We start from the raw sequence: 56,049 nt of genomic DNA, 5'->3' as shown, positions 1-56,049 counted from the left end.
CGTCATGCCACAGCCTCCAGTATGGTGGCGGCCGCGCACATGCCGTAGCGGTACTCGACCATGCCGTAGCCAGACACTACCGCCGTGCGCGCGCGGGGCAACTGGCGCTCGGCGCAGCGGCCGCCTAGTTGGCGAATGGCTTCTGTCAGCCCATGCATGCCACCGGCAGTGCCAGCCTGTCCAGCGGACAGCTGGCCACCGGACGTGTTGAGGGCAATCCGGCCTTCGGGCACCGTTTCGCGCACGAAGCGCTGCAGGCCAGCGTCGCCCACCAGGCCGAGATCCTGCAATTGCACTAGCGTCATAACCGGGTAGTCGTCGTAGACCGACACCAAATCGATGTCGGATGGCCGCAGCCCCGCGTCGGCAAAGAGGCGCGGGGCGATCTCAGCCAAGCCCGTCTGCAAGCCGTCTCCCTGGTGTTGGTCGTGGTTGTGCAGACCTCGGACGGCGCGCACGCGCACGCAGCCGTGGTGTGATCCAGCCTCGTCGGCATGGCTCAGAAGGATGGCGTTAGCACCTGCCACCACGGGCACGCAGTCGTAGAGCCCGAGCGGGCTAGCCACTTGCGGCGCATTGAGGTAGTCGTCCATCGTCATCTGCGCGCGGTACACCGCATTCGGGTTGCGCGCGGCATGGCGTCGTTGCGAGAGCACGAGCTCGCCGTAATCGCTCCGGCGCAGGCCATGCCGGTGCATGTGCTTCTGCGTGGCCAGGGCGAACAATGTGTTGGGATTAGCGATGCCCAGCGGCCGCAGCAGATCGCGCGTGGTGACGTTGTAGTTGTCCTGCAGCGCCTGGAAGTCAGCAGGCTGGAACGCGTCTCCCGCCATCAGCACGATATGGCGGGCCTGGCCGGTCTCTATGGCAGCCACCGCATGCTGAAGCAGGTTCAGGCCAGACGCACCGCCGTTGCCGTCGTCCATGAACCACGACACACGCAGTCCCAGCCGCCAGGCCATGTCGATTGCACGGTCCGGGCGCAGCGTGAAGGAGGCCACGCCCAGGCCGTCGACACGCGCCGCGTCGAAGTCCAGCTCTTGCATCAGCGCCTCGAATGCCCGGCCCAGCCAATGGGCCGTTGGCTCGATGGAGCGCCGGGCGTATGGCACCTCGACGCTGCCACGGATCAGGGTCGCGCTCATCGCTTGACCTTGTAGCCGCTGGCTGCCAGCTCCCAGCTGTCGGGGGTGGGGCCTTCGGCCCGCAGCTTGTACTTCTGAATCTTGCCGTTCTCGGTCTTTGGCAACTCGGCCATCGTGCGCCAGAAGCGCGGGATCGCGAAATAGGCCAGCCGCGCCTCGCACCATTCGACAAGTTCCAGCGGCTTGTACGTGCTGCCTTCGCGCAGCACGAGGCTGCACATCACCTCGTCTTCCGCCAGTTCGGAGGGCACCGCGTAAACCGCGACCTCGGCCACGCAGGGATGGGCGCCGATCACCTGCTCGACCTCGTAGGACGAGATGTTCTCGCCGCGGCGGCGGATGCTGTCCTTGATGCGATCGATGAAGCGAAAGAAGCCGTCTTCGTCACGAAGCACACGATCGCCGGTGTGGAACCAAAGGTTGCGCCAGGCCTCGACCGTCTTCTCCGGCATGTCCAGGTAGCCGGAGGCGAACGCAAAGGGCTCGTCGTGGCGCAGCACCAGTTCCCCCGGAGTGCCGTGCGGAACCTCGTTGTCCAGTTCGTCGACGACGCGCGCCTCGAAGCCGGCGGCCACCTTACCCATCCATCCCGGACGACGGTCCTCGAGGGAAGAGCAGATCACAAAGTTAGATTCGGTCGAGCCGAAGCCGTCGAGCATGCGGATGTTCGTGCGACCTTCGAACTCCTCGTAGTGCTGCGCCGAAGCACCCGGCGCCAGCGCGACCCGCACGCAGTGGGCACGCTCGCTCGCGTCCGGCTTGCGCGAGAGCAGCATCGGCACCATGGCGCCCAGAAGAAAGGTTACGGTGGCACCGGATTTCGCCAGTTCGCCGAACAGCTGAGAGACTGAGAACCTGGGTCCGACCACCACGCGTGCGCCGCTGATCAGCGCCTGAAAGAAGGTGTTGAGCGCGTTGATGTGGAAGAGCGGTAGGCAGGTGTAGAGCACGTCGCTGGGCAGCACACCGATGTTGCGCACGGAGTGGTGGCCCCACCAGTACAGCTGCGCATGGGAACAGACGACCCCCTTCGATGGGCCGGACGTCCCCGACGTGTACATGACCAAGCTCGGCAGTGCCGGCTCGGGTGCGACGTCATGTACAGGCCCGGCCCCATCGGCCAGCGGCACCGACGTCAGCCGCGGCAGTTCCGCGATGGCTGGCGGCAGATCAAAGGACCAGATGGCCTGCAGCGCCGAAATGGCCTCGGCATCGGCCAGATGGGCGCTCTCGACGTTGGGCAGCAAGGCGGATTCGCACAGCAGCAGCCGGGCCCGCGAGTTGCGCACGTAATAGGCCAGCTGGCTGCCCCGCGAGGCGGTGTTGATCGGCACCAGCACGATGCCCGACAGCGCGCAGGCTACGACTACGGCGATGAATTCGTGGCGGTTGCCGCACTGCATGGCGACGCGATCACCCTCCCGCAGCCCGGCGCGACCAAAGGCCGCAGCATAGCGAGCGCCTTCGTCCAGCAACTCCTCTGCCGACAACGCGCGCCCGCCGCACCGCAGCAGTTCCGTGTGCGGCGTGGAGGCCACGCGAGCGCGCAACAGCGGAATCAGATGGCGATGGCCCGCTGCTGCAGGATGAGTAAGGTTCATGACAGTGCAAAATCAAAGAAATTGAGCATTAGCATACAGTATATTGTTTGGAAGGGAAGACATTTTTTGGAGTGCCGCGGTCAACGGCGCTGTCTGCGCTGGCGTCCGCATCTGCCGACTCGGGGTTGGTGCACACGGTGAAGGGCACCGCCGGCAACGTCAACGACGTGGTCGAGGGCAACAGCCTGCTGCATGGGCAGGAGAAGTTTGCCTTCGGCGACGCGGGCTACCAGGGCGTAGACAAGCGCCCGGACGCGAAGGCACAGGTGCGCTGGCATGTGGCGATGCGCCCGGGACTGCGCCGAGCGCTGGAGCCGGCGACCAAAGCGGTCGCCGCGTTGACTGACAAGATCGAGCGAATAAAGGCGAGCGTGCGCGCAAAGGTAGAGCACCCGTTTCGGGTGATCAAGCGCCAGTTCGGGCATGTGAAGGTGCGCTATCGGGGGCTGGCGAAGAACACGGCGCAGTTGAAGGTGCTGTTTGCGCTGAGCAATCTGTGGATGGTCAGGCGAGTCGTGGTGACCGAGGTGCGCCTGGCGACGGCATGAGCGGCCATGTAGCCGCGAAACTGGTGATCTGGGCGCCTTCTCGGCCCCACCTCGCGCGCCATTGCTCACCATACAGACCCATGCGGTGCAGTCATCCGCCACACAAAGGCCTTCCAAACCGCTTCAGCGCGCGGTGGAACGTTTGGTGAAGAGCATCCCTAAGGGAAGCGCAAACTTGGAATGATGCTTTAGTGCCTGTGCGAGGCCTTCTCTGGGCCGCCTTCCTTGATCAGTTCGCTCAGTTCGACGCAGTGTGGGGCGCTATGTATGCCCAGCTGCTCCGCCCGCGATCTCTGGTTGCTTTAGTCAGTCCGACGCCGAGGGGCCAAAAAAAGGGCGTGAACCGACCAGTGCGCCGACTCATCGTGCTTTGCTACCTGACTCGAAGACCGCTCCATCCTCGAGTGGGCGCAACAGCTTGACGCGCGCGGCGATGCTCAAGCCGCACTGACCGCAGTTGGCCGGAACCGGCTGGTCTGGAGGGTAGCCCGAAGGTCTACTTCCGCTGCATAGCTGTCCGCCAACGCACCTCTCGCTGATCCCAGATTCTTTCAACCACATATGTTGTTGACGAGCAGGCGCCCGTAATTGCCTAGCTTTCGCCAAGCCCCCGCCTCGCTCCAAAGCGAGCTGGGGCTTTTTGCCGTCTGGCCGGCTGCTCGACGCAGCATGGCCTCCTCTTCAACGACCCTGCCTATGCCATCCACCTCAAACCTCTACGACGACGAGCCCCTGTTCGAGCGTGCTGCAAACGACACCGCGTCGGCGCCCGTCTGCCCATCTTGCGGTTCCCCGCGCCTATGCACTCGCGAACTCGGCAAGAGGACCGGCGCCACCATCGGCACCTTGGCCGGTGCAGCCGGCGGCATGTCCGCTGCGCTCTCGGGCGCCGCTGCTGGTGCGCACGTCGGCATGGGCCTCGGTGTCGAGGCCGTGCCTTCCATGCCGCCGCTCGGCGCCGTCGCTGGCGCCATCTTGGGCGGACTGAGCGGCGGTATCGCTGGCTGCGCAGTCGGCGCAGCGCTAGGCGAAGCCATTGATGGCTCCATCTTGAGTAACTGCCGCTGCCTCAACTGCGGTCACGTCTTCTCGCACCACCGGGCGTGATCTCGGCGATGGGCGTTTCCTCGCCCGCATCCTCATCACTCCTCGTCCTTCCCCCACCACTTCATCTTTACCCCATGGCACACCTCCTCCAACAAATGGCCTACGTCGGCCAAACCCCCTGGCACGAACTCGGCAACCAGTTGCCGCCCAAGCAGCCCATCGAAGTCTGGGCCGAGCAGGCCGGCATGGACTGGACCATCTGCGAGACGCCCGTGCGCTACATGGCCGAGCAGGCCGGCGCCCTCGGCTCCATCATGACCTTCGACGACCAGAAGGTGCTCTACCGCAGCGACACCAAGGCCCCGCTGTCCGTCGTCGGCGGCCGCTACCAGGTCGTGCAGCCTCGCGAAGTCCTCGAGTTCTACCGGGACCTGACCGAGGTTTCCGGTTTCGAGCTGGAGACTGCCGGCGTCCTCAAGGCCGGCCGCAAGTTCTGGGCGCTGGCGCGCACCGGCAAGGAGTCGGCGCTCAAGGGCAACGACACCGTCAAGGGCTACATCCTGCTGGCCACGTCCTGCGACGGTACGCTGGCGACCACCGCCACGCCCACCACCATCCGGGTCGTCTGCAACAACACGCTGTCCATCGCCCTGCAGGGCGCGGTCAATGCCGTCAAGGTGCCCCACAGCACCAGCTTCGACGCGCAGGCCGTCAAGAAGCAACTCGGCATCGCCGTCTCCAGCTGGGATGCCTTCATGTACCGCATGAAGACGCTGTCCGAGCGCAAGGTCAAGACGCACGAGTCGCTCAATTACTTCCTGAAGGTCATGTGCCAAGCGGACGGCCATGCCGAGCCGCAGGCCCTGACCAACGAGCGCGCCCTCAAGAAGGTGCAGGAGCTCTACGAAGGCAAGGGCCGCGGCGCCGAGCTGCAGGCCGCCAAGGGAACCGCCTGGGGCCTGCTGTGCGCGGTGACGGAGTACGTCGACCACGAACGCCGAGCCCGCAGCCAGGAATACCGCCTAGACAGCGCCTGGTTCGGCCAAGGCGCTGGCATCAAGCAGCGCGCCCTCGACGCTGCCCTGCAACTGGTGGCCTGAACATGCCGCAGTCCTCATCCCCTCCACCTTTCCGGCGACGACCCGGATCACTGCCATCACGGCATCCCGACGGCACAAAGCCCCGGCTCCCCACAAGGGACCGGGGCTTTGTGCTTCTGGGCGTCGGTGCGCGGCGGGGGTGATGCGGCGGCTGGCCTTCCTTCTTTCTGAACATTTCTTTCAACCCAAGGAGAACCCCATGGCAGAAGCCCATCGGGCGGGCGAGCCCTCGGCTCGTGCCCGCCCTGCCCTGCGCTTGGTGAAGCCGCAGGACTTCCGTAAGCTGGATCGTGCCCAGTGGCTCGACATGCGCAAGCAAGGCATCGGCGGCTCCGACGCCGCGGCCGCCATCGGCCTGAGCCCGTACACCTCACCGCTGGAGCTGTGGCTGGACAAGACCGGCCGCGATGCCGAGCTGCCGAAGGTGGATCCGAACGACGAGACCAGCCCCATGTACTGGGGCACGTTGCTGGAGCCCATCGTGGCGGCGCACTACACCCGGCGCGCCGGGCACAAGGTGCGCCGGATCAACGCTGTGCTGCAGCACCCGGAACACCCCTGGATGCTGGCGAACCTGGACCGCGAGGTCCTGGGCGCGCCGGATGTCCAGATCCTGGAGTGCAAGACCGCCGGCTACCACGGGGCACGTCTCTGGGAAGACGGCGTGCCCGAGTACATCCAGCTGCAGGTGATGCACCAGCTCGCCGTCACTGGCAAGCAGGCGGCGGACGTGGCGGTGCTGATCTGCGGGCAGGAGCTGCGCATCTACCGGATCGAGCGCGATGACGAACTCATCCCGAAGCTGATCCAGCTGGAGGCGCGGTTCTGGCGGCACGTGGAGACGGACACGGCGCCGCCGGCGGACGGGTCGGAGTCTGCGGCCCTGGCGCTCAAGGCGCTGTGGCCCCGCGACAGCGGCACGGTGTTGGATCTTGCGGACGACCTGGAGTTCGGCGGCGCGTTCGCTGACCTTCTGGCGCTGCGGCAGACCATCGCCGAAGCCGAACAGCAGCAGGAGATCCTGCGCCAGCGGATCCAGCAGCGCATGGGTGAAGCCACCGTCGCCCGTTTCGACGGCGGCGAAGTCCGCTGGAAGCGCAGCAAGGACGGCACAGCCCTGGACGTGGATCGGCTCCTGGCCGATCACCCTGAGCTGCTGGCGACCTACGGCGTCCCAAAGGCCGGCACCCGCCGCTTCACCGTCAAGGAGCTGCCATGAGCACCACCGTCGGTGCGAGCCCGCTGGAGTTCCTGGCGGCCTATGCGCTCGTGCTGGGGATCGGCGTGGTGCTGGGCTACGGCCTGGCGCTGCGCCGCAGTCAGCCGCTTTGACAGCCCACCCGTCGCCGCCCGCCCAGTGACGAACCCTCTGCCGCGAGGGAACACAGCGGCCCGCCCCAGCGGATTGAAGGGGCGGGCTTGTGCAAGGCAGCGCCCGCCATTTCCGACTTTTCCAGAGTTTCCGAGGCGGCCGTTCCGCGGCCCTCGGTTCTCTTCCCTCGATTTCCACAACTTTCCTCAACTTCCCAAGGACCCCACATGCTCAAAGGACTGGCACTCACGCCGCCCGTCATCGGGCGCATCGCCATCGGCAAGGTCGTCATGAAAGACGGCAAGCGCCTGCCCGAGAGGGACGACGAATTCACCATCACCACACAGGTCCAGCGCCAGGACGGCTGGGTGCTGCACCCGCTGGACCAGCAACTGCGTGCAAAGCTTGCGGAAGGCTCAAAGGCTGACGCCGACAAGGAGCCTGCCAAGAAGGAGGCCAAGCTGCGAGCCATCCCGGTGCGCTTCCTCTTCGACGATCCGGACCTCAACCTGCGCGCCAACTACAGCGTCTTCGACCGGGCCACCGGCCGGCCGCTGTGCGTCGGCAACGGCCAGAGCTGCAAGCGGGCCACACCGTCCGGCATCCAGGCTCTGCCCTGCCCTGCGCCAGAGGGTTGCGAGCTGGGCGCCAAGTCGGGCTGCAAGCCCTACGGGCGACTCAACGTGCGCATCGGTGACGAGGATGAGCTGGGCTCGTTCATCTTCCGCACCACGGGCTTCAACAGCATCCGGACGCTGTCGGCGCGCCTGAAGTACTTCCAGGCACTGTCGGGCGGACACCTGTCCGCGCTTGCACTGGAACTGCGCCTGCGCGGCAAGTCCACGACACGCTCGCACCGCACGCCGATCTACTACGTGGACCTCACGGTGCGGGCAGGCAGCAGCCTGGCGCAGACGCTGGAGGCCGGACAGGCAATCTGGCGCCAGCGCGAGGAAGCGGGCTTCGACCAGGACGCGCTGGACCAGGCAGCACGGGATGGCTTCGCCGCCGGGGCGTTCGAGGAGTCGCAGGAGGACGGCGCTGCCGTGGTGGACGAGTTCTACCCGGATGCGTCGACCACCCGTGGCTTCAGCACCAGCCGTTCTGACCCAACGCAGGCACCTTCTTTGGCTGCGCGGATGGATCGACTGCTCACGCAGTCGGAGGCACCGGATGGACAGCCAACGGCCTGATCAGGTGCCAGCGCAGGTTCTGCACCGGTACCTCCCTGGCCTGCGCTTCGACACCATGCTGGCGCTGGAGCGTCCTGCAGATCCCCAGCGGAACCGCCTTCGCCTGCAGGAACACGTTGACGAAGCCGACGCCATCCGGGGTCTGCTGAGCGCCGCGACCGCCTGCCTGGCGTTGCCGCCGCGGCGCCCGCCAAGCGACGTCGTCATCGATCCGTCCAACCCAGACAGCGTTCAGGCACTGGCAGCGCGCTGGCTGCCGGAGCTCGACTGCCGCTGGGAAAAGGGATTGCCCCGCCTCAGCACCTGCGCCTTCCGGGTGATGCTGGTCTGCGTGCGTCACCAGGACGGCCTGCGCGGGGCGCTGGTCACAGGCGAGGAATGGCTCACCGGCCGGCAGGAACGCCCTCGGGCGCTTCTGCTGCTGGATGCGCTACTCGCCACGCCCTGGGGCACGGGCTACAACTGCCGGCTGGAATTGCTGCCTGGCTCGGGTCTGACGCTGGGCCCACGCGCCAACCCGCTGAAGCTGCCATTGGCCTACCGCGGCATCGACGGCCTGGCGCTCGCGGTCGAGGTGGAAGGCACGCTTTGCCTGGAGCGCCGCCCTACTCCGCCGGCTTAGCGCGCGGTCGACGCGCAGCCGGATAGACACGCGCCTTGCGGGGCGCGCGCGTCGCCGTCTCGTCCAGCCCGCGCAGTTTCGGCAGCGCGGGATCGAGCAACTCGTGCGGCAGCGTGTCGATGGCCTTGGCCAGACGCTCGATGTTGTCGATCGAGATGTTGCGCTCCCCCCGCTCCAGCGAGCCGATGAAGGTGCGGTCCAGCTGCGCCTCCGCCGCCATCGCCTCCTGCGACATCTCCTTGCTGACCCGCACGAGCCGCACGTTGCGGGCAAACACCTCGCGCAACGTCTTTGAGGGTGGCTTGACTGCTGGCATCGCGCCGATGGTCCAGCGCTGTTGCGTTTGAATACACTGTGTTTAGGTACCATTTAAAGTCAAAGAAAGGCTGGTCTTTCTGCGCGCCCACTCCCGGTCTCTGTCCTCTTCTCGCTTCCGTCAACAACCCTTCACTTCACCTCCACCACCATGACTCTCAAAGGAAAAATCTTCTCCGGCTACGGCGCCATCGGCCTGCTCTTCTGGGCCTACTTTGTTCTCGTGGACGGCCACCGCGCTGCCTTCGCCTTCGGCAAGGCGCTCGTCTGGCCTCTGACCATGTTCCCCGCCCTGGGCGCCTTCATGGGCGTTGTCGTGCTGCTGCTGATCATCGGGGCCATCGTTCTGATCTACCGGTGAGCGGCGGCATGCGACGCGCTTTTTCTCCTGTCACAGCGCTCGCTTCGGCGGCACTGCTCGTGGCCAGCTGCTCCAGCGACGAGCGCCGCTTCTACGAGGCCTACAAATGCGCCAAGGTGGCGACCATGATGGCGCGCCCGGCCGAGGCCGCCATGGCCATGACTCGGTTCGCCGTGCTGGTCGAGACCAAGGATGTCAGCAACATCAACATGAGCCGCATGGCGCAGCGCCTGGACGACGACCTGGCGCTGCACAAGCTGAGTCCCTCCGGTCAGGCCCGTGCGCTGCTGGACGTCTACGACTCCAGTACCTGCGCCAAGCTCTACGCGCCGTCATAAAGGCCGCCCGCCCCTCCCGGTTCGTCCGGGGGGGTGGGCGCGCTTCATCTCTCTTCTTTTTTTGCCTCATAAACCACTACGACGTGCTGGGCGTCCGGCCCACGGCATCCAATCAGGAGATCGACCTCGCCTACCGGGCTCGGCGTACGCAGTACCACCCGGACAAGTACCCGCAGGCCGATGAGGCCACGGTGAGCTGGGCGACGCAGCAGATGCAGCGGGTCAACGAGGCGTATGCGGTGCTTTCCAACGCCAAGACTCGGGAGCGGTATGACGCCAGTCAGGTCGAGCAGGAGGCGCCCCAAGGCAGCGCGGCCCGTGAGCCGCGGCACTCTGCCGCTGCCCGGGCCGCGGCGTCCGCATCTGCACCAGCGCCACCCAAGGTCTCGTTGAACGATCTGCTGCAGCGGCGGCTTCGCGGTGCGACGTTCACCCGGATCTACGTGACGCCGTACATCCCGCCCAAGAAGCTGACCGGCGCCGGCAGCAGCTTCGTGCTCGGTGAAGGCAACGACAAGGTGCTGGTGCTGATCGATGCCACGGTCTTTGGCGGAGGCAAGGAAGGCCTCGCGCTCACGGAGGAAGGCATCCACTTCAAGGAGCTGGGTTCGTCTGCGGAGCGACGGTTCTGGGAGGACGTCCGCGAGGTCGAGGTGCGAGGCACCAAGGTGCTCGTCAATGGCGGCGCCATTGTGGACTGCAACTTCTGCGAGAAGCGCGAACTGATGCAGGTCTTCGCCGTGGTCCGCGAGTTCCTGCTGGCCCGGCATGCGGCGGCGAGTTCGCCTGCCCAAACGGCCGAGATGATGCGACGGGCGCAGCAGTCGGACACACCCTGGACGAACCCGGTGGTCTGCCAGGAGATTTTCAGCATCGCCAGGCAGCGGGTGCTACAGCTATCGGATCTGATGGAGCCGCTGGAGAACGAACTTGGGGAAGAGGTCCTGAACCGGGAAGAGCTGGCCGAGTTCTTCTCGACCGCCGGCGCAGCCATCCAGGATCCTGGCAAGGCGCAGAGAGCCTTTCAGTTCCTGATCGACACCGGATCGCTGTGCGAGTTGGCCATCGAGTGCTTCGAGGAAGAGCAGCCTCCTTCAGACCGCAATGCGCTCAACGGGCGGCTGCAGGAACCGCAGGCCGTGCGCAACCTGCGCCAGATCGTTCGGGGCATTGTGGAAGGCAGTGATCAGAACCATCGGTCGGCCCAGGCTCGACAGTTTTTTCAACGCTAGCGCAAAGCGCTTCAACACAACCTCAGGAGGAAACGCAGCATGAAAGCAGCCATCTCAACACTTGCATTCACGCTGGCGCTTTGCAGCGCCACGTGGGCGGCGGGCCCGAGCAGGGATCCAACAACCAACCCCGACGCGGTGGCGCATCAGATCGATCGCAGTGCCATGAAGGTGCAGATCCAGGGGTGGACCCCGGACCTGCGCTATCCGATCTATCCCATTGAGGTACGCACAGGTTCATCAGGCGTTTGGTACAACACCAGCACCCGCGCGCAGAACTACGCCGAATTCAACTTCCCTGAACTGCGCTGCGAGATCGGCGATGCGCCCATTGAGGTGCTGAAGGATCCGAAGTACCACTGTGCCGACGGCGTCTGCTTCACCCGAAGCGGCGGCCACGTGATCGGGACAGATCCGCGCGTGAAGGCTAAGAGAGCGAAGTGCTGAAGCAGCCGCGGGCAATACACCGTATCGGGGTCTCGCATACTGCTGTGTTACCTCTTCCTTGTTCAGTCATCGGCAAAATCCCGATTCCGATAGTTGAGCGTGCGCGCCGCCTACGCCCTGCTGGCGCGAGCTCGCCAGCGTCACACGGTCTTCGGGCTGGAATTGGCGGTATGTCTTCGAGGCAATTGGCATCTCCTTACATTAGCGGAGAGCAGGTGTTGCAATTCAGGTTTGGATCTGCCCGTGCCGACTCGATGATCAGCACGCGACTATTACTGAGACGCCACTGATTACTAAAAGGTGAGCGGCACCGAAATGCGCAAACGATTCTCCAATGCCCCACGACCGCCCGCGTCATTTGAACCACGCATGAAGCGAGAATCGGCACGGGACCAGCAGAATATTCGGCCGTTCCAGATCAAGTCCAACTGAAGGTCTGGCGGAGCGAGAGCCCAGGTTGGCGCTTGCGACGCCTGATCGGTTGCTCACGCGCCGATCACCTTGGGAACCGCAAGCCCCATCTTCCGGCACCGAGAACGGTAGACGCTCAGAACGAAGGCCGCATCGAAGACGAGCGACACATTGCCGTCCTCGTCCAGGTTCAGGTTCGGCCCACGTATGGCGAACCACACATCCGTCGGCTCCTTGTTGGTTGCCGGCACATGCAGGGTATGGACGGAGCCGGCCGGCTCGTAGAGATAGGAGCCGGCGACATTCACCTCGGGGTATTCGAGGTAGCGCCACGATCCGGCAATCGTGAAGGCGTAGACCTCGCCCGTGTGCTTGTGCGTCGGCAACGTCGTGCCAGGCGCCATCCGCATCCTGACGATCCATAGGCCGGTCGGAATATCGACCTGCAAGACCTGCATCTCGACGCCGTGGTCGAATTCGACGAAGGGAAGGTCATCCTGCCCTCTGTGAAGGGCCTCGGGCACACCGTGAGCAGGGACTGCAAAGGTCGGACGGGGAAGAGCGGCTGCAATGCTCATAAGTCTGTTCTCGTTGAAAAGGCAATGGGCGGAGAGAGATTCGACCCGGCTCCGTGGCGCGAACCGCTAACGGGACATCTCGACGATGTGCGGCCAAACTTGCGCTCCGCCGGATCGAATGGTGCGATCACCGAGCTGGAGTGCCCATTCCCGCTCCGTCCCCCACTCGCCGCGCCAGGACCACAGGCGGCGAGTGAAGTGATGCAGGGAATGCTCGTCGGTGAAACCGATGGCGCCGTGGACCTGATGGCCGACCGCAGCGGCAATGCCAGCGCATCTCCCCGCACGGATCTTGGCGACAGCGACCTCATCGATGGCGATGCGCGTTTCCATGCCGTGGGCGGCAACGTTCACCGCCATGGTCGCGGCGGCGATTTCGCAGCTCAGCTCGGCGAGCGCATGCTGCAGTGCCTGGAACTTGCCGATGTTCCGGCCGAACTGGACCCGGTCGTTGGCGTAAGAAATGGAAAGATCGAGCACACGACGGGCGGCGCCGACGATGAGACTCGACGTCGCCAGCGCACACCAGCCGCGCACATCGGCATGCATCGGCAGCCGGCCGTCGCATACTGACCACCCCGCCATGCGCAGCAGCGTGGCGCGGGGCTCGCCTGCCGTGTTTCGACTGACAGCCCACGCATCGGCTGCCGTTGGAGGCTCGAAGAGCGCCACACCGTTGCCGCGACCATCGTCGCTCGCCCAGGTGACCAGCAAGCGCCGCGCGTCCATGCCCCAGGGCATCACCAGACCCGTAGCATTCAGTCGTACGCCGGCCGCAGATACATCGCGTTGCTCCGGGCCGCCCGCGCAGACCTGGACGACGGACAGGGGTCCCGGTACCTCGGAAGAAAGTCCGGCCTGCTGCAGAAGTCCACGCGCCACCAAGGTCTCGGCCAGCGGCAGGGCGACGCCGTGGTAGCCCTGGGCCATCAGGACCTCTGCAGCACAGGGCCAGCCCTCCCCGTCCATGTCGCCGGCCAGCAGACGGTCAAAACCGGCGGCCTCCACGTCGTTCCACAGCGGCACGGACAAGCGCTGCGCCTGCACGTCCGCGCGTTGCGCCTTCTTCTGCCGTTCGGCGAGATCAGCGAAGAGCCGGTGCGCGGCATCTCGAACCTGGAGGACCACGGAGTCGTCTTGGGTCATGGCTTTCATCCTGTTAGCGAAGGCCCAGTTCACGGGCGATGATCCCGCGGAGGATCTCCCGCGTTCCCCCCCGCAAGGAGAACGAGGGCGCGACCTGTGTCAGGTACTGCGCCACCTCGGCGAGCGCTGGATGCGCCGCTTGTGCGCCGCCCCCGAAGAGGTCGTGCGCCACCTGGGGCAGGCGCTGCTCGATGTCGTTGCCCAAGGCCTTGACGATCGCTGCCACGACGTTGGGCCGCTCCCCTCGGGTCAGCATGCCTGCCACGCCGAAGGACATGGCGCGCAAGGTGGCGAGTTCGGCCATCAGCCGACCGATGGCCTCGACCTGTCCGGCATCCGAAGCGTCCGCGGCTTCGGCCATCTGCACCATCAGCTGCAGGCTGCTGAGGTAACGTTCCGGCCCGCTGCGCTCCAGCGCCAGCTCGGCGGTCACCTGCGCCCAGCCATGGCCTTCCTCGCCGAGCAGTGCATCGTGCGGCACCACGGCATCCTGAAAAACGACCTCGTTGAAGTCTTTTTCGCCCGCGAGATTGCGGATGGGGCGAATGGTGATCCCCGGCGTCTTCAGGTCGATGAGCAGCTGTGACAGCCCGTCATGCCGCTTGGCCTGCGCATCGGTACGAACCAGCGCGATCATGTAGTGGGCACGATGGGCGTTGGTCGTCCACAGCTTGGTTCCGTTGATCCGCCATCCGTCGGCGACGCGCTCGGCGCGGGTGCGCAAGGCAGCCACGTCGGAACCGGCGTCGGGCTCGCTCATGCCGATGCAGAAATAGAGTTCGCCGCGCGCCATGCGCGGCAGCAGCCGCTCTTTCTGCGCCTCAGTGCCGTAGCGCAGCAGAAGCGGGCCGCTTTGCCGATCGGCAATCCAATGCGCGCCACAGGGTGCCCCGGCGGCCAGCAACTCTTCCAGCACGACGTAGCGCTCCAGTGCAGATCGATCGTGGCCGCCGTAGCGCGCAGGCCAAGTCATCCCAATCCATCCGCGCTCGCCCAAAGCAAGACTGAAACTGGGTTCGAAGGCGGTCCAACTCTCCGCCTTCTTGCGCGGAGAAAGGTTTGCCACATGCTTTTCAAGGAAGCGGCGCACCTCCGTGCGCAGCGCTTCGCCAGCGGCGCTCGAATCGCTGCGGGAAATCGACAGGTCGGTCGTCATAGTTTGCCTCTTTCGAGAAAAGCTCGGACGGCCGCGGCATGCTCAGGGCTGTCCTGTGCCAATGCCTGCAGGCCGGCCGAAAGCTGCAGAAAGGTGTCGAGAGAGGTAAACGGTGCCTCCCTCATGAGTCGCTTGCTCATGCGCAGCGTCGCCGCGGGATTGGCGGCGATGCGCTGAGCCAGACGCTGCGCGGCGGGGAGAAGCTTTTCGGCCTCAACAACCTCGGCGACGAGGCCCCACGCCAGCGCCTTGGCAGCATCGATAGGATCGCCCGTGAAGGCCATCTCCGCGGCGCGCTGTGGCCCAACGACCCGCTGGAGAAACCAGAGGCCGCCGTCGCCGGAAATGAGCCCCACCTTGATGAAGCTCTGCGCGAAGCGCGCTGACGGTGCGGCGAGCCGCAGGTCGCACATGCAGGCGAGGTCGCAGCCCACGCCCATGGCTGGCCCGTTGACCGCAGCGATCGTCGGGATCTCCAGCGCGTGGAGCGCAGCAGGGATGCGCTGGATGCCCTCGCGATAGTCCAGGCGCGTAGCGGCCGCCGCCTGGCGTAGCTCAATAGTCAATGCCATGGCCTTGATGTCCCCGCCCGCAGAAAATGCACTGCCTGCACCAGTCAAGATCAACGCCTTGACGGATCGATCGAGGGCGACGGTCTCTAGAACACGCACGAACTCCTCGGCGTCGGCGTGCCCAAGGGCATTGCGCGTCTGCGGCCGATTCATGGTCAGCGTTACGACATCGCCGTCACGCGCCTGTTCGATGAAACTCATGCGGCCTGCTCCTTGTTGGTCCGGTTCTGCTGGAACACCGGCATGTTCTGGCCGTTGGCCGTCACCACCCATCCCAGCACCACCGACAAGCCGACATGCCAGCCGTCTACGGGTGGATCGCCTACTAGGTGGGTCAGCATCGTGAAGCCCTCCTCTAGCCGAACGTAGGCCAGCGTGTAGGAGGCAGCCTTGGAATGCACCGTCGTCCACGAATAGATCGCGCCGATGCCGGCAGACGTCGCTCGGCCGGTGTCGGATGCATGGCAATGCGGGCAGTGGGGCCGGGGATAGAAATGCGCCTTGCCGCAGGCGGCGCAATGGCCATAAGTCAACGCGCTCTGCGCACAGGCGTCGAGCCAGGGTATGGACGCGGCCGTCCTGACGGGATCGTCGATGGTGCTGTTCATGTCTGTCGGTCCTACGTGCGGGTGAGGATGAGCACGGCGCTGCCGTGCCGGGAGCCCAGCAGTCCTCCAACACCGCTGACCAGGGCATGCTCGCAGCCCGGCACCTGCACGGCGGGGTGGGCCTCCCCGCGTAACTGGCGGACGGCCTCGATCACTTTGACCATGCCTCCGCGGTTGGCGGGATGGTTGTTGCACAGCCCGCCGCCATCGGTGTTGACCGGCAGGCGGCCGCCGCGGGCAAGCAGACCGCCCTCTTCCACGAAGCGGCCGCCTTCGCCCTTTGCGCAGAAGCCTAGGTCTTCGAGCTGCATCAGGACCGTGATGGTGAAGCTGTCGTATAGCGAGGCGTAATCAATGTCCTGCGTGCCCAGACCTGCGTGGGCGAAGGCGGCGGCGCCCGCGTGCCGCGTGGCCGACCAGCTCAGGTCCACGTCTCCGCCCAATTGGCCCTTGACCGACTCGCCACTGCCCCGGATCTCGATCCGCGGCTTGGCAAGGGACTTCATCACGTCGGGATGGACGACCACCAGCGCGCCTCCGCCGTCGCTCACCACGCAGCAGTCCAGCCGATGCAGCGGATCGGCCACCAGCGGCGAGGCCAGCACGTCGTCGGGCGTCACCACCTGGCGCAGCATGGCATGGGGGTTGTGCTGGGCGTGCTGTGAAAAGGCCGCCTTGATCCAGGCGAGCTGGCGAGGGGTGGTGCCGTACTCATGCATGTGCCGTCGTGCCACCAGCGCATACATCGGTGCGACCGCGCCGCGGTAAGGTGACTCGAACGGACCTTCCGGCGTGGCGTCCGCCGGCCGGACCGTGGCACCGTACAGCCGGGGCTGCGAGCGGGGCACCCCGCCCATCGTCACCAGGGCAACCCGGCAGCGGCCCTGGGCAATGGCCTGGGCTGCGTGGGCGGCATGCAGAAGGGGCGCCGAGCCGCCGGTGTCCGTCGTGTCTACATGGCGCACCTGAAGGCCCAGATAATCCACCATCGAATGCGGTCCCAGGCCCGGCGCATCGCCGGCGCAGAAGTAACCGTCGACGTCGGAGAAGCTCAGCCCCGCATCCGCCAAAGCGCCGCGTGCGACCTGTTCGTGGATCTGTGCGAGGCTCAGATGAGGAGTGTTGCGCAGCGGATGCTCGAAGGCGCCTGCGATGCAGGCCAACGCGGCGGATGTCACGGCTGTGCTCCCACCCTGTCATCGACTGCGTAGGCCGCCAAGTGATGCTGCGCGTCGCCGAACTGCAGCTCCAGCGACATCAGGCGCCGAAACGCGTGGCTGACCACGCATTCGTCGGTGAGGCCGATCGCACCGTGCAGCTGCACCGCCATCTGCGCCACCATGCGAGCGTTGCGCCCCACCAGGTACTTCACGGAGGACATCGCCCGGCGGCGAGCCGCCGCGTCTTGCCCGGTTGCCGCGCTGGCAGCGAACCAGGCCATGCTGCGCACCTGCTCGATGGCCACGAGCATGTCGACGGCACCGTGCTGCAGAACCTGGAAGGTCGCGAGCGGCCGACCGAACTGCTGGCGCGTCTGCAGGTGCTCGATCGTGAGCGCAAGCAGCGACTCAGTGAGTCCGAGCGCTTCGGCCGCCTGTACGGCCATGGCGCGGTCGATGGCCTGTTCCACGGCGGCGAGGGCCGCGCCCTCCGTGCCGAGCAAAGCGCTCGCCGGGAGTCGCACCTGATCGAACTCCAGGTCGGCCACTGGGACGCCGTCGTGGCGTCGGTAACCGCTGCGCCGGATACCGGGATGATCGGCGGCGATGGCGAACAGGCTGAGACCCGCGCCCTCGCCGACGGCGCCCGAGGTGCGGGCCAGCACCAGCAGCACGTCTGCACTCGCGCCGTGCTCCACGAGGATCTTGCTGCCGTCCACGCGGTAGCCCTCGCCATCGCGGGTCGCAGCCAGCCTGCTGTGCGCAGGCCGCCATGCCGTGTCCGGCTCCTCCAGCGCGAGGGCGAAGATCTGCTCGCCCGACGCGATCGATGGCAGCCAGCGCTCGGCGTCGCGGCCGCCCAGGGCGGCCAGGGTGCCGCCCGCCAGCACCACCGAGGCGAACCACGGCTCCATCACCATCGCGCGACCCAGCTCCTGCGCCACCAGCATCGTCTCGACAGTGCCGCCGCCCAGGCCGCCATGCTGCTGGTCGAAGGGCAGTGCCAGCACACCCAGTTCGCCCAGCGCCCGCCAGGTGCCGTCGTCCCATCCGCGCTCGCTGCGTCGGCGCGCCTCGCGCTGCAGGAAGCCGTAGGACTGGCGCAAATAGCGCGAAACCGCGTCCTGCAGGGCGCGCTGCTCTTCCGTGAATGAGAAGTCCATGCTATTCAAAGTCCCAGGACCGTCTTGGCCAGAATGTTCTTCTGGACCTCCGTGCTGCCGCCGTAGATGGATGCGGCGCGCAGCGAGAGGTAGACGGGCGCTACCGTAGTCGACCAGGGCGCCTGCGCAGGCCACTGCCCGTCCGCGAAGGCCTGAAACTCGCCCGCAGCGGCCAGTGCGCTAGGGCCGGCGGCCGACAGCATCAGTTCAGACGCCTGCTGCCGCAGTTGGGTGCCCCGAATTTTGAGGATCGAGGAGCGCGGATCGGGTGTGCCCGAGTGAGCATCCGCTTCGGCGATCAGCCGCATCTGCGTGATCTCCAGCGCATGCAGTTCTATCTCCAGCGCGGCCGCGGCCTGCCGAAACACCGGGTCGTCGGCCAGGCATTCGCCCCCGGACGCAATGCGCTGCTGCGCCAGCGTGCGCGCCCGCCTCAGGATATGGCGTGACATGCCGACGCGCGCGATGCCGGTGCGCTCGTTGCCCAGCAGGAACTTGGTGATGGCCCAGCCGCCGTTCTCCTCGCCGACCCGGCAATCCACCGGCACGCGCACCTCGTCCAGGAAGACGGCGTTGACCTCGTGGCGACCATCCATGGTGACGATGGGACGCACCTCCACTCCGGGCAGGCGAAGGTCGATGAGCAGCATCGAAATGCCTGCCTGCTTGGTCGCCGTGGGATCGGTGCGCACCAGCGTGAACATCCAGTCGGCATAGTGCGCCATGCCCTGCCAGATCTTGCTGCCGTTGACCACGTAGTGCTCGCCATCGCGCCGGGCGGAGGCTTTGAGCGAGGCCAGGTCCGAACCGGCGCCGGGCTCCGAGAAGCCCTGGCACCACCAATCGTCCAGCCGGCGGATCCGCGGCAGGAAGCGGCGCTTCTGCGCATCCGTGCCGAAAGTGGCGATCACGGGGCCGATCATGGCGACGTTGAAGGACAGCGGCTCGGGCGCCGGGGCCTGGTGAAGTTCGTCGAAGAAGATGTAGCGCTGCACCGGCGTGAAGCCCGGCCCGCCCCACGCGGCCGGCCAGCTGGGCGTGGCCCAGTTGCGGCCGTCGAGGGTGCGCTGCCATGCAACGATCTCGTCGCGCGTCAACGAGCGGTGTTCGGCGAGCTTGGCCTGGACCTGCGGATCCAGGTTCGAGGCGATGAAGTCGCGAACCTGCGTCCTGAAGGCGCGCTCCTCGGGCGTAAAGTCGAAGTCCATCGTTCAGACCACGCCCTGGGCCATCAAGGCATCGATGTGCACGTCGTCCATCCCCGCGAGCTCCTTCAGGATCTCGCGGGTGTGCTCTCCGACGAGCGGCGGCGGCCGCGATGCGCCCACGGCCGAGCACGACATCCGCAGCGGGTTGGCCACCAGATACATCGAACCGCCGAGCGGATGGTCGACCTGCTGCAACATGCCCCGGTGGCGCACCTGCGGATCGGCGAAGACCTCCGGCAACTCATTGACGGGGCTGGCAGGCACGTCGGCCAGTTCCAGCCGGGCCAGCACGTCGGTCGACTCCATCTGCGCCAATGTGGCCGCCAGCAGATCGACGAGCACGGCACGGTTGGCGATGCGGCGGGACGTGCTGTCGAAACGCGGATCCCCGGGCAACTGGGGCAGGCCGATGGCCTCGCACAGGCGGCCAAACTGTGCGTTATTTGCCGCCACCAGGAAGATGGACCTGTCCTTGCACCGGAAGGCTTGCGATGGCACGCCACCATAGCCGCCGTTGCCGCGCCGCAGCGGCGCCTCGCCGGTTGTCAGGTAGCTCATCGCATAGTGGGAGAGCGTCGCGACGGTGCAGTCCAGCAGCGCCATGTCGACGTGCTGGCCCAAGCCGGTAGCCTGGTCGCGCTGGCGCAGCGCGGCCTGGATGGCCATGACCGCATACAGGCTGGTGATCACGTCGACGATGCTCATGCCGACCTTCATGGGCTCCTCCGGATGGCCGCTTGTCGCCATAAGGCCACCCAGCGCCTGGAAGATGCCGTCGTAGCCCGGGCGACGTGCATAGGGGCCGTCCTGGCCGAAGCCCGTGATGGAGCAGTACACCAGGCGCGGGTTCAGTGCGCGCAGCTGTTCGTGGCCCAGGCCGTAGCGCGCCAGCGTGCCGGCGCGGAAGTTCTCGATCAGCACGTCGCTCTGCGCCGCCAGTCCTCGCACGATGTCCTGGCCCTCGGCCGAGCCCAGGTCGATCGTCATGGATCGCTTGCCGCGGTTGCAGGCAAGGTAGAACGCGGCGGTGTCGGTCGGCTTGCCGTCGCGGTCGCGCAGGAAGGGCGGGCCATAGGTGCGGGACTCGTCACCCTTGCCAGGCCGCTCGACCTTGATGACGTCGGCGCCCAGGTCGGCCAGCCACTGGCCCGTCATGGGACCGGCCAGGATGCGGCTCAGGTCCAGGACGCGGATGCCGGCCAACGGCTTGTTCAGCGCTTGCTGCATGGTGCCTCAGCGTCCCACGAAGACCGGCTTGCGCTTCTCGGCGAAGGCCCGGATGCCTTCGCGGTAGTCCTGGCTGGCGTAGCACGCGAGGAAGAGCGCCTCGGCCTCGTCGAGCTCGCGATCTGCCGGGTCCCGCACGATCTGCGCGATGGCATGCTTGACCTGTTTCAGCGTCAGCGGCGCACCCGCCGCAATCTTCTGCGCCATCTGGTCGATGGCCGCGGCGAAGCCTTCCTGTGGTAGTACCTCACCCACCAGGCCCTTTGCGCAGGCCGTGGCCGCGTCGAAGGTCTTGCCGCCGATCAGCAGTTCCTTGGTCGCGGCTGGGCCGATAAGGTCGCTCACCCGGCGCAGGCTCTTGTAGCGGTAGCCGATGCCGTAGCGCATGGCCGGCTGCGCGAAGGTGGATGGCGGCGTCGCCAGGCGCAGGTCGCAGGACACGGCGACCGAGATACCGCCCCCGATGCAGTAGCCGTCGATGGCCGCGATGGTGGCCTTGGGCGTGTCGTACAGAAGACGCAGCGCGCGCTCGCCGGTCCGCGCGTAGTGCTCCTGGGCACCATCGCCCATGCGCTCCTCCTCGTAGCGCGAGACGTCGGCACCGGCGACGAAGGCCTTGCCGCCCGCACCGCTCACGACCATCACGCGCACCTCGTCGTCCGCGTCGAAGGCGGCAACGGCGTCGCCCAGGCCTTCCCACATCTCCAGCGATATCGCGTTGAGCTTGGACGGATTGTTGAAAACGATATGGCCGATAGGGCCGTGCTTGCGCACGAGGATCTTGTCTGTTTTCATGAGCTTTCCTGGTTCTGTGTGATGGATGAAAGAGCCCCGTTCACTGGCCGGTCCAGCAGGCCTGGCGCTTTTCCAGAAAGGCGCGGGTGCCTTCCCGGAAGTCCTCCGACGTGACCGAAAGCGGCACCATGCTGGCCTCGTGCTCCATGAAATCGTCGAAGCTCGACGAGGGCGCGAGGTCGAACATGCGCTTGCCGATGCCGAAGGCGATGGTGGGGCCTCGGGCGTACTCTCGTGCGATGGAGCGTGCTGCATCGAGCAGCTGCGAATCGGGCTCGACACGGCTAACCAGCCCCATCGCGAGCGCCTCGGTGGCTGGGAACATCCGGCCCGACAGGACCAGCTCCTTGGCACGCAGTACGCCCAGGTAGCGGGTGAGGAACCAGACGGCGCCGGCATCCGGCGGCAGGGCGATTCGCCGCTGCACTTGGCCGAAGCGGGCCGATTGGCCGGCCAGCACCACGTCGCACGCCAGCGCCATCGACAGGCCCATGCCGACCGCGACCCCCTGCACCGCCGCCACCACCGGCTTCTGCAGGCGCACCATGGCGCGCATCAGGCGCTGCATGTGCCGCACCCGGTAGAGAGAGCCGCCCAGGCCGCCCTTTCCCATCTCTCCGATGTCCGCCCCGGCACAGAAGTCGCCGCCCGCGCCGGTAAGCAGGACCGCCCTCACCTCGTCGTTGTCGGCCAGCGCTTCGAACATCTGCGCGAGGCCGTCGCGCATCTCCAGCAGCATGGCGTTCTTCTTGTCTGGCCGGTTCAGTTCTATGTGGGCTACGCCGTCCGAGACGGTCTGGATGAGATAGGGGCTTGCCATGGCTTGCTTTCGATTTCGGTGCTGATAGCATAATGTCATGACATTTAAATCGCAAGCATTTCAACGACGCGACGCTTCATGACGATCCACGACGCTCTTATCGTTTCGACGGCTCGGACGCCCATCGGCAAGGCCGGGCGCGGCGCATTGAACGACACCCATGGCGCGGTGCTCGGCGCGCACGTGCTCCAGCATGCGCTGGCGCGCGCCGGCACCGTCGAGGCCGCGCAGGTCGAAGACGTCGTGCTGGGCTGCGCCTGGCAGGAAGGTGCAACGGGCAGCAACATCGCGCGGCAGTCCTTGCTGCGCGCCGGATGGCCGGAAGCGGTGGCCGGCGCCACCATCGATCGCAAGTGCGCGTCGGGCCTCCAGGCGATAGCGCAGCAGGCCGCGCGCATTCGATCGGGTGAAGCGGACATCCTGGCCGCAGGCGGCGTGGAGTCCGTGTCGCTGGTGCAGGACCACCGAGGCCGTCATCGCGTACAGGACGAATGGCTCGCGGAGCATGTGCCAGGCCTCTATCACAGCATGATCGCCACGGCGGAGACCGTAGCGCGCCGCTACGGCATCGGCCGCGAGGCCCAGGACGCCTATGCGCTGGAGAGCCAGCGGCGCACGGCGCGCGCCCAGGAGGCAGGCCGGTTCGATGCAGAGATCTGCCCCATCGACGTGCAGCAGCGCAAGTTGGCAAAGGACGGCACCGACCTCGGCACGGTCGCGAGGCAATTCGCGCGGGACGAAGGCAACCGGCCGGACACCACGGCAGATGGCCTGGCGCGCCTGACGCCCGTGGTGGGAGCCGAGGGCACCGTCACTGCCGGCAATGCCAGCCAGCTGTCCGATGGCGCCTCGGCAGTAGTGCTGATGAGCGAACGGGCCGCCGCCAGTGCCGGAGCCCATCCGCTGGGCATCTACCGCGGCTACGCCGTCGCCGGCTGCGCCGCCGACGAAATGGGCATCGGACCCGTGCTGGCCGTGCCAAAGCTGCTGCGTCAATGCGGCCTGCGCGTGGCCGACATCGACCTGTGGGAGCTCAATGAGGCATTCGCCGTGCAGGTGCTGCACTGCCGCGACCGCCTGGGCATCCCAGACGATCGGCTGAACGTCGATGGCGGCGCTATCGCCCTAGGCCATCCCTTCGGCATGAGCGGCGCGCGCCTGGTGGGCCATGCGCTGCTCGAAGGCCAGCGCCGCGGTGCCCGCCACGTGGTGGTCACGATGTGCGTGGGCGGCGGCATGGGTGCCGCGGCCATGTTCGAAGTCCTTCCGCCGCCTGCGCGCGCCTGAATCCCACCAAACCTCTCTGGAGTTCCTGCTTTGACCACCGTGCAGTACATGCTCGACAGCGACGTCGCCGTCATCACACTCAGCAACCCACCCATGAACGCGCTCAATGCCGCCATGCGCACAGAGCTGGTGGAAGCGCTGACGCGCTTCGCCGGTGATGACGCGGCCCGCGCCGCGGTACTCATCGGCGCCGAGGGTCGCTTCGTGCCGGGCGCCGACATCCGAGAGTTCGGCAAGGGCCTGAGCGCGCCGGGCATCAACGTCTCGGTGCGCTGCATGCAGGCGTCGGGCAAGCCGGTGATCGCCGCGCTCGCGCGGCACGCCCTCGGCGGGGGTCTGGAACTGGCGCTGGGCGCCCATTACCGCATCGCCACGCCCGACTGCCAGCTTGGGCTGCCCGAGGTCAACATCGGCCTGCTGCCCGGGGGCGGCGGCACCCAGCGCCTGCCGCGCGTGATCGGCGCCGAGCGGGCGCTGGCCTTGATGCTCGACGGCAAGTCCATCGGTGCGAGCGAGGCCCTGACGCTGGGCCTGGTGGATGCCGTCGCTCAGGCCGACCTGCTGCAGGACGCCCTTGCCTTCGCCCGGCGCATGGTCGATGCGGCCCTGCCACTGCCCAGCGTGGACGCGCGCCGCGACCGGCTGCAGGATACCGACCCCGCGCTCTTCGCCGACCTGCGCCGGCAGAACGCGCGCAAGTGGCGCGGCCTGCTCTCGCCCGGACTGATCGTCGACTGCGTCGAAAAGGCCATAAGCGTGCCCATCGAGCAGGGCCTCGCCTTCGAAGCGGAGGCCTTCAAGCGCTGCGTGGGCAGCCCCCAGCGCGCGGCGCTGATCCACGTCTTCCAGGCCGAGCGCACCGCTGCGCGCATCCCTGGGCTGGAGGGCGTGGCGCCGAAGCCTATCCATCGCGCGGCCGTGGTCGGTGCAGGCACCATGGGCAGCGGGATCGCCATGAGTCTGGCAAACGCCGGCATTCCTGTGACCCTAATCGACACAACGCAGGAAGGCTTGGCGCGCGGCATCGGCATCGTCGAGCGCAACTATGAGAACTCCGTGCGAAGAGGCAGCCTGTCGGCAGACAAGGCACAGCGGGCGCGTGCCTGCATCACCACTGGCCTGGATCTCGGCAGCGCCGCCGATGCCGACATCGTCATCGAAGCCGCCTTCGAGGACATGGCCCTGAAGCAGCAGATTTTCGGCCGGCTGGACGAGGTGATGAAGCCGGGCGCCATCCTGGCCACCAACACCTCGACGCTCGACGTCGCACAGATCGCACAGGCCACGAAGCGGCCGGCCTCGGTGGTGGGCACGCATTTCTTCAGCCCCGCCAACGTGATGAAACTGCAGGAGAACGTGCGCACTGAACAGACGGCCCCGGAGGTGGTCGCCACCGTGACGGCACTGGCCAAGCGCATCGGCAAGGTGCCGGTGCTGGCCGCCAACAAGGACGGCTTCATCGGCAACCGGATCCTCGCGGTCTACGGGCGAGAGTGCGACTTCCTGGTCGAGGAAGGTGCCACGCCATGGCAGGTCGACCGCGCGCTACAGGGCTTCGGCTTTCCTATGGGGCTGTATCTGATGCGCGACATGTCCGGCCTAGACGTGGGCTGGCGCATCCGCCAGTACCGCGAGCAGTTCCGCGACAAGTCCCTGCGCTATTCGCCCATCGCCGACCGCCTGTGCGAGGCCGGCCGCTTCGGCCAAAAGACCGGTCGCGGCTACTACGTATACGACGGCCAGGGGCCGTCGGCCAAGGCGAGCCCGGATTCGGAGGTCGAGCGCCTCATCCAGGGCGTGTCCGCCGAGTTGGGCATCGCCCGGCGCGAGATCTCCGATCAGGAAGTCGTCGACCGCGTGCTGACGGCCATGGTCAACGAAGGCGCGCGCATCCTGGAGGAAGGCGTCGCGCTACGCGCGAGCGACATCGACGTGACCTATATCTACGGCTACGGCTTCCCGCGCCATGAGGGCGGCCCGATGTTCTGGGCTCAGCGGCGCGGCCTGGACTGGGTGCTGGCGCAGGTGCGGCAGCAGGAGGCGACACAAGGTCGGCTCTGGGCGCCTTCCCCGACCCTCGTCCAGGCTGCCGAACTGGGCCGCTGGCCAGATTGAAAGCGGCCCTTTCCCTGCGGCCATGGGCCGGCCGCCTGTGACGAATCATCGACAACAAAGGAGACAGGACATGCCAACGCACGAGTTTCGGTCCGCAAGCAGGCGGCGGCTGATGATCGCGGCCGCATTCAGCACGCTTGCGCTGTCGGTCACCGCACCGACGCATGCGCAATCGGACTATCCGACCCGCCCGATCAAGATCGTGGTGCCGTTCCCGCCAGGTGGGCCTACGGATGCGGCCACCCGCCTGCTCGCTCAGGAGATGCAGGCCAGCCTGGGCCAGCCCGTGATCGTCGACAACAAGCCGGGCGCAGCCGGCGCACTGGGCATCGACATGGTGGCCAAGGCGCCTCCTGACGGCTACACGCTGGGCATCAGCGGCGTGGGCCCGACCATCCTGCTGTCCTTGCTCGACCCCAAGCTGCCCTACAAGCCGCTCACGGACCTGAGCTTTATCGGCTCCACCGGCCAGACCGAGCTGATGTTCGTGGTGGCCAGGGACGTACCGGCAAACAACATGCAGGAACTGCTGCGCCTTGCAAAGGAGCGCGCAGCGCAGGGCAAGCCGCTGACCTATGGCAGTACCGGCCTGGGCGGTCCCATCCACGTGTCCTTCGAGTACCTGAAGCTGCTGGCCAAGGTGGACATGGCCCACATTCCCTACAAGGGCGACGCGCAGCAGCTGCAGGACCTGATGGGCGGCCAGGTGGAGGTCGCGCTGCTCTCGCCCACCGTGGCCATCGCCCAGGTCAAGGCCGGCCGCATCAAGGAGATCGCGGCCGCGGGCGCGCGGCGGTCCAGGCTCACGCCAGACCTACCGACGGCGGCGGAGAGCGGCGTCCCCGGCTACGACGCCAACGTCTTCACCCTGCTGGTCGCGCCGGCGGGTACGCCACCCGCGGTGCGCGACAAACTCAACTCGGCGTTGAACGATGCGCTGAAGAAGACTGCGGTCCAGAATCGCTATGCCGAAATGGGCATGGCGCCCCAGATCATGACCGCCTCCCAGACTCGCGACTTCATCGTGGAGCAGACGAAGCGCTGGGGCGACGTGGTTCGCCAGACCAAGGTCACGCGCGACAACTGATCAACCAGGAGACATTCGATGGCGAACAATCCCTCGCGGCGCACTGTGGCAGCTGCGCTGCTGGCGGGCCTCTGTGGCCTGCTCTCCGCGACCGCAGCTGCTCAAAACTGGCCGGCCCGGCCCATCACCCTGCTCGTGGGCTTTCCCGCGGGCGGTACCACGGATGTGGTGGCCCGCGTGATCGGCAACGAGCTGGCGCGACGCCTCGGCCAGCCCGTGGTGATCGAGAACCGCGCAGGTGCGGTCGGCACCATCGCGGTATCCGCGCTTCAGGCAGCGGCTCCCGACGGGCACACCCTGATGATGCTGGTGGTGCCCACGGTCAACTTCTTTCACTTCTACGGCAAGAAGTTCGACTACCAGAAGGACGTGGAACCAGTCGCCGAGATCTACGACCAGTACAACGTCCTGGTCGTCAATCCAGCGGTGGCGGAGTTTGCCGATGTCCATACCCTGCCCCAGTTGATCGCCAAGGCTAAAGCGAACAGCACCGGCATCAACTACGCGAGTAGCGGCGTGGGCAGTCTGGGCCACCTGACGATGGAGCGCATCGCGGGTGCGACGGGCATCCGCTGGCAGCATGTGTCGTACAAGGGCGCCGCACCGGCCATGACCGATCTGCTCGGTGGACAGATCGGGGTGATGTATGCCGACTCGCAGACGGCCTTGCCCCACATCCGCTCGGGCAAGCTGCGCGCCATCGCCGTGAGCTCCGAGGGTCGGCAGGCCGATCTGCCCCAGGTGCCGACTATGGCGGAACAGGGCGTGAGCGGCGTCGTCGCCGTGCCCTGGGGCGGCCTCGTCGCGCCCGCCCGCACCCCGCCTGCGATCGTTGACAGGGTGTCGTCGGAGATCCGGGCGATCCTGGAGACGCCTGAGGTCCGGGACAAGTTGCGCCAGGCCGGCGTCGTACCGGCATACAAGCCAGCCGCAGATTTCGGCCGCTTCATGGCGGCAGAGTCCGCCGCCTGGGGCAAGGTCATTGCCGAGCGTGGCATCAAGCCGGAATAGCCTGGCGTCTTCACGCCACGGCTGGCGGGCCGGGGCGGGAAGGCCACCGATTTGGCCGCATGCTGACACTTTTCTGATGGACTATGGTCTCCCTGAGTCCGCTGCACTGCACACGGCAGTTCGCGCGACGGCGCGATCAGATCCTGCCCGCGGAGCGCGCCAGTTCGATTTTGAAGGTGTAGCGCTGCGGGTGGTAGTGCACCACTGCCAGTTCGACGTGGCGCCCCGACGCCGCGGTGTAGAGACGGCGGATCTGGAGAATCGGGCTTCTGAGCTTCAGGCCCATGTGCTCGGCGATGAGCTCGGTGACCGCCACGGGCACCACGGTCTGCTCCACCCTCACCAACGGCTCGCCCAGTTGTTCCTCCAGTTGCCTGCTGATCGAGACGTTCCCTCGGGTGGGGATCTTGGTCAGCCTGGCTGCCAGATCGGACGGAACGTAGATGTCGGTCAGGGAAACGGCATCGGCATCCACACACCCCACCCGAACGATCTTCTGCACCTGCGAGTCGGCTGGCAGTTGCAAAGCTTCCGCAACGAAGCCGGACGCCGGCAGGGTTTCGCGAGACAGCTGCCGGAAGGTGAGCGCGTCGGAGTACGCAACAGCGTCATGCAGTGAGCCCACGTGGCTGACGAGACGGTTCGCATAACTGGCTTCTGCCACGAAGGTACCCAGTCCGCGCTGACGCATCACCAGCCGCTTTGCTACAAGGTCTTCCATGGCCTTTCGCACGGTGATGCGGCTGACGCCATAGCTCTCGCAGAGTTGCAACTCGGTAGGCAAAGGGTCCCCGGGCTTGAGTTGCCTCGACGTGATGCGCTTTTCCAGGTCCCGTGCGACTTGGTAGTACAACGGCACGGGCTGCGCTCCGTCGATCAACGTGCGGGGTGGGGGGACGAGAGGACTCATGTCATTCCATTATGACTAACGCGATCTGCCGTACCCGAAGCCTGCTGCTTGCTAACCGCGGTCACCGACGCGTCCAGCAGGCGAGCGTGATCGCGAGCTGGTATTTGGCTATCCAAGGGCTTCACCGCGTCTTCACCATACCGGGAGTCGGCCATGCAGGCACCCTGATCGGCGCAGGCACAGGAAGCTCACCCATTCCCATGCCCAACAACGCGCTGGGCAAAGACGAGTTGTTCACCGCGCTGATGGCGTAGCAAGAGGAAGGCGTAGCTCCGGAGCGGATTCTGGTGAGCGCCGGTGTCAGCCCAGTCGCACCATTTCTGGATGAGCTCGCCAAGGACCCGGCGAGCGGTGCCGCAATTCTTAGTGCTGCTGGACTTGGCACCGCCGGAGCACTCATCGCGCCCTCGCTTGTGACTGTCATGGGCTCCAGCACCTTGGGGTCGGCTGCTCTTGCCATGGGCCTAGTTTCCGCGCCAGTGTGGCCCATCGTGGCAGGTGTCGGTGTGGGGCTCGCTGCCGGTTACGGGTTGTGGAAGTTTGTCGCTGGCAGCAATGAGCCGCCCAAGCCCCCGCGACCGACACTGCTTCCAACCGCTACGAAGCGCTAGCTGCGAAACCGAGCCAGCACGAATTTGACGACGGTCCTGCTGTCACAGTGCTCTCTCGCCAGAGCCCACAATCACCCCCTTGCGATCAGGCTGCTGTAGCGCGGCGACATCGGGACATCGAAATCGCTTCGGGGTCGACTGCCAGCGTTCGTCTTCAGAAGCACCAGTCATAGGGTCTGGTGGCTGACGCATCCCGTCGTCTTTGTGCGGAGGGGCACGGACGGCTCCTAGGTGAAGCTGCCGATCAGCTCACCCGGGTTAAAGGTCAGCTCCAGGCGGCAACTGACATCCACGACACGAATGTGAAAGGCGCAGCTAGTCTAAAGCCGCCTCCCATGCGAACCCATAGGCTCTAGTCCTAAAGCGGAGCTTGAGCCATCAGAACAGCCCGCCTTGAGATGGCGGAACTGGGCCAGAGCTTCTCGGCGACCCCGCAACCGGCTTAGCCGACACCGAACGCCTCTGCCTAGCATCTGGCTGCCCTTTCATGGGCCCGCCCCATTGACGGAAGAACCGAGGCGCATCAGCCAAGGAGCATGACATCCACAGGTCATACTCGTCTGGCTCCAGGAAGACAGGCATCCTCTTCTCCGTCCCCGGTTCGTGGAACTGGCTGTAGAACGGATGCCCATCGCAGTTCACCGTCAGCATCGTGTAGCTGAACTTCTCCACGCCATGCTCCAGCCACTGGCTGTACAGGCCAGCGATGCCGAAGGGTGTGCCGTCATCCTTCTCGATGCGCCAGCGCTCGCTGGTCAGGTCCTCGGCGTACTTCGGCTCGAAGACCGCCTTGGCCGGGATCACGCAGCGCAGACCGCGTGCCCAGCTGTCCTTGAAGCTCGCCTTGGTGCTCACCGTCTCGCTGCGCGCGTTGTAGGTGCTGCGACCGTAGGCCACCTCCCGGCGCCAGGGCGGCAGCAGGCCGAAGCAGCCGGCCTCGATCTCCCGTTGACCGTTCACCAGCCGAATGAACGGCCCCAGCCCGGTGGGGTAGAGCTCGGGAGGCGTCTCGGCCTGCGCGTCTCTCTGGACACCGAAGAACGCCAGGAGCTCATCGGCGCTTGTCACGGGCAGATAGTTCGCGCACATGGAATCGATGATAGGCCGCGGGACGTCGGCACGCCTTCCTGAAGAAGTCTCACGAGGTCGACCCTCGACGCCGCGGCCGCGCCACCATCCTAGACGGGTTGCCCATGGAAGGCAGTTGTCTCAACCGACTGCGCATTCCCCCTCCCTTACAACCCCTTCGGCCTGCTTCGCGCAGGCCTTTGTCTTGGCGGCGCCGACTCACGGGTGTAGCTCCGCGCAGCAGGCCTTTCTAGAGGTCGCTGACAAGAAATTTAAAGGTCGGCGCGCCCCCACACCGGCGCAGGATCGGATACTGTATGTTCATACAGCTTAACGATTCCATGACCGCCGCCGCCCTCCCCCACTGGTCCGAGCCCGAGCTGCCCACTGAGGCGCCGGCTCGGCTGCGGCCCGTTGTGATGCCCGGCGAGATTCCTCAGGGCGTCTGGCGTGGTAGCGAGCTGGGCAGCCAGGTTGCTGAAACCGTTCCGTCCGGCTGGGCCGCGCTCGATGCCCAACTGCCGGGCGGCGGCTGGCCACGCCGCTCGCTCACCGAGGTGCTGACGCCGCAGCCCGCCGTCTGCGAATGTCGCCTACTCGGTGGCGTGCTTGGCCAAGTCGCCGCTGCCGGCGGCCAGGTGGTGCTGGTTGGCCCGGCCAAGCCGCCGCACCTGCCGGGCCTTCTGCATGCCGGTATTGGGGCTGCCCAGGTGATCTGGGTGAAGGCCGAGACGCCTGCCGAGCGCTTGTGGGTTACCGAGCAGATGATCAAGTCCGACGCCGCCGGCGCCATCGTGGCCTGGCTGCCGCAGGCCCGTCAGGAGCAGGTTCGGCGCCTGCAGGTCTGTGCCCTCGCGTGTAAGGCCCCCGTCTTCCTGTGCAGGCCGGAAGCCGCCCGGCATGACTCGTCGGCCGCTCCGCTTCGCCTGCACACGACCTTCCGGCTCGACTGGGAGCTGGAGGTCGACATCTTCAAGCGCCGTGGCCCCGCCATGGACGCACCGCTTCGCCTGCCTTCCATTCCGGGCGGCCTGTCTTCCATCCTCACGCCTCGGCTGCTGACGCCGAGCCGCCTGACCCAAGCCAAGGAGGCTTCGCATGCTGTGGGCAGCCCTGCTCCCCGCACTCGAGAACACGCCCTCCACTGAGCTGCTGCACGGCGCCGCGCAGTGGGCCATGCAGTACACGCCGCGCGTCACGGTCCTGGAGGCCTCGGCGCTGGCGATGGAGCTGTCGGCGAGCACGCGTCTCTTCGGCGGCAAGCGCCTGCTGGTCGAGCGCGTGCGCAACGAGGCGGCGGAACTCGATCTGCGCGTGCCCAGCTGGGCACCGACGAGCCTGGCCGCCCTGGCGCTGGCCCGGGCTGGACAGACGAACGGCTTCAGCAAGCCGCTGGCGGAAGTGCTGGACGCCCTGCCCTTCGATGCACTGAGCGCCGTCCGGGTGCATGAGGCGACCTTGTCCCGGCTGGGCTGCCGCAACCTGGGTCACGTCCGGGCGCTGCCACGCGGCGGCCTGAGCCGGCGCTTCGATGCGGGCCTGCTGACCGCCATGGACCAGGCCTACGGCCTGCGGCCGGAGACGCACGCCTGGGTGCAGCCCGCAGACCGCTTCGCCCAGCGGCTGGAACTGATGTCGCGGGTCGAACTGGCCCCGGCCATGCTCTTTGGCGCGCGGCGCCTGCTGCTGCAGCTGTGCGGCTGGCTCGCCGCCCGGCGCAGCGGCACGACCGCCATCACGTTGAAGTGGTGCCACGACGTGATGCGCAGCAAGACGGCCGGAGACGGTGGCGAACTCACCGTGCGAACGGCCGAGGTCACGCGCAACATCGAGCACCTATCGCGCCTGCTGGCCGAGCACCTGGCCAAGGTCGAGCTCAAGGCGCCAGTGGGCGATCTGGAACTGATCGCCGACGAGGTGCAACCGATGGAGGAGCGCAGCGCCGCCCTGCTCCCCGATCCTGCGCAGAGCGGCGAGTCCCTCGCGCTGGTACTGGAACGGGTCGCCGCCCGCCTGGGGCCCGAGCGCGTGCTGCGCCCGGTGACCGCGGCAGACCACCGCATGGAGTGGATGGTGCATTGGCAGCCAGCCGACCAACCGCTGCCTCGAAGGCCCTTACACGACATCTCGCTGCCGCAGCCCACGTTCATGCTGCCCCAGCCGCTGAAGCTGGCAGTGCGCGGCGACCGGCCGATCTACCAAGGGCCACTCATCATGCTGTCGGGCCCCCACCGCGTGGAAGGCGGCTGGTGGCACCGGCTTTCCGACGACCAGGGCCAGCAGTCAACGGCCAATGTGCTGCGCGACTACTGGGTCGCACTGAGCGAGCACGCCGGCGTGCTGTGGGTCTTCCACACCCGCCTGGACGACGAGCGCAGCGCCTGGTTCCTGCAGGGCGTCTTTGCGTGAGGCACCCCCATGGCGCTTTCCCATTACGCCGAGCTTTGGTGCCTCTCCAATTTCTCTTTCCTCCACGGCGCCAGCCATCCTGAAGAACTGGTCGAGCGTGCCCACGAGCTGGGCTACTCAGCTCTGGCCCTCACAGACGAGTGCTCGATGGCCGGCATCGTGCGGGCGCATGTGGCGGCTAAGGAGGTGGGACTCAAGCTGCTGATCGGCGCACAGTTCAAGGTCGAGCACAACGCCCCGTTCACCTTCATCGTCCTGGCGCGCAACCTGCAGGGCTACGGCAACCTGTGCGAGTTCATCACCAGCTTGCGGCGCAGCGCCGACAAGGGCACCTACCGGCTGACCTTCGGCCACTTGGCCAAGCAGCGCTTCGAGGACTGCCTGGTGCTGCTCGCCGCGTCGCGCGGCACCACTTCCGATCACCTGAACGCCCTCACCGACTGGCTGCAGGCAAGCTTCGAGAATCGATGCTGGCTCGTCGCACTGCGCGAGCGGGTGCTGGGCGACGAGATGTGGCTGCACCAGTTGCGCCAAGCCGCGAGCGCCTTCGGTGTGCCTGTGGTGGCCGGGGGCGATGTCCACATGCACGTGCGCTCCCGCAAGCCGCTGCAGGACATCCTGACCGCCACCCGCATCGGCAAGCCGCTCACGGAATGCGGCCTGGCCCTTCAACCGAACGCCGAGCGCCACCTGCGCACCCGGCTGCGCCTGGCCCAGCTCTACCCTGCCTCACTGCTGCGCGAAACCCTGCGCGTGGCCGAGCTCTGCGATTTCTCGCTGGACGAGCTGCGCTACCAGTACCCCGACGAGGTGGTACCGACAGGCGAGACCCCAGCCTGCTACCTGCGGCGCATCACCTACGAAGGCGCCGGCCGCCGGTGGCCGGAGGGAATCTCTGCCAAGGTGCAGCAGCAGATCGAGCACGAGCTGTCGCTCATCTCGGAGCTGCACTACGACCACTACTTCCTGACCGTCTACGACATCGTGCGCTTCGCCCGCTCCCGGCACATCCTTTGCCAGGGCAGGGGCTCGGCGGCAAATTCGGTCGTCTGCTATTGCCTGGGGGTCACCGAAGTGGATCCGGCGCGCATGTCCGTGCTCTTCGAGCGCTTCATCAGCCGGGAGCGCAACGAACCGCCGGACATTGACATCGACTTCGAGCACGAGCGCCGTGAAGAGGTCATGCAGTACCTGTACCAGAAGTACGGCCGCGACCGCGCCGCCCTCGTGGCGACGGTGATCAGCTACCGGCCGCGCTCGGCCATCCGGGACGTGGGCAAGGCGCTCGGCTTCGACCTGGAGACGGTGGACGCCCTGGCCAAGGGCCACCAGTGGTGGGATGGCCGCGAGGTGCGGCCGGAGGCCTGGGCCGAGGTCGGCCTCGATCCCGACGACCTGCAGGTGCGCCAGCTCGCGGCGATTACGCAGCAGCTGATGGGCTTTCCGCGTCACCTGTCGCAGCACGTGGGCGGCTTCGTGCTCACGCGGGGCCCGCTCGCCCGCATGGTCCCCATCGAGAACGCCTCGATGGTGGACCGCACGGTGATCGAGTGGGACAAGGACGATCTGGATGCCGTCGGCCTACTCAAGGTGGACTGCCTGGCCCTGGGCATGCTCACAGCCATCCGCAAGTCGTTGGAGTTCATCGGCGAGCGCAGGGGCTACCGCTTCGAGATGCAGGACATCCCGGCCGAAGACAGCACCACCTACGACATGATCTGCGAGGCCGACACGGTGGGTGTATTCCAGATCGAGAGCCGTGCCCAGCAGGGCATGCTGCCGCGCTTGAAGCCCCGCTGCTTCTACGACCTGGTGATCGAGGTTGCCATCGTGCGGCCTGGGCCCATCCAGGGCGGCATGGTCCATCCCTATTTGAACCGGCGCCAGGGCAAGGAGCCGGTGACCTATCCGAGCGAAGCCTTGAAGGAGGCCTTGGGTCGGACGCTGGGTGTCCCAGTGTTCCAGGAGCAGGTGATGCAGATTTCCATCCTCGCCGCGGGCTTCACGCCCGGCGAGGCGGACGGGCTGCGGCGCTCGATGGCGGCGTGGAAGCGCAAGGGCGGGCTGCAGCAGTACTACGACAAGATCGTGAATGGCATGACGGACCGTGGCTACGACGAGGCCTTCGCCAAGAGCATCTTTGAGCAGATCAAGGGGTTCAGTGAGTACGGCTTTCCGGAAAGCCACGCAGCCAGCTTCGCGCTGCTGGTCTACGCCAGCTGCTGGATCAAGTGCCATCACCCGGCAGAGTTCCTGGCGGCCATGCTCAACAGCCAGCCGCTGGGGTTCTATTCGCCGTCGCAACTCGTGCAGGACGCGAAGCGGCACGGCGTCGTTGTGCGGCCCGTGGACGTGATGCACAGCCAGGTCGACTGCTCGCTGGAGGGCCTGCCGCACCCGCCGGCCGTGCGGCTGGGTCTGCGCATGATCGACAAGCTCAAGGGCGAGTCGGCGCAGCGAATAGTTCAGGCGCGGGAGCAGGCACCGTTCGACAGCGCAGAAGACCTGGCCCGGCGGACAGGCCTTGAACAGCATGAACTGAAGATCCTCGCGGCAGCCGATGCGCTGATGAGCCTGTCCGGACATCGGCGCCAGCAGGTGTGGGATGCGGCAGCGCTGCGACGAGCGCCGGTGCTGCTGCAGGATGCACCGGTTGACGAGGACTGTCTGGAACTGCCCGAAGCGCCCGAGGGCGAAGAGATCGTGTGGGACTACCGGTCGCTCGGTCTGACGCTGCGTCGCCACCCGCTGGCGTTGCTGCGGGAGAAGCTCAAGGCCAAGGGCCTAAGCACTGCAGCCGATCTGCACCATCTGCCCAGTGGGCGCCAAGTGCGCTACTGCGGCATCGTGACGCTGCGCCAGCAGCCGGACACGGCCAATGGAACGATCTTTGTGTCCCTCGAGGACGAGACGGGTGTGGTGCAGGTGATCTGCTGGAAGAGCCTGCGAGAGCAGCAGCGCGAGGTGCTGCTGCGGTCGAGGCTGCTGGCCGTTCGGGGCGAGTGGCAGCGGGAGAGTGAGGTGCGGAATCTCATTGCACATCGGCTTGCCGATTTGTCGCCGATGCTGGGGCGGCTGGCGGATTCCGCGGAAAGCCGGGATTTTCGATGACGGAGCAAAGGAGCATAACCAACCGCCCCTCGGAGCGGCGGCACATGGGCAATGTAGCAACTGCGATGCATTACGCGGCAAGCAGAGGGAATACGCGGACACTGTTGGGAAAGGGAACACCAGAAGGCCGAGTGATATTGGCCGATACAGAAGGTGGCGTCGACTGAGAGCAGCGCGGCTTCGTCCGCGAAGGCCAGGCCTACGAGGCGAGCTTGTTGGGACGGGTTGACGTAGTTTGACGGGGCAGGAGCAATGGCAAAGATCATCGTTCCGGCGCAGCCGACAGCGCGCGAGATCGAGATCGAGAGACATCTTCAATCGCTTGGCGACGACGGCCCTAGCGCTTTTCGCTCGGCGAATGGCCTCAATATCTCCCATATCGACTCGCGGGCGGAGCCATAGGCCGCCGGTAGATGTAGGCGGACGCCCCGGCCTTATTCCGTAGGCGCTGTCGGCGCTAGGGGAGCGTCTGGCGCCGGAGGAACGGCGCCGGCCTTGCCATCCGCCGATTCCGGACGGATCGCGCCGCGAGCTTCCGCGCCGAGCGGAGACATCAGTTGATGGATTCCCCGGAGCTTCTCGAGGAGTTCGTCGAACGTGACCACCGCCACGTCTTTCGTGGCGTGCCGGAACAAGTCGAGAGACCGGCGCTTGTCCGCGGAGTCTGGGTCGCGGCCAACGATCACCAGGCATTGCACGTGCCCTACGTGCGCGTCCTCCATGCCTGGGCTGCGCGCGCGGGCGTGGAAGTTCATTGTCAGCTCCGAGCGCTGGTCCAGTACCTGCGAAATCGCGGCGCAGAGCTCCGTGTGCGCCGCGTAGACGTTCCCGCGGAATGGGTTCGTTTGGCGCAGTCGCGTGCGAGTCGTCTTGATTTCGACGAGGGCCACGCCGCCGGTGAGCCGCTGCCGGAACAGAAAGTCGGCGATGCTCTCGCCGCGCCCATCCATAGTCACGCCTCCGACGTGAGCCTGGCCGCGCACCAACAGCACGGGGTAGGGGAACGCCATCGCCAGAACGAACGGATGCTCCTCGAAGAAGCGTTGCCAGATGCGTTCATCGGGGTCGCGCCGCAGATTCTCATCGAACCGCTCTATAAGCTGGGCGAGGGTCACGCGCTCGATCTCCGAACGCAACTCGAGCAGCGCCCGCGGGTTCTCTCGCGCGATCTGCGGCACGTCGCGACGAACCAGGTCGGTGGCCGCGCTGCGGTCGTTCTGCGATCTGGTCGGCTCGCGCAAGCTCAGCTGGACGAGTTTATAGATCTCGCCCGGCTGCGGCTGCCGCTCCTGCTGCGGAAAGCGCTCGGCGTCAGCAGGATGCACGACTTCGTTGTGCGCGAGCATCCTGCGGTCCTCGAGAGCGCGCCGCTGCGAGCGCCGTCCGATTTGATCCAGCGCCTTTCGGGCGCGCTCGAACCGCCTCAGGCCGAGCGTAAAGGTGTCTCCTGAGATGAATGCGGCGTCGCCTTCCACCAGAAGCAGTTCCGTTGCGTCGGTGGCTTCCTCGATCGCCTCGATAATCAGTCGATGTTCGAAGCGCAGCCCGAGCCCTCTTCGCGCGTGGCGGGAGAAGCCTATCGGAAGCTGCTCCAGCAATTCGTCGAAGCCGTAGACGTCCTTGGGTACCTCCCACTCGCCCGGGATGCGGATGCGTCGGATCTGACGGTACTTGGGGCCTAGGAAGTCATCGCGGTAGGAGGCGGCGACTACGGGAGTCATGATGATCTGGTCGGCGCTCACGTGCGCGATAAGGACTTGCCGCTCGGATTGGACACCGGCCTCGCCGTCGAGCTCGCCGTGCGCGAAGACCTCGGCCAGCTCTTGGTCGCCGATCTCGACTACGCCAAGGCTGACGGCGCACTCTTGTTCGGACTCGGGGCGTTCCGGCCCGCTGCCCGCCTCCTCCGATAGGCCGTCGATGTCGTCGTCGCTGTCCTCCTCCGGCGTGCTCGCCATGGTCTCCTATCCAAAACTGGTTTATCGCCCCGGTGCTCGGGGCCGCGCGCTCGACTTCGAAGTGCCGGCTTGACAATCGTATTGCATGCATATCGCAGGAGCAAACGGGCCATCAGACCGTCCCGAAGCGCAGCGGCCGCCTTCCGGTTCGACCCGACTACAAAGGCGGCGCTGCTCTGATCGCGGCTTGGGAGGGTCGAAGCATGGCGAACTTTATGGACCGGAGAATTCGCAAACGCTGCGAGAAGGAGTCACTCGGCTGTGCGCAGGCGGTTCCGGTATCTGCACGAGAGCTAGGGCCATGCGCCGGGCTCGTTGGCACAACAATCGGTGCGCTGTATGGGATCAAATCCGGCCTCCGTAGTTGCGCTACTGCGGCATCGTGCCGCCACCTAAGTTCGCCAAGCAGCAGCGTCGAACGACTAGCGGCGGTGTGTAAGCGCAGCAGCAAACCAGGAGTAATCTCCTTCAACCGAGCGGAGCTCTCGAAGAGACTGATACGGGTTTCGACGGCGGGTCAGCGACGGCGGGTGCCGGCTCCGACGAGGGGGCTGCGGGGCGCGCTGCCCGCGCGAGCTCTGCCTTGATCAGGCTTGCCTGGCGGTCGGCGTGGCGTTCGCCGCTCGCGCCGAATCGCGCGCGCTGCTGACGTGCCAGCTAAAGCGTCAGCTTCTGCACCATCAGCTGCATCCGCTTGATCTCGCCATTGAGCCACTGTGGGTCGTCGAGCAGTCGGTCGGGATGGGCGCTGGGGTTGGGCACGGGCCGTAATGTGCCCGAGGTTCGGCGCTGCGTTACGCGTGCTCGTGTGGAGATGCGGGCCCTCGGCCTCAGGGCTCAGGCTGCCAGCGGTGGCGTGTGCGTCCTGGCGGGCATGCGGCAGTCGGTGCCCTCCAGCAATATCTAAGGCTGCGCCGCCGTCAGCCTCGCGTGCTTTTGGAGGCACGCTGTCATGACTACCCTATTTCATTTCCTGGCCCAACACGATCCGTTTCAGCTCTTCACGCTTCCCAATCCGTTCTGCGCCGCAATGCAACTCTCGATGGCAATTAGGACATAGTGCCGCCGTGTTCTCAGGTGTATCACCTCCACCTTCGCTCATAGGGACGACGTGGTGCGACTCCAAATAAGGAAGTCCTGAGCTTTTCAAAAATGGCGCGGCAGACTTGCACAGTTCGCAGTGACGCCCGGCTCGCTGCAGCGTCCAAGCTCGCACCCATGGTGATCGATAAAAGCAGTTTGTCGTGCCTTCGATTCGCGTAGGAATTGGAAAGCCGATGGGCTTGGAGACAGGCCCCAATGCCAACATGGAATCAGCAATCATCTCGTACTGCGTCGGGTCTGCGGTCCTCTCAAGCTCAGCCAGCCGTGCCAGTACTGCCGCTCTGCGCTCCGGATCGCGAATACGCACGCGAGCGGATGTTGGCCGAACCCCCGAAAGCGCAGTGAACTCCGCAGCTGAGATTGGATTACTGCGCAGGTCAAGTCGCCAGTCCATCAGGCGGTGATACTCCTCAGGCTCGGAAGAGTTCACGACATTCGGCGGGTACACGTGCTGAACGCGATCGTCAACAGCTCGCCCCGCAGCGACCACTCCCCTACCATTCAGCCACATCAGAATCCAGTCGCCACTTCGGATCTGGCGGAGTTTGGCCGCGTAGTTCTCGCCACCGCTTGTTACTGCGACCCCTCTACGGAGCCACTCGGCATCTGCCCCAACCGCGCCGTGGCCCCTGTCAGTATTCAATACGTGGATGTCCATGACGTTATTGAACCAGAACCTCGCGCACGACTTCGCTGACGCAGCCTTGCCGATGACTATTCAAGCGGCCACCGCTGCCGTGGCACGGACCACCACTCGCTCAGAATCATCCGATTGGATCGACACAGGACAGTCCATCTCCGTCCGCGAATCGAAGTAAAGAGCAGACAGTCATGGCCGCAACCCAGTCTTCGCCGCCCTGTGAAGAGCCACTGATGCTCTGGGCAGTCCGTGCCGAAGACACGACAAAGTTTGTACACGTGGGGTTGCTGGAGGCTCACGAAAACGGCGCAGCTTGCGCATGCGTGTGCCGCGCATGCGGGCAGAGCTTGTTGGCCGTCAATGTCAGTAAGCCGCCTGAGCATTTCGTGCGCCGAGGGGTGCAACGCAAGCATTTCAAGCATCGCTGCGTAGACGCCGCCCAAGCACGCTGCCTTCGAAAGGTCGCGCAACTGCTCGCCATCCAACTCTATGTTGAGCAAGACGTGATCTATCTGCCAGAGCGGCGACATCCAACGATGCGCAAGCTTGGGAACGGAAAGGAAGTCTCGTCGCCACCTTCAGCGGGTCAGAGGCCGCCACGGTATTGAACCGAACCTGGGTCGATGACTGGACCGCCCTTCTTGAACTGGACGACGGACGGCAGCTCGCCGTCACGGTAAAGACTGTGCAAACTTTCGATCTGCAGCATGGTTCGAGCTGCGTGCTTTCTCTGGCACAGGCCTGTGACCCCAGGATCGTAGGTTGGGGCAAGGAGGAAATCCTTGCTCATCTGCGCGCACCTGACAGCAAAGTTTCATGGCATCGCCACTGGGACGATGAAAGAGCATCTGCAGACGCAGATCAGCTGCTCGCCGATGGTGAGGCGGAGCTCCTTGGCGGCATTCCGGCCGAATGGCTTGAGGGCCTATCGGGAAAGCAGTTTAACGAGACACTTCTCCACTTCCTGATCAAGAAAGCCATTGCCAAACGCGGCTCTATCAGCGTCCCGGCCTATCGGGCGACCGAGAGCGAAGTGATGCCCGATGGCGGTGAGACGATCGAATCGGCAAGCTGGCCAGCGTGCGCGCTCGTGCTCGAAGACGTGCGGCTGGAAAGGCAGCTTGGAAGCATGGTGCCCGATGTCATCTGTCGCGCCCGGCGCGCCCACTGTGCAGAGCCGACTTTCGACTTGATGATCGAAGGGGCAGTAACGCATCTGGTCGATGTGCAGAAGGCAGCCAAGATCCGAGCCGCGAAAGTCGCGTGCATCGAGATTGTGACGAGTCACTTTGATCGGGTTGGGCACGTACCCGCAAGAGAGATCGAGGACTTGGTCTGTTCGAGCACTGTGGCAAAGCAGTGGATCTACTTTCCCCTTGCCCACGAAGACGCAAAGCGCCGCCTATCGGCAAAGGCCAATGCGATTGCTCAGCAGTTGGAAGCGCAGCAGCGTGAACAGGAAAGGCAAGCCAAGAGGCTCGCCCAAGAACAAAGGCAGCGGCAGCAGAAGGCAGAGGAGGTCAAAAGGTGGGTAGCAAACAGCACTGACACTGACCTCATTCGCGCCTACGTCAAGATCATGCTCGCCCTTTGGTCAGGCGACACAACCTTCTCCATCGAACCAAGCGCGTCACGCCACCGATCAGTGGTGGCAGCCATGCGAGAGCGCCAGATATGGACCAAACCAGCCTCGGCGCTGGAGTCCCGCTTCGGCAGCTTCTACGAACTTGTAATGGCACGCAGGGGAGAATGGTCGGAGTACGGAGACAAGGCGCTGACAAGCTTGGCACGCGCCGCCAGCCCCTCTGACAACAGCCGGTACGCAATTGACTTGATGGCCGCACTCGCCTCCCGAAGGCCGGAGATGACGAATGACCAGCAGCACGCGTACGACCGATGCTGCGCGTCGATCAAGAAAGAGGTTGCAGCGGAAAACCCAAAATTTCTGCGTGATCCCCAACGGCAGCGGCTGCACACATTGCTGATTCCCGCGTTGGCGGCGCCGGCCCTGGCGTGCTACGGCACCGAAGCCCACTACGCGAAGATGCGCAATATCAGGACAGAGAAGGAGCGCCTGGCCAAGGTTCGCAGCGGACGCATCAAGCTCGTGCAGGCAGGGCGAGCGCGGCAAGCAAAAGCCGTGAAGGATCAGGCCATCACCGCAGCGATTGAGCAGGTTTCCCAGCGTATTGCTTGGCGTCACTTTCCATTCGAGCCGCCTAACATTGTGCTTTTGATGGCTCGCTACGGCGACAAGCGGCCCCCGGACCTTCGCTTCACGAACGCGGGCGCTCAAGACGTATTGATCGTCGCCGAGCGGCATCGCGCGGAAGCCGCGTCGGTGTTCACAGCGTTGCGGGCTATCGGCTTCACCATAGAGAGCGATGTAATCGTTGCTGAGCAGGTCCTGGTGCTATCAGGGCTGTGCGTCCGGACGCGATAGCTCAATCGATCAATCCAGCGAGATGTTTGCGAACTTCGCTACTTCCTTCCACAGCGCGACGTCCTTGGCGATGGCTTGGCTGAAGCCCGGCGAGTTACTGGCCACGACGTTGGCGCCAAGTTCGCTCATGCGCGCCTTGAACTCGGGATTGCCGGCCGCCTCGACCGCGGCACTTTGCAGGCGCTTGAAGATCTCCGGCGGAATCCTGGCCGGGCCCACGATGCCGTTCCACAGGTCAGGCTCGTAGTCCTTGACGCCCAGTTCGGTAAAGGTGGGCACATCGGGCAGTTGCGGACTGCGGCGGTCGCTCGCCACACCGATTGCCACCAGCTTGCCTGCCTTGATGAATGGCAGCGCCGAGGGCAGCGCATCCCAAAGGATCGGCACCTGCCCGGCGATCACGTCGTTGATGGCCGGGCCAGAGCCGCGGTAGGGAATGTGCGTGATGAAGACGCCGGTCTTGGACTTGAACAATTCCATGCAGAGGTTGGTGGCGCCGCCAGCACCGGACGAGGCATAGCTGTAGCGGCCCGGCGCAGCCTTGAGCGTCTCCATGAACTCCTTGAAGTTCTTTGCAGGAAACGCGGGGTTGACCGCGATCACCCCAGGAAAGGCAGACAGCTTGGTGATGGCCGTGAAGTCCTTCACCGGGTCATAAGGCAAGGATTTGTAGACCGCCGAGTTGGTGCCGTGGGTACTGATGGTGACCAGGCCGATCGTGTAGCCGTCGGGCGCCGCCTGAGCGATGGCACGCGCGCCCACCGATCCTCCAGCGCCAGCCCGGTTGTCGATGATCACCGGCTGCCCCAGCACCTTGCCATAGGCCTCTCCGAAGACCCGGCCCACGACGTCGGTGGTCCCGCCCGGAGGAAAGGGCAGGATCATGCGGATCGGCTTGTTCGGAAAGTCGTCCGCGCGCGCATCGGCCCAGGGCAGTGCGGTGGCAGCGGCCAGAAGTTTCATGGTGTCCCGGCGGGTGGGGTGAAGGCTCATGTCTGTCTCCTTGGTTGAAGCGGCAATCAGGAAAAAATCAGTTCGACCTTGCCGGCCTGTCCGTCCATCGCAACGCGGAACGCCTCGGCGAAGTCGTCCTGCGCAAACTCGTGGGTGATGAGCCGGTCCAGCGCGGACTGCATGCGCGGCGCGATCTCCTGCAGACGTGCCCAGGTGCCCTGCAGGTGCCGTCCATAGACCCCGCGTATCGCTATCTCGCGCAGCACCACGTGGCGCGACAGGTCCAGCGCCAGGTTCTGGGCGGGCATGCCCGCCAGCATCAGCGTGCCGCCCGGCCGCAGCAGGTTCAGAGCGTTCTCGATGGCAGCGGGACTGCCGCTGGCCTCGATCACCGCGTCCACGCCTGTGCCCACCAGCGCGCGATCGCTTCCGTCGCGCGGGTCGACCGCTACCTCGGCGCCCAGCGCCAGCGCCAGTTCGCGGCGTGCGGGCGAGAGGTCGGCGGCCAGCACGCGTGCCACGCCCGTCTGCCGCGCCGCCGCCACGGCCAGCAGGCCGATGGGGCCACAGCCGCTGACGAACAGGACGCCGCCGGTGACCCGGCACTCCTCCACCGCCCGCAGCGCGATGCCCAGCGGCTCGAGCAGGCAGCCGTGGCGGTGCGACATGCCGGCCGGCAGGCGCCGCAGCATGGCCAGGGGCACCGTGGCGTATTCGGCGAAGGCGCCCTCGCCCAGCCGGGTGAAGACCTTCAGGTTCAGGCACGTGTGGCCGCGGTCACGCAGGCATTGGTCGCAGTGGCCGCAGGCCAAGTGCGTTTCGACCGTAACGCTGTCGCCTACCGCGAGGCCATGGTGCGCGGACGCGTCATCCGCGCCGATGGCCGCGATGACGCCGCTGAACTCATGCCCCAGCGGCAGGGGCAGGCGGTAATGCTGCTGCGCCCAGTCGTTCCATTTCAGGATGTGCAGGTCTGTGCCGCATACGGCGGCGCGGTGGATCTTCACCAGGGCGCTGCCCGGCCTGGGTGCACTCAGCGGGCGCCGGACCCGCGCCAGGTCGGACCATTCGGGGCCGGTCTTCATGACCAGTGAGTAGCTGTCGCCGGCCGTGCCGGGTGCGTCGGAGGGCTTCTGCATGGCGTGTCCTGCGACCTTCAGGCGATGCGGTCGCCTTTCTTGATGACTGCCGCGCGGCTGTCCACGCCGGGCAGCATCTTGGCAGGGTCGCGGGTAACGACCACATCGAGCACTACCGGCCCCTTGGTCGCCATGGCCTGGCGCAGCGCAGCCTCGATCTGCTCCGGATCTTCGACCCGGATGCCGGTGCAGCCGAAGGCTTCGGCCACGCGGGCGAAGTTGACCTCCTCCAGGTCGGCCGCGATGTGCTTGCCCGCGCCGTAGACCAGGTGTTGCAGCGCCTTGACGTAGCCCGAGGCAGCGTTGTTCACCACGATGAGGGTGATGTCGAGCTTCAGCCGCTTGGCCGTCTCCAGGTCGCCGATCACCATGCAGAAGCCGCTGTCGCCGGTCATGCTGAACACCGTCTTGCCAGGTGCCGCGAGCGCCGCCCCGATGGCGCCGGGCAGGCCGTAGCCGATGGAGGCGAAGCCCCGGTCGGGCACGAAGCGCCGGCCTGCCTCCTTGGTGTCGAAGAGCAGCCCGGCCCAGTGCGCGGCGAAGCCGCCGTCGGCCACCAGGTAGCCGTCGCCCGGCAGCACCTTGTTGATGGCGGTGATGAGCCTGGCCACGTTGATCGGCCGGTCCTGGGAATTCAGACGCTCGGCCACCTCGTCGCGCCACCTGGCCATGCGCCGGGGCACTTCGGCCGCCCAGTCCGACAGGCGCTGGCGGACGGCGGCGGCCTGGTCGCCAAGCGCGGCGTGCAGGTCCTGCAGCGCCAGGCGTGCATCGCCCCACAGCATGATCTCGGGCATCAGCGTGCGCCCGAACTCTTCGGCCACGATGTCGATGTGCACGATGCGCTTGCCCGGTGCCGGCACGGTGTAGCGCTTGGTGGCGATCTCGCCGAGCTTGCAGCCCACGACCACGATGAGGTCGCTCTCGTCGATCAGCGCGTTGGCGATGCGGTCGTAGCGGCCGAACAGGCCGGCACTCAGCGGGTCGGTGCAGGGGATGGCCCCCTTGCCCGTGAGGGTGTGGGCCACGGGGACATTCAGGGCCTGCGCGAAGGCATGCAGGGTCGGCGCGGCGCCGGAAAGGTGCACGCCACCGCCAGCGAGGATGATGGGTTTTTGCGCTGCAGCAATGAGGGCGGCCGCCTGCGCCACCGAGTCGCCATCGGGCCGGCTGCGCAGGGCGGGCGCGGCCTCGTAGATCGGGTTGACCGCGAAGTCCGCCAAGTCGAACGTATGCGTGTCGTGCATCAGGTCTTCCGGCACGTCGACCACCACCGGCCCCGGGCGGCCCGTGGTCGCCACCATGAAAGCACGGCGCATCAGCTCAGGCACGCGCTTGATGGACTCGATGCGAATGATCTCCTTGCACATGGGCCGCAGTGCATCGACTTGGCGGGACTCCTGCGTCATGTTCTTCCAGGAGTGGTCCCGGTGCGTGTCGCCCACCACACAGACCACGGGCGTGCCGGCGTTAAGGGACTCGGCCAATGCGGTGAGCATGTTGGTGGCACCGGGGCCGACCGTGGCGTCCGCCAGGCCCACGCGGCCGGAAACCTTGGCATAGGCATCGGCCACGAAGACGGCATTGCGCTCGTCGTGGATCAGATGGTGCTCCATCTCCAGCACACGGGCGGCCTCGTACAGCGGGAGTACCTGGAAGCCGCCCATTCCGAACATGGGCCCGCCATTGAATGCCTTGATGATGCGGGCGATGGCTTCGCCGCCGCTCATGACGAGGGTGCCGGCTGTGGATGCGTTCACGTTGGACATGGAGAGAGTGCTTCTGGAGTGAGGGGGTGGAATGAAAGGACGGCGGGGTGGATCAGGTGCCCGCCGTCGCGCGGCCCATGAGGTCCGCAAAGGCATCGGCGCGCATGCCCACGCGCGCGCCCAGCGCGCGGGCACGGTGGTTGATGTGGCTGAGCACGCCGCTCTCGTAGGTGGAGCGGCCATCACCGATGCGGGCGCTGCCGGCCGCGACGGTGGCGCCCGCAATGCCGCGCGCGTCCAGCGCCGGCATGCGCGAGATGCCGGCGTCGTCCATGCCCACGCCTGCATCGTTGTAGACCGCGGCGAAGACATCCACCTTGATGGCGGTCGAGGCCTGGCCGCCGAGCAGGCCGCCATGGGAGCCGGTCAGCACCACCGCACCCGCGTCCCGCGGTGTAACCAGTGAGGCCGAATCCATCAGCACCAGCGTCCGCAGCGCGCCGGGCAGCGCACGGTTCTCGCGGGCTTCCTGGGGTGGATCGCCGGGATCGGCAGCGGCCAGTTTGGCAATCCGCAATCGCTCGATGGCGTCGGCCACTGACATGCCAACGTGCAGGCCCAGGTGCGCCGCGGCGCTGTTGACATGCGAGAGCCGGCCGCGCCGCAGGTGGTCGGCGCCGTCGCCGATGCGTGCGCTGCGATGGTCGACGGCCGTACAGGGCACGCCGTGGCGGTCACACAGTGCCAGCCCGCCGATGCCAGCCTGTGCCAGCCCTACGCCTGCGTCGTTGAGCACGACAGCGACCACGCCCGCCGCCAGGGCCTCGTGCGCGGCAAACAGGCCGGCGTGCGAGGCCGCCACCGCCACGGCGCCACGAGCGTCGGCCTGCAGCTTGGTGACCGAGTCGGCCACGACCAGCGGGTTCAGGGGAGTCTGCCTGGTCATCGGCTGCGGCCTCCTGCCAACCGCATGCCACGCGCGGTTTCCCGTGGGCGGGCATTCGCAGGCTGCGTAGCGAAACCCATGGCTACCATCGGCGCTTCCGCAGAACAGGGCGCAACGCCCCTTCCCATGGCATCCGCAGAAAGACCGGCCGGCTCGCAGGACGAGGACAGCCGCGAGCCCCCCGTCAAGGTGATTGATCGCGCCGCGCGCATGCTGCGCGCGCTGGCCCAGCATCCGCACCAGGGGGCCAGCTTCACGGAGCTCATGGAAAGCACGGGCCTGGGCAAGTCGACCACCCACCGTCTTCTGGCGGCCCTGGTCGACACCGGGCTGGCCTTCCAGGACATCGGCAGCCGCAGGTATCGACTGGGGAGCGCGGTCGCCATGCTCGCGGCGGGGGCGCTTGCACAGTGGCGCGTCGCGGCCTGCCAGCCCTCGCTGCAACGGCTGGCCGAAGCCACGCAAGACACGGTCTTCGCCCAAGTCACCGAAGGCACGGCCGCCGTGTGCATCGGTCGCGCCACGGGCAGTTTTCCGATTCGTACCCTTACCTTGGATGTGGGCGACCGGCGCCCACTGGGCGTGGGTGCCGGCAGCCTTGCGCTGCTGTCGGCCATGCCCGATGCCGACGTGGCCAAGGTGCTGGAGCGCAATCTCCGATGGCTGGAGGACTTTCCTTCCCACACGCCGACGGTGATCCGCGAGCTGGTCACGCAGACCCGGCGCGACGGCTTCTCCTTCAACACCGGCCGCATCGTGCCCGGCATGCTGGCGGTGGGCGTGCCAGTGGTCGATGCCAAGGGACAGGTGCTGGCCTCGTTGAGCGTGGCTGCCATCACCGACCGCATGGCCCGGCCTCGGGCGTTGGAGATCGCCGGGCTCCTGCAGGCCGAAGCCCGATTGCTGGCCGCGCGCATGGCGGAGGACCAGCCGGCGTAGGTGGGCCGCGACGCCGCACCGGCAGCGCGCTCGGAAGCAGCGGCCCGGCCGCCTAGCGCGCGGCGCAACTTTTGCCTCCGTCCACAGGCAGCACCACGCCGGTGATGTACGCGGCCTCGTCAGAGGCCAGGAAGGCGGCGGCGTTCGCCACGTCCCATGCGGTGCCCATGCGGCCCATGGGACTGGCGGCATGGCGCGCACGCCGCATGGCTTCGACATCCTCGAAGTTGCCCGCGATCTGCTGGTAGATCAGCGGCGTGTCCATCACGCCTGGCAGCACTGCATTGGCGCGGATGCCTCGCGCCGCATAACGCACCGCGATGGCGCGGGTGAAATGGTTCAGACCGGCCTTGGCCGTCTGATAGGCGAAGTAGGGGTACTGGTTGATCTGCAGCGACGCCAGCGAGGAGATGTTGACGATGGCGCCGCTTTCCTGCGCCAGCATGGCCGGCAGCACGTGCTTGCACGTGAGGAAGGCGCTGGACAGGTTGATGTCCAGGCTGCGCTGCCAGTCCTGCTCGCTCAGCTCCACCGGATCTCCCATGACGGTGACGCCCACGTTGTTGTGAAGCACGTCGATGCGGCCATGAAGCTTCAGTGTCTGCGCCACCACGTCGGCTACCTCGGCACTGGTGCTGGCATCGGCCGCCATCGCGGTCATGCTCAGGCCTTCCTGCCGCAGTGCGGCCTCGGTCTCCTGGGCAGCGTCCAGATGCAGATCAACTCCGACCACGAGCGCGCCCTCGCGGGCGTACACGGCAGCCGCCGCCTTGCCATTGCCCCAACCCGGCCCGGACGAACCGGCGCCGAAGATCAGGACCACCTTGTCTTTGAACCTGGCACGCATGCCTCGTCTCCATTATTTCCGTGATTCGGAACTTTTTAATTTAATAAATGGAACTATAGAAATCGATTGAAGTGCTGTCAACGACGGAAAGGCCGACATGCAGGAGCGCTCAGCCGGCCAGCGTCGGGACCGAACTGAGTAATTGGCGAAGTCGCGGGTCGCCGACGGCCCTTGCGCTGTAGCGCGGCACCCAGCCCGCGCTTCGTTCGTAACCCTCCCGCCCTGCTAACGGACTTCCAGCCCCTGCTGCAGCGCCACAACGTGCGTGCAGCGTCTGAAGACCATCCCTTTCAAGATCTTTTCCCCGCGGCCAGATTGAGGATCCGAGCAGTGGTGACGTATGAGCGTGCGATGGAGCCGTCCACGTAGCCTTTGGCCTGGGCAGCAGTGGGCTTGAGCATGGATGTGGCCAGTTGCTTGAGGCTCATGCGGCCGGCCAGAAGCATCAGATGCTCGGCCCACTGCCTGGGATCGTCGTCGGCACATGGCAACTGCCCGGGTCCAGCATGCGCAGCATCGTTGCGTCGTCGCTACCGATGTCCGCGGCCAAGTGGTTGGCGCGCTGCGCCGAGTGCAGCCTGCCCCGGCGAGTTCAACAGCGCCAGTAACACGGGGTGCAGGGCGGCAGTGAAGCGCAGATGCCGTTAGCGTCGCGCAATCCAAAGGGTTGGACCTCCGCAGCGCGGCGGATCTCGTCGATCTGACTGCGCGCGGTGTGGTGGGGCCGGCCGGGGCGATGACCAGCACCGCGAGCGCTGTCAGAGCCATCCATCACACCCAGCCGAAGCGTCAAAGCGTCGGCTTTGATGCGGGTTTGGACGCCCGCACCGGCACCGCATCGGCACGGCTGGAACGAGATCGGGTTTCTTGGGCGGGCCCGCGACTCTCTTTCTGCAGTTCGCAGTTCCTGCCCTACCCGCCGTCGGCTTGCTGCACCGCACGATAGGGATTCACCCGCCCCACGACTGGCGCCAATTGCATGAAAGTTGGTTTGTCGGACAAACGGATCTCTGCCGCAGTCATGGTCATCCACGCCAACAGCGACGCCATTGCATTCCAGCCCATGAAGCTGGTGCCCGGCTATCGGGCGTTGTCCAGCGCCATCGAGCAGCGCATCGTCCGGGGCGAGCTTCAGGCCGGCATGCTGCTGCCGACCGAGCTCGAGCTGGCCCAACAACTGGGCGTCAACCGCTCGACCGTGCGCGAAGCGATCCGCCAGTTGGAGCAGGAAGGCTTCCTCGTGCGCCAGGGCGGCCGTCGCCTGTATGTCCGCCTTCCCGGCGCCGAGGACGTGGGCGCGCGCACGGCCCGCGCCCTGATGTTGCAGCAGGTGACGTTCCATGAGCTCTGGCAGGTCGCCATGGTGCTCGAGCCCCAGGCCGCCGAACTGGCCGCCGCCGCGATCGACGCGCCCGGGCTGACTGCGCTGCGTACCCTGGCCGCCCAGCTCGAACAATGCCACGACGAAGGCGGCACGGCGCAACGCCATGCCGAGCTCGATGTGGCCTTTCATGCCCAAGTGGCCGCCGCGTCGCGCAACCGCGTGCTGATGATGGCGCGCGAGCCCATCAACCTGCTCTACCGTCCAACGCTGGTGCGGCTGCAGCGGGTGCTGCCGCAGACCCAGTCGCGCAACGTCCAGGCACACACCCGGCTGATAGAGGCCATCGCTGCAGGCGACGGGCGCGGTGCCGCCGAATGGATGCGCAAGCACCTTGTGGACTTCCAGCGCGGCTATGCGCTCGCAGGCATTCCCATGGACACCGCGCTGGAGCCCGATCACCTGCCGGCCTGAGCCCTCGGGCCGCTGGCCGTGCCCCTTTTTTGCGTTCGTTCACCCGGCGGCAACGACCGCCACCACACAGAAGGAGACAAGAGCGATGACGGTGACTTCCCCTCTGCATGCATCCGGCGGCCGCCGACGGCTTCCGACGCGCCTGGCCGGCCTTGCTGCTGCCGTGCTGGCCCTGGCCGGCGCGCCCGCGCTGGCCCAGACAGCGGCGCCGACCTTCAAGCTCGGCGTGGTGAGCTTCCTGTCCGGCCAAGCGGCCGAGAGCTTCGGCGTGCCTGCCGTCAACGGCGCCAAGGTGCTGATCGAGGCCTTCAACAACGGCAAGGCGCCGGCCCCGTTCGACAAGGCCGGCTTCGGCGGCATGAAGATCGAGGCCGTCTACGTCGACGAAAACGGCGGTGCCACGAAGCAGGTGCAGGAGTTGCGCAACCTCTACGAGCGGGAGAAGGTCGACGCCGTGGTGGGCTACGTGGGCTCGGGCGACTGCCTGGCGGTGGCGCCGGTGGCCGAGGAGATGAAGAAGTTCCTGATCCTCTACGACTGCGGCACGCCCCGCATCTTCGAAGACGGCAAGTACAGCTACGTGTTCCGCACCGCCGCTCATGCCACCATGGACAACGTGGCGCTGGCCCGCTACCTGAAGGCGCGCAACGTCAAGGTCGAGCGCTACAACATGATCAACCAGGACTATGCCTGGGGCCAGGACAGCCGCAAGGACTTCATCCAGTCCATGGAGCAGCTCTACAAGGGCGCGCAGATGCAGGCCGATCTGCTGCCCAAGTTCGGCGCCGGCCAGTACGGCACCGAGATCTCGGCCCTGGCTGCGCGTCCAGCCGACATCCTCCATTCCAGCCTCTGGGGCGGCGACCTGCAGGCCTTCGTGCTGCAGGCCGGCGCGCGCGGCGTGTTCCAGAAGCAGACGCCGGTGTTCTCCGCCGCCGACCATGTGCTGCCCGGCCTGGGCGAGAAATTCCCCAACGGCGCCATCGTGGGCGCACGCGGCGCCTATGGTCTGATGTCGCCCAAGTCCGCCCTCAACGACTGGTGGTGGGACATCTATTCGAAGGCGCAGAACGTCTATCCGGTGCAGGCGCCCTACCGCATGGCGCAAGCCCTGCTGGGCCTCAAGCTGGCAGCCGAGAAGGCCATGGCGGCCAACGGCGGCCAGAAGCCGACCCCCGAGCAACTGGCCGCCGCGCTGCGCGGCAGCAACTGGCCCGCACCGGGCGGGCCGATCACTATGGCCCTGGGCAATGGCCAGCAGGCCATCCAGGAGACCGCCATCGGCCGCACCCGCTGGGACGCCGGCAAGAAGATGGTGGTCATCGAGGACATCCAGCGCTTCCCGGCCGAATGCGTCAACCCGCCGGCCACCATGAAGAGCGAGGACTGGATCAAGGCCGGCTTCCCCGGCGCCAAGTGCTGACCCTGTGACCGCCCGGCCGGCCGCGCGCCCTGGCTGCGCCGCCGGCCCTGCCCGGACGCCACCCATGAATCTCGTGCTCACCATCCTGCTGGACGGCATCACCTATGCCTCCTGGCTCTTCATCGTGGCCCTGGGCCTGACGCTGGTCTTCGGCGTGCTGAAGATCCTCAACATCGCCCACGGCAGCTTCTATGCCGTGGGTGCCTACGCGGGCGCCAGTCTCGTGGCCTGGCTGCTGTCGATGAAGGTGGCCCCGGCCCTGACCATCGGCGCGCTGGTGCTGGCCGCCGCCGGTGTGGCCGCAGTGCTCGCGCCGCTGACCGAGCGCGGCCTGCTGCGCATGTTCTACCAGCGCGACGAGGTGCTGCTGGTGCTGGTCACCTATGCACTCTTCCTGATCCTGGAGGACGTGACCAAACTGGTGTGGGGCGTGAATCCCTACTACGCCGCCGACACCTATCAGGCATTCGGGATGCTCCAGGTGGGGCCGCTGACCTACGTGGGCTACGACCTGATGCTGGTGGCCGTGGCGATCGGCTGCGGGCTGGCGAGCTGGTGGGTACTCAACCGCACGCGCCAGGGCAAGATCGTCACGGCCGTGATCCACAACGCCGAGATGGCCGCGGGCATGGGCGTGAACGTTTCACGGGTCTACACCGGCGCATTCGTGGCAGGCGTCTTCCTGGCGACGCTCGGCGGCGCGCTCACCGCGCCCATGATCTCGGTGCAGCCGGGCCTCAGCGTCGGGGTCATCGTGGTGAGCTTCGCCGTGGTCATCATCGGCGGCCTGGGCAGCATCGAAGGCGCCGCCATCGGCGCGCTGGTGGTGGGCCTGGCACGGGCGGCCTCGGTGCACCTGTGGCCGGCGGCCGAGCTGTTCAGCATCTATGTGGTGATGGCGCTCATCCTGCTCGTGCGGCCCGAAGGCCTGTTCCAGCGTGTGCAGGCACGCAAGATCTGAGGAGCCGCGCGACATGAAGACTTCTTCCTCTCCCTCTGCGACGCGCGTGTTCGGTCTGGGCCTGCTGTGCGCAGCGGGCCTGCTGGCGGCCGGTGCGCTGGCGCCGCGCTGGCTCACATCGCTGGCTACGCTGGCCCTGGCCAACGGCTTGGTGTCGCTGGGCATCGTCGTGATGATGCGCACCGGCGTCGTCCCTTTTGGGCAGGGCCTGGTGTTTGCGACCGGCGGCTATGCGGCAGCGCTGCTGTTCAATTTCGCCGGCGTGACCGACCTGTTGGTGCTCACCGCGACGGGCGCCGTGGCCGCCCTCGTGCTTGCGGCCCCCTTCGCGCCGCTGCTGGCCCGCTACCGCGGCATCTTCTTCGCCATGCTGACCCTGGCGTTGTCTATGGTGCTCTACGGCCTGCTGATGAAGACGCAGAGCCTGGGCGGCTCCGACGGCTTCAATACGGGCCGCCCCACGCTGCTGGGCTGGCGCGCCCCCGACGCGCACGCCCACCTGCTGCTCTGGGGCGTGACCGCCACGGTGGCCTGCCTGGCCGCTGGCTTGGCGCGGCTGTACTTCGACTCGCAGCGCGGCCTGCTGTCGCTGGGCGTGCGCGAGAACGAACTGCGGGTGGAATACCTCGGCAGCTCGGTGCCCTCCCTCGTGGCCTCCAACTTCCTCATCGCTGCGGCCATGGGCGGCGCCGGAGGCGCGCTGGCAGTGATGGCGCTGGGTCATATCGATCCCAACTTCAGCTACTGGACCACCTCGGGCGAATTCGTCTTCGTGGCCATCCTGGCCGGCCACCATTCAGTGGTGGCGGTGTTCGTCGGCTCGCTGCTGCTGGAACTGGTGCGCTCCTTCTCGAGCGCGTACTTCCCCAACACCTGGCAGCTGGCGATGGGCGTGTTCCTGCTGCTGGTGATCCGCTTCCTGCCCGATGGGCTGGGCTCGCTGGCCCTGCGCCGGCGCACGGGGAGCACGGCATGACGCCCCGCGACACGGCCATGCCGGTGCTCAGCGCCCAGGGTCTGCGGCGCAGTTTCGGCGCCGTGGTCGCCGCGGCCGACATCCACATCGACGTGGCCCGCGGCGAGCGCCTGTGCCTGATCGGAAGCAACGGCGCCGGCAAGACCACCTTCGTCAACATGGTCACGGGCTACCTCAAGCCCACCGAGGGCCGCATCGTGCTGGCAGGCGAAGACATCACCGCCCGCACGCCGCGCGAGATCACCCGGCGCGGCGTGGCCCGCTCGTTCCAGATCCCGCAGTTGTGCCTGCAGATGACGGCGCTGGAGAACATGCTGCTGGCGCTGCACTGCAGCCGCGGGCAGCGCGCCTTCCTGCGTCCGGCACGCGATGCGGCGTCGGTGATGCGCTGCCGCGAGCTGCTGGCGGCCTTCTCGCTCGAGGCCCACGCGCAACGCCCGGTGCGCGAGCTGCCGGGCGGAGTGCGCAAGCTGCTGGACATCGCCATGGCGCTGACCGCGCAGCCCCTGCTGCTCCTGTTGGACGAGCCCACGAGCGGCGTTAGCGGCGACGAGAAGTTCGCCACCATGGACACGGTCATGCGGGCCATCGAGCGGACCGGCAGCGAAGCCGCGGTGACGCTGATCTTCGTGGAGCACGACATGGACATCGTGCGCCGGTATGCCCACCGCGTGGCCGCCTTCTACAGTGGCCGCGTCATCGCCCTGGGCGCGCCAGACGAGGTGCTGGTCAACGCCGATGTGCGCCGTCATGTCACCGGCGGGGCCCATGCGACCAAGGTGACGGCATGAGCCGCCGCGCCAATGTGGCCCCGGCCGCGAACGTCCCCACCACCGCCGCCTTTCCAACGGAGCCGAACCGATGAGCACGCTGCTCGAACTCAGCCAGGCCCGCGTGGCCATCCAGGCCGTGGAGGTGCTGCGCGGCTTCTGCCTGCGCGTGGACAGCGGCCGCATGGTGGGCCTGATCGGCCGCAACGGTGCGGGCAAGACCACAGTGATGCGCAGCATCATGGGCCACCTGCCGCTGCTGGGCGGCAGCCTGCGCCTCGACGGGCGGGACCTGGGGACCGAGCCACCGCATCGGCGCGCCGCGCTCGGCATCGGCTACATGCCCGAGGACCGCGGCCTGGTGCCCGAAATGACGGTGGAGGAGAACATCTGCCTGCCGCTGTGGGTCTCGCCCACCCTGCGCGTGGACCAGCGGCTGGCCTTCGTCTACGGTGTGCTGCCAGAGTTGCTGGAGATGCGCCAGCGCAAGGCCCTGTTGCTGTCGGGCGGCCAGCAGAAGCTGGTGGCCCTGGCCCGCGCGTTGGGCGTGGGTACGCGACTGCTGCTGCTCGACGAGCCTTTCGAGGGCGTGGCGCCCGCCCTGTCTCAGCGGCTGTCCGAGGTGATTGCACAGCTCCGGGGCACCGGGCTGTCGGTGCTGATCAGCCAGTCCGACCTCAACCATTCGCGCAACCTGCTTGACGAGGAGGTGGTGATCGAGCGTGGGGCCAACCTCGAGCCTCAGGAGCAGGCCGCATGACGCCACCCCACCCTGCCTGGCCGCCCGTCGCCCTGCGCGAGGAGCGCCATTTCGGCGGCCTGCTGATGCGCTGCTTCGCCGATCGACCACCCCATCTCGTGGCCCTGCTGGCGCAGGCGGCCCACGCCCGTCCGGACGCCGAGGCGCTGGTCGACGGCACACAGCGCTGGACGTGGCGGCAATTGGCGGACGACAGCGGCAGCCTTGCGCAGCGGCTGACCGGCGCCGGCGTGACCCGGGGCGACCGGGTGGTGCTGCTGTGCCACAACCGCGCCAGCTTCGTCATCGGCTGCCATGCGGTGCTGCGCCTCGGCGCCGTACTCGTGCCGGTGAGCACGCGCGAGGCCGCGCCGGGCATCGCCTATGTGCTGCGCCAGTGCGGCGCACGCGCCGTGCTGGCCGATGCCGCACTGGCCGACCGCATCCCGCCCACGATCGGGGGCACCGGTGCACCGCTGGTGCGGATGGTGCTGCACGCCACGCAGGTGCCGGTGGGCTGGGACGCCTGGTCGCCAGGCCAGGACGGCGGCACCACCGGCTTCACCGATGCCGCGCCCGACGAGGAGGACCCGGCCGTCATCCTCTACACCTCGGGCACGACGGGCGCACCCAAAGGCGCGGTGCTCACGCACCTGAACCTGGTGCATTCGGTGCTGCATTACCGCCATGGACTGGGGCTGCGGCCGGAAGATCGGTCGCTGCTCGCGGTTCCGGCCTCCCACGTGACGGGCCTGGTAGCCATCGTGCTGGCCATGGTCGGCGTGGGCGGCTGCGTGGTGGTGTTACCCGAATTCAAGGCCGCCGCCAGTCTGGCCCTGGCCGAGCGCGAAGGCGTCACCTGCACGCTCATGGTCCCGGCCATGTATGCGCTGTGGCTGCGCGAGCCGGCACTGGCCCACACCGACCTGCGGCGCCTGCGCGTGGCTGGCTTCGGCGGCGCGCCCATGCCGCAGGCCACCATCGACGGCCTG

The 56,049-nt window shown here is 66.6% G+C and carries 51 protein-coding genes and 1 pseudogene (1 of these 52 only partly in view); 27 read left to right on the top strand and 25 right to left on the bottom strand.

What is annotated here, in order from left to right; translation table 11 throughout:
• The 3 genes in view from NS331_RS15205 to NS331_RS15195 are tightly spaced (each overlapping or abutting the next) and all read right to left on the bottom strand, a layout consistent with a single transcriptional unit that may run on beyond the window.
• A protein-coding gene (locus NS331_RS15205) for a PhlB family protein (RefSeq protein WP_058642814.1) crosses the window boundary here: on the bottom strand, positions 1-6 show its 5' portion. 309 nt of this gene lie to the left of the window's left edge; the window shows 6 of its 315 coding nt (coding positions 1-6); it begins with the start codon at positions 4-6; its stop codon lies off the left edge, out of view.
• Entirely contained in the window at positions 3-1,145 is a 1,143-nt protein-coding gene (locus tag NS331_RS15200; protein WP_058642813.1) for a thiolase family protein, read from the bottom strand. Before NS331_RS15200 ends, NS331_RS15205 begins: the two co-directional genes overlap by 4 nt.
• Entirely contained in the window at positions 1,142-2,746 is a 1,605-nt protein-coding gene (locus tag NS331_RS15195; RefSeq protein ID WP_082702520.1) for an AMP-binding protein, read from the bottom strand. Before NS331_RS15195 ends, NS331_RS15200 begins: the two co-directional genes overlap by 4 nt.
• Positions 2,747-2,856: 110 nt before the next feature.
• Here NS331_RS15195 and NS331_RS15190 point away from each other — a divergent pair.
• The 6 genes and pseudogenes from NS331_RS15190 to NS331_RS15170 form a co-directional block, all read left to right on the top strand.
• Positions 2,857-3,294, top strand: a pseudogene (locus NS331_RS15190) (transposase); the annotation flags it as partial.
• Positions 3,295-3,990: 696 nt separating this feature from the next.
• Positions 3,991-4,401 carry a hypothetical protein gene (locus tag NS331_RS25615; protein ID WP_242873762.1) on the top strand — a complete coding sequence of 137 codons (411 nt, stop codon included), beginning with the start codon at positions 3,991-3,993 and terminating at the stop codon, positions 4,399-4,401.
• Between the two features lie 74 nt (positions 4,402-4,475).
• Positions 4,476-5,441 carry a DUF932 domain-containing protein gene (locus tag NS331_RS15185; RefSeq protein ID WP_058642811.1) on the top strand — a complete coding sequence of 322 codons (966 nt, stop codon included), beginning with the start codon at positions 4,476-4,478 and terminating at the stop codon, positions 5,439-5,441.
• A gap of 199 nt (positions 5,442-5,640) precedes the next feature.
• Positions 5,641-6,660, top strand: a complete 1,020-nt coding sequence (locus tag NS331_RS15180) for a YqaJ viral recombinase family nuclease (protein ID WP_193758126.1) — start codon at positions 5,641-5,643, stop codon at positions 6,658-6,660.
• Positions 6,661-6,980: 320 nt separating this feature from the next.
• On the top strand, positions 6,981-7,946 hold the full coding sequence (locus tag NS331_RS15175) for a recombination directionality factor (RefSeq protein WP_058642810.1): 966 nt from the start codon (positions 6,981-6,983) through the stop codon (positions 7,944-7,946).
• Positions 7,947-8,001: 55 nt separating this feature from the next.
• Positions 8,002-8,568: a hypothetical protein gene (locus NS331_RS15170; RefSeq protein WP_153012878.1), complete on the top strand. Its 567-nt coding sequence runs from the start codon at positions 8,002-8,004 to the stop codon at positions 8,566-8,568.
• Here NS331_RS15170 and NS331_RS15165 read toward each other — a convergent pair.
• Positions 8,552-8,884, bottom strand: coding sequence for a helix-turn-helix domain-containing protein (locus NS331_RS15165; RefSeq protein ID WP_082702519.1), 333 nt, complete (start codon positions 8,882-8,884; stop codon positions 8,552-8,554). The two genes, NS331_RS15170 and NS331_RS15165, sit on opposite strands and share 17 nt — an antisense overlap.
• 150 nt (positions 8,885-9,034) lie before the next feature.
• On the opposite strand from NS331_RS15165, the gene NS331_RS15160 reads away from it, so the two are divergent.
• From NS331_RS15160 to NS331_RS15145, 4 genes are all read left to right on the top strand, one after another.
• Entirely contained in the window at positions 9,035-9,244 is a 210-nt protein-coding gene (locus NS331_RS15160) for a hypothetical protein (protein ID WP_058642808.1), read from the top strand.
• Positions 9,245-9,303: 59 nt separating this feature from the next.
• On the top strand, positions 9,304-9,582 hold the full coding sequence (locus NS331_RS26750; RefSeq protein WP_058642807.1) for a hypothetical protein: 279 nt from the start codon (positions 9,304-9,306) through the stop codon (positions 9,580-9,582).
• A gap of 83 nt (positions 9,583-9,665) precedes the next feature.
• Positions 9,666-10,814: a J domain-containing protein gene (locus NS331_RS25610; RefSeq protein ID WP_193758125.1), complete on the top strand. Its 1,149-nt coding sequence runs from the start codon at positions 9,666-9,668 to the stop codon at positions 10,812-10,814.
• 39 nt (positions 10,815-10,853) lie between these two features.
• A complete protein-coding gene (locus NS331_RS15145) occupies positions 10,854-11,261 on the top strand; it encodes a hypothetical protein (protein ID WP_153012877.1) in 408 nt (135 codons plus the stop codon).
• A gap of 485 nt (positions 11,262-11,746) precedes the next feature.
• Here the strand turns inward: NS331_RS15145 and NS331_RS15140 are convergent, their stop codons facing one another.
• The 11 genes from NS331_RS15140 to NS331_RS15095 all read right to left on the bottom strand — a co-directional run bounded on the left by NS331_RS15140 (position 11,747) and on the right by NS331_RS15095 (position 22,105).
• Positions 11,747-12,250, bottom strand: coding sequence for a 2,4'-dihydroxyacetophenone dioxygenase family protein (locus NS331_RS15140; RefSeq protein ID WP_058642804.1), 504 nt, complete (start codon positions 12,248-12,250; stop codon positions 11,747-11,749).
• 66 nt (positions 12,251-12,316) lie between these two features.
• On the bottom strand, positions 12,317-13,396 hold the full coding sequence (locus NS331_RS15135; RefSeq protein WP_058642803.1) for an acyl-CoA dehydrogenase family protein: 1,080 nt from the start codon (positions 13,394-13,396) through the stop codon (positions 12,317-12,319).
• Between the two features lie 13 nt (positions 13,397-13,409).
• Positions 13,410-14,552: an acyl-CoA dehydrogenase family protein gene (locus NS331_RS15130; RefSeq protein WP_058642802.1), complete on the bottom strand. Its 1,143-nt coding sequence runs from the start codon at positions 14,550-14,552 to the stop codon at positions 13,410-13,412.
• On the bottom strand, positions 14,549-15,325 hold the full coding sequence (locus NS331_RS15125) for a crotonase/enoyl-CoA hydratase family protein (protein ID WP_058642801.1): 777 nt from the start codon (positions 15,323-15,325) through the stop codon (positions 14,549-14,551). The genes NS331_RS15130 and NS331_RS15125 overlap by 4 nt, the downstream gene beginning before the upstream one ends.
• Complete coding sequence (locus tag NS331_RS25605; RefSeq protein WP_082702517.1) at positions 15,322-15,732, bottom strand: Zn-ribbon domain-containing OB-fold protein; 411 nt, start codon at positions 15,730-15,732, stop codon at positions 15,322-15,324. The genes NS331_RS15125 and NS331_RS25605 overlap by 4 nt, the downstream gene beginning before the upstream one ends.
• Positions 15,733-15,743: 11 nt before the next feature.
• Positions 15,744-16,910: a thiolase domain-containing protein gene (locus NS331_RS15120; protein WP_058642800.1), complete on the bottom strand. Its 1,167-nt coding sequence runs from the start codon at positions 16,908-16,910 to the stop codon at positions 15,744-15,746.
• On the bottom strand, positions 16,907-18,055 hold the full coding sequence (locus tag NS331_RS15115) for an acyl-CoA dehydrogenase family protein (protein ID WP_058642799.1): 1,149 nt from the start codon (positions 18,053-18,055) through the stop codon (positions 16,907-16,909). The genes NS331_RS15120 and NS331_RS15115 overlap by 4 nt, the downstream gene beginning before the upstream one ends.
• A gap of 5 nt (positions 18,056-18,060) precedes the next feature.
• A complete protein-coding gene (locus NS331_RS15110; protein WP_058642798.1) occupies positions 18,061-19,263 on the bottom strand; it encodes an acyl-CoA dehydrogenase family protein in 1,203 nt (400 codons plus the stop codon).
• Between the two features lie 3 nt (positions 19,264-19,266).
• Positions 19,267-20,490, bottom strand: coding sequence for a CaiB/BaiF CoA transferase family protein (locus NS331_RS15105; protein WP_058642797.1), 1,224 nt, complete (start codon positions 20,488-20,490; stop codon positions 19,267-19,269).
• Positions 20,491-20,496: 6 nt separating this feature from the next.
• Entirely contained in the window at positions 20,497-21,285 is a 789-nt protein-coding gene (locus NS331_RS15100; protein WP_058642796.1) for an enoyl-CoA hydratase, read from the bottom strand.
• Positions 21,286-21,325: 40 nt separating this feature from the next.
• Complete coding sequence (locus NS331_RS15095; RefSeq protein WP_193758124.1) at positions 21,326-22,105, bottom strand: enoyl-CoA hydratase/isomerase family protein; 780 nt, start codon at positions 22,103-22,105, stop codon at positions 21,326-21,328.
• Positions 22,106-22,189: 84 nt separating this feature from the next.
• Between NS331_RS15095 and NS331_RS15090 the strand changes: the two genes are divergently transcribed.
• The 4 genes from NS331_RS15090 (at position 22,190) to NS331_RS15075 (ending at position 27,605) form a co-directional block, all read left to right on the top strand.
• A complete protein-coding gene (locus NS331_RS15090) occupies positions 22,190-23,392 on the top strand; it encodes an acetyl-CoA C-acyltransferase (RefSeq protein WP_058642844.1) in 1,203 nt (400 codons plus the stop codon).
• A 39-nt stretch (positions 23,393-23,431) separates the two neighbouring features.
• Positions 23,432-25,507 (top strand): 3-hydroxyacyl-CoA dehydrogenase NAD-binding domain-containing protein, encoded by a 2,076-nt coding sequence (locus NS331_RS15085; protein WP_242873765.1) that lies wholly within the window; start codon positions 23,432-23,434, stop codon positions 25,505-25,507.
• 112 nt (positions 25,508-25,619) lie between these two features.
• A complete protein-coding gene (locus NS331_RS15080) occupies positions 25,620-26,594 on the top strand; it encodes a Bug family tripartite tricarboxylate transporter substrate binding protein (protein WP_058642793.1) in 975 nt (324 codons plus the stop codon).
• A gap of 18 nt (positions 26,595-26,612) precedes the next feature.
• On the top strand, positions 26,613-27,605 hold the full coding sequence (locus NS331_RS15075; RefSeq protein WP_058642792.1) for a Bug family tripartite tricarboxylate transporter substrate binding protein: 993 nt from the start codon (positions 26,613-26,615) through the stop codon (positions 27,603-27,605).
• Positions 27,606-27,741: 136 nt separating this feature from the next.
• Here the strand turns inward: NS331_RS15075 and NS331_RS15070 are convergent, their stop codons facing one another.
• Positions 27,742-28,464: a GntR family transcriptional regulator gene (locus NS331_RS15070; RefSeq protein WP_193758123.1), complete on the bottom strand. Its 723-nt coding sequence runs from the start codon at positions 28,462-28,464 to the stop codon at positions 27,742-27,744.
• Positions 28,465-28,526: 62 nt separating this feature from the next.
• Between NS331_RS15070 and NS331_RS26745 the strand changes: the two genes are divergently transcribed.
• Positions 28,527-28,769 carry a hypothetical protein gene (locus NS331_RS26745; RefSeq protein WP_206597338.1) on the top strand — a complete coding sequence of 81 codons (243 nt, stop codon included), beginning with the start codon at positions 28,527-28,529 and terminating at the stop codon, positions 28,767-28,769.
• A gap of 735 nt (positions 28,770-29,504) precedes the next feature.
• Here the strand turns inward: NS331_RS26745 and NS331_RS15065 are convergent.
• Entirely contained in the window at positions 29,505-30,215 is a 711-nt protein-coding gene (locus NS331_RS15065) for an SOS response-associated peptidase (protein ID WP_058642790.1), read from the bottom strand.
• A 320-nt stretch (positions 30,216-30,535) separates the two neighbouring features.
• Between NS331_RS15065 and imuA the strand changes: the two genes are divergently transcribed.
• The 3 genes from imuA to NS331_RS15050 are packed head-to-tail and all read left to right on the top strand — an operon-like array spanning position 30,536 to position 35,714.
• Complete coding sequence (imuA, locus tag NS331_RS15060) at positions 30,536-31,342, top strand: translesion DNA synthesis-associated protein ImuA (protein WP_058642843.1); 807 nt, start codon at positions 30,536-30,538, stop codon at positions 31,340-31,342.
• Positions 31,293-32,603, top strand: coding sequence for a Y-family DNA polymerase (locus tag NS331_RS15055; RefSeq protein WP_058642789.1), 1,311 nt, complete (start codon positions 31,293-31,295; stop codon positions 32,601-32,603). The genes imuA and NS331_RS15055 overlap by 50 nt, the downstream gene beginning before the upstream one ends.
• Before the next feature lie 9 nt (positions 32,604-32,612).
• Positions 32,613-35,714: an error-prone DNA polymerase gene (locus tag NS331_RS15050; protein WP_058642788.1), complete on the top strand. Its 3,102-nt coding sequence runs from the start codon at positions 32,613-32,615 to the stop codon at positions 35,712-35,714.
• Between the two features lie 434 nt (positions 35,715-36,148).
• On the opposite strand, the gene NS331_RS15045 is transcribed toward NS331_RS15050, so the two are convergent.
• Together NS331_RS15045 and NS331_RS25600 are read right to left on the bottom strand one after the other, a co-directional pair.
• The gene (locus NS331_RS15045) at positions 36,149-37,672 is read right to left on the bottom strand and encodes a Shedu immune nuclease family protein (protein ID WP_058642787.1); all 1,524 of its coding nucleotides are present in this window, start codon (positions 37,670-37,672) and stop codon (positions 36,149-36,151) included.
• Positions 37,673-38,633: 961 nt separating this feature from the next.
• Positions 38,634-39,434, bottom strand: coding sequence for an HNH endonuclease (locus NS331_RS25600; RefSeq protein ID WP_082702514.1), 801 nt, complete (start codon positions 39,432-39,434; stop codon positions 38,634-38,636).
• A gap of 586 nt (positions 39,435-40,020) precedes the next feature.
• Between NS331_RS25600 and NS331_RS15040 the strand changes: the two genes are divergently transcribed.
• Positions 40,021-41,859, top strand: a complete 1,839-nt coding sequence (locus NS331_RS15040) for a hypothetical protein (RefSeq protein ID WP_153012874.1) — start codon at positions 40,021-40,023, stop codon at positions 41,857-41,859.
• A gap of 9 nt (positions 41,860-41,868) precedes the next feature.
• Here NS331_RS15040 and NS331_RS15035 read toward each other — a convergent pair whose 3' ends face one another.
• The 4 genes from NS331_RS15035 to NS331_RS15020 are packed head-to-tail and all read right to left on the bottom strand — an operon-like array spanning position 41,869 to position 46,607.
• Complete coding sequence (locus tag NS331_RS15035; RefSeq protein ID WP_153012873.1) at positions 41,869-42,852, bottom strand: Bug family tripartite tricarboxylate transporter substrate binding protein; 984 nt, start codon at positions 42,850-42,852, stop codon at positions 41,869-41,871.
• 26 nt (positions 42,853-42,878) lie between these two features.
• The gene (locus NS331_RS15030; protein WP_058642785.1) at positions 42,879-43,952 is read right to left on the bottom strand and encodes a zinc-dependent alcohol dehydrogenase; all 1,074 of its coding nucleotides are present in this window, start codon (positions 43,950-43,952) and stop codon (positions 42,879-42,881) included.
• A 17-nt stretch (positions 43,953-43,969) separates the two neighbouring features.
• Positions 43,970-45,721, bottom strand: a complete 1,752-nt coding sequence (locus tag NS331_RS15025) for a thiamine pyrophosphate-binding protein (RefSeq protein ID WP_058642784.1) — start codon at positions 45,719-45,721, stop codon at positions 43,970-43,972.
• Positions 45,722-45,773: 52 nt separating this feature from the next.
• Positions 45,774-46,607 carry a hypothetical protein gene (locus tag NS331_RS15020; protein WP_058642783.1) on the bottom strand — a complete coding sequence of 278 codons (834 nt, stop codon included), beginning with the start codon at positions 46,605-46,607 and terminating at the stop codon, positions 45,774-45,776.
• A gap of 126 nt (positions 46,608-46,733) precedes the next feature.
• On the opposite strand from NS331_RS15020, the gene NS331_RS15015 reads away from it, so the two are divergent.
• Positions 46,734-47,546, top strand: a complete 813-nt coding sequence (locus NS331_RS15015) for an IclR family transcriptional regulator (RefSeq protein WP_058642782.1) — start codon at positions 46,734-46,736, stop codon at positions 47,544-47,546.
• 52 nt (positions 47,547-47,598) lie between these two features.
• Here the strand turns inward: NS331_RS15015 and NS331_RS15010 are convergent, their stop codons facing one another.
• Positions 47,599-48,393 carry an SDR family NAD(P)-dependent oxidoreductase gene (locus tag NS331_RS15010; protein ID WP_058642781.1) on the bottom strand — a complete coding sequence of 265 codons (795 nt, stop codon included), beginning with the start codon at positions 48,391-48,393 and terminating at the stop codon, positions 47,599-47,601.
• A 290-nt stretch (positions 48,394-48,683) separates the two neighbouring features.
• Positions 48,684-48,821 carry a hypothetical protein gene (locus NS331_RS26740; protein ID WP_193758121.1) on the bottom strand — a complete coding sequence of 46 codons (138 nt, stop codon included), beginning with the start codon at positions 48,819-48,821 and terminating at the stop codon, positions 48,684-48,686.
• Between the two features lie 551 nt (positions 48,822-49,372).
• Here NS331_RS26740 and NS331_RS15005 point away from each other — a divergent pair.
• The 7 genes from NS331_RS15005 to NS331_RS14975 all read left to right on the top strand — a co-directional run.
• On the top strand, positions 49,373-50,188 hold the full coding sequence (locus NS331_RS15005; RefSeq protein WP_082702512.1) for a FadR/GntR family transcriptional regulator: 816 nt from the start codon (positions 49,373-49,375) through the stop codon (positions 50,186-50,188).
• Positions 50,189-50,273: 85 nt separating this feature from the next.
• Positions 50,274-51,611 (top strand): ABC transporter substrate-binding protein, encoded by a 1,338-nt coding sequence (locus NS331_RS15000; RefSeq protein ID WP_082702511.1) that lies wholly within the window; start codon positions 50,274-50,276, stop codon positions 51,609-51,611.
• A 64-nt stretch (positions 51,612-51,675) separates the two neighbouring features.
• On the top strand, positions 51,676-52,572 hold the full coding sequence (locus NS331_RS14995) for a branched-chain amino acid ABC transporter permease (RefSeq protein ID WP_058642779.1): 897 nt from the start codon (positions 51,676-51,678) through the stop codon (positions 52,570-52,572).
• A 13-nt stretch (positions 52,573-52,585) separates the two neighbouring features.
• On the top strand, positions 52,586-53,548 hold the full coding sequence (locus NS331_RS14990; protein WP_058642778.1) for a branched-chain amino acid ABC transporter permease: 963 nt from the start codon (positions 52,586-52,588) through the stop codon (positions 53,546-53,548).
• Complete coding sequence (locus NS331_RS14985; protein WP_193758120.1) at positions 53,545-54,339, top strand: ABC transporter ATP-binding protein; 795 nt, start codon at positions 53,545-53,547, stop codon at positions 54,337-54,339. The genes NS331_RS14990 and NS331_RS14985 overlap by 4 nt, the downstream gene beginning before the upstream one ends.
• A gap of 70 nt (positions 54,340-54,409) precedes the next feature.
• The gene (locus NS331_RS14980; RefSeq protein WP_058642777.1) at positions 54,410-55,078 is read left to right on the top strand and encodes an ABC transporter ATP-binding protein; all 669 of its coding nucleotides are present in this window, start codon (positions 54,410-54,412) and stop codon (positions 55,076-55,078) included.
• Positions 55,075-56,049, top strand: a 975-nt coding sequence (locus NS331_RS14975; RefSeq protein ID WP_153012872.1) for a class I adenylate-forming enzyme family protein, incomplete at its 3' end; no start/stop codon positions are given. The genes NS331_RS14980 and NS331_RS14975, both read left to right, overlap by 4 nt.

Origin of the sequence: Pseudacidovorax intermedius, assembly GCF_001476815.1 — a bacterium.
In the GTDB taxonomy this organism is placed as follows: domain Bacteria; phylum Pseudomonadota; class Gammaproteobacteria; order Burkholderiales; family Burkholderiaceae_C; genus Xenophilus; species Xenophilus intermedius_A.
This window is presented reverse-complemented; position numbering and strand designations above follow the sequence as displayed.

What these genes read in the sequence shown, in the direction of transcription:
- NS331_RS15200 (WP_058642813.1), bottom strand. Translation starts at nt 1,145, where the DNA reads ATGAGCGCGACCCTGATCCGTGGCAGCGTCGAGGTGCCATACGCCCGG.
- NS331_RS15195 (WP_082702520.1), bottom strand. Translation starts at nt 2,746, where the DNA reads ATGAACCTTACTCATCCTGCAGCAGCGGGCCATCGCCATCTGATTCCG.
- NS331_RS25615 (WP_242873762.1), top strand. Translation starts at nt 3,991, where the DNA reads ATGCCATCCACCTCAAACCTCTACGACGACGAGCCCCTGTTCGAGCGT.
- NS331_RS15185 (WP_058642811.1), top strand. Translation starts at nt 4,476, where the DNA reads ATGGCACACCTCCTCCAACAAATGGCCTACGTCGGCCAAACCCCCTGG.
- NS331_RS15180 (WP_193758126.1), top strand. Translation starts at nt 5,641, where the DNA reads ATGGCAGAAGCCCATCGGGCGGGCGAGCCCTCGGCTCGTGCCCGCCCT.
- NS331_RS15175 (WP_058642810.1), top strand. Translation starts at nt 6,981, where the DNA reads ATGCTCAAAGGACTGGCACTCACGCCGCCCGTCATCGGGCGCATCGCC.
- NS331_RS15170 (WP_153012878.1), top strand. Translation starts at nt 8,002, where the DNA reads ATGCTGGCGCTGGAGCGTCCTGCAGATCCCCAGCGGAACCGCCTTCGC.
- NS331_RS15165 (WP_082702519.1), bottom strand. Translation starts at nt 8,884, where the DNA reads ATGCCAGCAGTCAAGCCACCCTCAAAGACGTTGCGCGAGGTGTTTGCC.
- NS331_RS15160 (WP_058642808.1), top strand. Translation starts at nt 9,035, where the DNA reads ATGACTCTCAAAGGAAAAATCTTCTCCGGCTACGGCGCCATCGGCCTG.
- NS331_RS15145 (WP_153012877.1), top strand. Translation starts at nt 10,854, where the DNA reads ATGAAAGCAGCCATCTCAACACTTGCATTCACGCTGGCGCTTTGCAGC.
- NS331_RS15140 (WP_058642804.1), bottom strand. Translation starts at nt 12,250, where the DNA reads ATGAGCATTGCAGCCGCTCTTCCCCGTCCGACCTTTGCAGTCCCTGCT.
- NS331_RS15135 (WP_058642803.1), bottom strand. Translation starts at nt 13,396, where the DNA reads ATGACCCAAGACGACTCCGTGGTCCTCCAGGTTCGAGATGCCGCGCAC.
- NS331_RS15130 (WP_058642802.1), bottom strand. Translation starts at nt 14,552, where the DNA reads ATGACGACCGACCTGTCGATTTCCCGCAGCGATTCGAGCGCCGCTGGC.
- NS331_RS15125 (WP_058642801.1), bottom strand. Translation starts at nt 15,325, where the DNA reads ATGAGTTTCATCGAACAGGCGCGTGACGGCGATGTCGTAACGCTGACC.
- NS331_RS25605 (WP_082702517.1), bottom strand. Translation starts at nt 15,732, where the DNA reads ATGAACAGCACCATCGACGATCCCGTCAGGACGGCCGCGTCCATACCC.
- NS331_RS15115 (WP_058642799.1), bottom strand. Translation starts at nt 18,055, where the DNA reads ATGGACTTCTCATTCACGGAAGAGCAGCGCGCCCTGCAGGACGCGGTT.
- NS331_RS15110 (WP_058642798.1), bottom strand. Translation starts at nt 19,263, where the DNA reads ATGGACTTCGACTTTACGCCCGAGGAGCGCGCCTTCAGGACGCAGGTT.
- NS331_RS15105 (WP_058642797.1), bottom strand. Translation starts at nt 20,490, where the DNA reads ATGCAGCAAGCGCTGAACAAGCCGTTGGCCGGCATCCGCGTCCTGGAC.
- NS331_RS15100 (WP_058642796.1), bottom strand. Translation starts at nt 21,285, where the DNA reads ATGAAAACAGACAAGATCCTCGTGCGCAAGCACGGCCCTATCGGCCAT.
- NS331_RS15095 (WP_193758124.1), bottom strand. Translation starts at nt 22,105, where the DNA reads ATGGCAAGCCCCTATCTCATCCAGACCGTCTCGGACGGCGTAGCCCAC.
- NS331_RS15080 (WP_058642793.1), top strand. Translation starts at nt 25,620, where the DNA reads ATGATCGCGGCCGCATTCAGCACGCTTGCGCTGTCGGTCACCGCACCG.
- NS331_RS15075 (WP_058642792.1), top strand. Translation starts at nt 26,613, where the DNA reads ATGGCGAACAATCCCTCGCGGCGCACTGTGGCAGCTGCGCTGCTGGCG.
- NS331_RS26745 (WP_206597338.1), top strand. Translation starts at nt 28,527, where the DNA reads ATGACTAACGCGATCTGCCGTACCCGAAGCCTGCTGCTTGCTAACCGC.
- NS331_RS15065 (WP_058642790.1), bottom strand. Translation starts at nt 30,215, where the DNA reads ATGTGCGCGAACTATCTGCCCGTGACAAGCGCCGATGAGCTCCTGGCG.
- imuA (WP_058642843.1), top strand. Translation starts at nt 30,536, where the DNA reads ATGACCGCCGCCGCCCTCCCCCACTGGTCCGAGCCCGAGCTGCCCACT.
- NS331_RS15055 (WP_058642789.1), top strand. Translation starts at nt 31,293, where the DNA reads ATGCTGTGGGCAGCCCTGCTCCCCGCACTCGAGAACACGCCCTCCACT.
- NS331_RS15050 (WP_058642788.1), top strand. Translation starts at nt 32,613, where the DNA reads ATGGCGCTTTCCCATTACGCCGAGCTTTGGTGCCTCTCCAATTTCTCT.
- NS331_RS15045 (WP_058642787.1), bottom strand. Translation starts at nt 37,672, where the DNA reads ATGGCGAGCACGCCGGAGGAGGACAGCGACGACGACATCGACGGCCTA.
- NS331_RS25600 (WP_082702514.1), bottom strand. Translation starts at nt 39,434, where the DNA reads ATGGACATCCACGTATTGAATACTGACAGGGGCCACGGCGCGGTTGGG.
- NS331_RS15035 (WP_153012873.1), bottom strand. Translation starts at nt 42,852, where the DNA reads ATGAGCCTTCACCCCACCCGCCGGGACACCATGAAACTTCTGGCCGCT.
- NS331_RS15030 (WP_058642785.1), bottom strand. Translation starts at nt 43,952, where the DNA reads ATGCAGAAGCCCTCCGACGCACCCGGCACGGCCGGCGACAGCTACTCA.
- NS331_RS15025 (WP_058642784.1), bottom strand. Translation starts at nt 45,721, where the DNA reads ATGTCCAACGTGAACGCATCCACAGCCGGCACCCTCGTCATGAGCGGC.
- NS331_RS15020 (WP_058642783.1), bottom strand. Translation starts at nt 46,607, where the DNA reads ATGACCAGGCAGACTCCCCTGAACCCGCTGGTCGTGGCCGACTCGGTC.
- NS331_RS15015 (WP_058642782.1), top strand. Translation starts at nt 46,734, where the DNA reads ATGGCATCCGCAGAAAGACCGGCCGGCTCGCAGGACGAGGACAGCCGC.
- NS331_RS15010 (WP_058642781.1), bottom strand. Translation starts at nt 48,393, where the DNA reads ATGCGTGCCAGGTTCAAAGACAAGGTGGTCCTGATCTTCGGCGCCGGT.
- NS331_RS26740 (WP_193758121.1), bottom strand. Translation starts at nt 48,821, where the DNA reads ATGAGCCTCAAGCAACTGGCCACATCCATGCTCAAGCCCACTGCTGCC.
- NS331_RS15005 (WP_082702512.1), top strand. Translation starts at nt 49,373, where the DNA reads ATGAAAGTTGGTTTGTCGGACAAACGGATCTCTGCCGCAGTCATGGTC.
- NS331_RS15000 (WP_082702511.1), top strand. Translation starts at nt 50,274, where the DNA reads ATGACGGTGACTTCCCCTCTGCATGCATCCGGCGGCCGCCGACGGCTT.
- NS331_RS14995 (WP_058642779.1), top strand. Translation starts at nt 51,676, where the DNA reads ATGAATCTCGTGCTCACCATCCTGCTGGACGGCATCACCTATGCCTCC.
- NS331_RS14990 (WP_058642778.1), top strand. Translation starts at nt 52,586, where the DNA reads ATGAAGACTTCTTCCTCTCCCTCTGCGACGCGCGTGTTCGGTCTGGGC.
- NS331_RS14985 (WP_193758120.1), top strand. Translation starts at nt 53,545, where the DNA reads ATGACGCCCCGCGACACGGCCATGCCGGTGCTCAGCGCCCAGGGTCTG.
- NS331_RS14980 (WP_058642777.1), top strand. Translation starts at nt 54,410, where the DNA reads ATGAGCACGCTGCTCGAACTCAGCCAGGCCCGCGTGGCCATCCAGGCC.